Genomic DNA, 57,235 nt, shown 5'->3' with positions numbered 1-57,235 from the left:
GTGAACACTGTGGTTCCGGTTGACCAGCTTGAGGATGAGACCGTCCAGTGGTGTGAGGAAATGATGGCACATTCACCGACGGCACTCCGTCTGCTGAAAGCGGGTATGAATGCAGATACAGATGGTCTTGCAGGATTACAGCAAATGGCCGGAGATGCGACGCTGCTTTATTACACGACTGATGAAGCAAAAGAGGGAAGAGAAGCATTCAAAGAGAAAAGGAAGCCGGATTTCGGTCAATTCCCTAGATTCCCATAAGTTTTATCCTGCCCATCTGATGATGGGCTTTTTTAATGAGGTGTAGAAATGGATTATAATTGGTTGGAGATGCAGGCGGACATGCGTCCTGAAAAGACAGCGGTCGCATTCAATGGAAATATGCTCTCATTCAGAGATTTATACGGGCAAGCACTGTCAGTTTCGAAGAAATTGAATGCACTGGGCAGGGCAAGAATAGGGTTCTTTATAGACAATACTGTTGAATCAGTCATCCTGATCCACGCGGCGATGCTTGCAAAAATTGAAATAGTGATGATCAACCGTCGTCTGACCGCTGTTGAAATCGACAGGCAGATGACGGATGTGGGAGTCGATACCATCGTGGCTACAAAAAAACTCTCAGTGGACGGTTACAGAGTTGTCGGGTACGGGGAATTAATTGGTCTTGAAGACGTTCCTGGCAATGAGGGGGCAACGGCCGGAGAAGAAACCCTGTCGATCATGTTCACCTCAGGCACGACGGGCCGCGCCAAGGCGGTAAGGCAGAGTTATGAAAATCACTATGAGTCGGCCATTGGGTGCGAACAGCGATTCAGCTATGGGCCGGAGAGTGTATGGATGAATGTCAATCCAATCTATCATATTTCAGGATTTTCCATACTGATGCGTTCAGTCATCCGCGGCTGTATGATGATTCTGATTGAAAAGTTCGAACCGCTGAATGTGTGGCGGGAGCTGGAGGAGCATGAAGTTACGCATGTCAGCATGGTGCCCGTGATGCTCGGGAGGATGATGGAGCATGAAGGCAGACATAATCTCGAAGGCATACTGCTCGGCGGCGCCGGCGTGACGATGGATATTCTGAACCGTGCTCTCGATAAAGGATTTCCGGTATATAATTCTTTCGGAATGACCGAGACATGCTCACAGATTGTTTCCATTTCGCCGGAGGATCCCAAGATCTTAAAAGGGACGGTCGGGCGGCCGCTTGATAATATATCAATCAAGATCGATGAAGAAAATGAGGATGAGCTTCTTGTAAAGGGACCGGCGGTTACCACAGGGTATGTGAACGCGGAACTGTCACTTGATGAAGGATATTTCAGGACCGGTGACATCGGCCGCATTGATGATGACGGATATCTGTACATACTGGACAGGAGGAGTGATCTGATCATCAGCGGCGGGGAGAACATCTATCCAAAGGAGATCGAGGATGCTGCATCAGCCCATGCTTCCGTCCGGAAATCGGTGGTCATCAAACAGAAAGATCCGGAGTGGGGGGAAGTGCCTGTACTGCTGGTTGAACTCGAGGAAGGATCCGGCTTGGACAGGACGGCGGTCATGGCAGTGCTTGAACAGCGCCTGGCAAGGTATAAACTGCCAAAAGAAATCCATGAAACCAAAGAAGTGATCATGACGTCCACCGGGAAGGTTTCCAGGGTGAAGAACCGGGAAGCATTTGAAACAAAAAAAAGCAGCAGCATGTAGGCTACTGCTTTTTATCTGCATAATTTTTAGGATTCAAAGGCACAGGATCATATCCGCCGGGATGGAAGGGATGACACTTCAGTATCCTTTTTACCGTCAGCCAGCCCCCTTTCAGAGCCCCATGTTCCCGGATTGCCTCAATGCCGTAATTCGAACAGGTCGGATTGAAGCGGCAGCTTGGCGGGAACATAGGCGAGATGAACTTCTGATAAAACCGGAACAGAGACAGGAGTACAGTACGCATAACAATCACCAGACATTCTTTTTTAATATCTTAATGATAAAGGGTGGCTGTCATAAAGGCAAATATCGGAGATGATAAAATGCTTGAATTCATGGATTTTGAAGAGAGAAAAGTCACGCTGGAATTTAAAGAGACCGAATCGGCGGGGCATGTCCTTGCGATATGCAGGATGGATGGCAAGTATCTGCTGACAGATCATAAAGTACGGGGAGTGGAATTTTCCGGGGGCAAGGTGGAGCCGGAAGAAACATTGGAAGAGGCTGTGAACAGGGAAGTGTTTGAAGAGACAGGAGCGAGCATCGGGGCGCTCAAATATGTCGGTTACTATACGGTCCATGACGCAAAGCCTTTTACGAAAGCCGTATATTTTGCGGATATCAAAGATGTATTCTTCAAATGCGATTACCTTGAAACGTTGGGGCCGGTTCTTTTGGAAAGTATAGACGAAGTGCCGGATGAAAAACGGAGCATTCTGCTTGAAGATGACTGTATCAGATATTTATATGACATGAGTCTTGATGATGCTTTCTTTGCAAAATGAAAAAGCAGCCAAATCAATTTTGGCTGCTTTTCTACTATTATTGGGTCTGCAGTGAGAAACCGCCGTTTCTGGCGATCTCATCAGAATCTTCTCCGAACTTCTTGAAGTTCTCTATGAATGATTCCTTCAGATCCCTCGCCTTTTCATCGTAGGCGGCAGTGGATTCCCACGTATTTCTCGGATTCAGGATTTCACTTGGCACTCCAGGTACGGAGACCGGGATGCTCAGACCGAAAACGGAATCTTCTTCGAAGGCATTGAGTGCGAGTTCTCCGCTGATGGCACGCCTTACCATGGAACGCGTATGGCTGAGATCCATGCGTTTCCCCACGCCGTATTCACCGCCGGACCATCCCGTGTTCACGAGATATACATCCACTTCGTGCTCATCGATCAGATCGCCGAGCATATTCGCATAAGTGGTGGCGTGAAGCGGCAGGAACGGAGAGCCGAAGCACGTAGAGAAAACAGGCTGCGGAGAAGTGATGCCTCTTTCAGTTCCTGCAAGCTTGGAAGTGAAACCGCTCAGGAAATGGTACATTGCCTGGGATTTCGTCAGTTTTGAAATCGGAGGCAGAACGCCGAACGCATCTGCAGTCAGGAAGATGATCGTGTTCGGATGTCCGGCAATTGACGGGATGCGTGCATTATCAATATGATGGAGCGGATAGGCGGCACGGGTGTTTTCCGTCAGCTCCCCGTCGTCATAGTCCGGTTCACCGTTCTCGTCAAGGACGACATTTTCCAGAACGGAACCGAAACGGATCGCCTGGAAGATTTCCGGCTCCTTTTCGGCAGAGAGATTGATTGTCTTCGCATAGCAGCCGCCTTCGATATTGAATACGCCGTCTTCATTCCATCCGTGCTCATCATCGCCGATCAGTTCCCTCTGCGGATCTGCGGAAAGCGTTGTTTTTCCAGTGCCTGAAAGGCCGAAGAACAATGCGACATCTTTGTTTTCGCCCACGTTGGCAGAGCAGTGCATGCTCATGATGCCTTTCTCCGGCAGCAGGTAGTTCATGATGGAGAAGATGGATTTCTTCATTTCACCGGCATATTCGGTGCCGCCGATCAGGATTACACCCTTTTCAAGGGAGACAATGATGAAAGCTTCCGATTTCGTACCATCGACAGATGGATCCGCTTTGAAAGTAGGGGCGGAGACAATGGTGAACTGCGGGTCGATTTCAAGAGCCTCTTCCTTAGTTTCAGGACGGATGAACATCGTGCGGGCGAACATGTTGTGCCAGCTGTACTCGTTGACCACCCTCAGATTCAGCCTTGTTTTCTCATCCGCGCCGGCATAACCGTTGAAGACGAAAACTTCATCTTTCTCATCGAGATAATCGACGACTTTACTATACAGGCTGTCGAACACCTCTTCTGAAATCGGCTGGTTGACCTCCCCCCAGTCCACTTTGTTCCTGGAAACGTCATCTTCAACTATGAAACGGTCTTTGGGGCTTCTGCCTGTATATTTTCCAGTCTCGGCTCTCAAGGCGCCGGACTCTGTCAGTTTCCCTTCACCTCTCCTGAGGGAACTTTCAACAAGCTGTGAGACAGAAAGCTGGATTTTAGCCGTTTCTTTTGAAATAAGGTTTTGGATTAGTTCGGAATGATTTACCATATGTATGCCTCCATTTTTTATGCGAATTTGGATGTGTATGACCCTTTCAGGAAATAGTATAACACATTATAAAATGATGTGACATATTAAATCAAATAATATTGCCTTGAATTGAAGCCTGTCATCTAGTATATTATAGATTAAGTTATCTCTTATCAAGAGCCGGTGGAGGGAACATACCCTGGGAAGCCCAGCAACCTCTTTTCTACAAAGAAAGGTGCTAAAGGATGCAGAATTTATTCTGATCGATAAGGGGAAGAGCGAAGCCTTTTCCTGTCTTATGGAAAAGGCTTTATTATTTTACTGAGAGATAGCTAATAAACTAATCAAAGGAGTTTTATAGATGGCAGAGCGCAGGCTTTTCACTTCTGAATCTGTAACGGAGGGTCATCCTGATAAAATCGCAGATCAGATATCTGACGCGATTCTGGACGAAATATTAAAAGGGGATGTCAATGCCAGGGTTGCCTGTGAGACGGTTGTGAACACGGGCATGGCGATGATAGTGGGGGAGATCAGTACGAAGACTTACGTCGATATCCCCAAAATAGTCAGGGAAACTGTGAAAGATATTGGCTATACCCGTGCAAAGTACGGCTATGATTACAAGACCATGTCGGTATTGACGGGGATTGATGAGCAGTCGCAGGATATCGCACAAGGGGTGGATAATGCGATTGAGACGCGTGACAGCGGTGTAATGTCCACGGGTGCGGGGGACCAGGGCCTGATGTTCGGGTATGCATGCAGTGAAACAGATGAACTTATGCCTCTGCCTATATCCCTTGCGCACAAACTGTCGAAACGTCTGACTGATGTCAGGAAGGAGAATATTCTCGATTATCTGAGGCCTGACGGAAAAACGCAGGTCACAGTGGAGTATGATGAGAATGATCAGGTGAAAAGGGTGGACACGATCGTCATTTCCACACAGCACCATGATGATATTCCTGTGGAGCGCATCTATGATGACATCCGCACTCATGTAATCGGCGCAGTCGTCCCATCTGAACTGCTGGATGAAGAGACGAAGTATATCATCAATCCGACCGGCCGTTTTGTCATCGGCGGCCCGCAGGGAGATGCGGGACTGACCGGCAGGAAGATCATCGTCGATACCTACGGCGGCTATGCAAGGCACGGGGGCGGCGCTTTCAGCGGCAAGGACCCGACCAAAGTGGACCGTTCGGCGGCATACGCATCACGGTACATCGCCAAGAACATCGTCGCTGCGAAAGTGGCGGAGAAATGTGAAATCCAGCTTGCCTATGCGATCGGGGTGAGCCAGCCGGTTTCCATTTCGGTCGATACATTCGGTACATCCGAACACTCTGAAGAGGAAATTACAGGTGCCATCCGCAAACTTTTCAATCTGTCACCGGACGGCATCATCGAAATGCTCAACCTCAGAAGACCGATCTACAAAAATACTGCAAGCTACGGCCATTTCGGCAGAAATGCAGAAGAGTGTCCGTGGGAAGCGACGGATAAAGTGGAGCAGCTGCAGAAAGAATTGAAAAAAGTAGAAGTGAATTAAGAAAGACCCCGGAAATTATTCCGGGGTCTTAAAACTGTTGCAGAATGATATTACTCTTCAGAAGATTCCTCTTCCATGCCTCCGCCGGCATCCTCGGTTGTTTCTTCCTCGGTCGACTCCTCTTCAGTCGATCCGCCGCATGCACCAAGTGCGAGTACTGACGCGAGTCCGCCTGCCATGAGATACTTTCTGAGTTCCATAATAGTAATCCTCCTGGTTTTTGTTTTATGCGCTGTCGGCTCAGGTCTGGATCATGCCTGCCGCTTATCTATGTAACCGGCCGGGCAGTTGGTTAGTACCCGGCTGATTCAGCCCGAAACATCATTGAGGAAGTAAATAAAATAACCTGGAAATCTTTACATGAAGGACATATTCAGGGCTGCATCCGCATCCACTTCTGTTTGATTTTCCAGAGCTGGCTGATCATTTCATCATCGAGGGGATACTGTTCACCTTCATAGCTCAGTTTGTTCGGGAAGACGCTGAAACTCTCCAGCATGATGGTGTTCACACGGGTTTCCATCTGGGTCCTGCTGTTTATGAACGGGAACTCATCATACAGGGAGAGCGCTTCGAATATATACTCGTCATTCTGTGTGTTTTCTGCGACGATGATTGATACTGGATCGAAATTGACGAATACATCATTGATCATCGGCGGGAAATACTTATAATTTATAAAAAATCGCATGTTTACCTCACTTATATATTAATAATTTTGTTATAATGGACAAAGCCTTGAAGAAGGCATGAAATCATTATTTGGAAGGAATTGAAAACTCGACTATGAATACTGAAATTTTCACTAATCCGATATTTATCGCGGTTGCTGCAGTTCTACTGATTGTTGCAGTGGCATTCCTTGTTTATTTCTTCAAGAACAGGAACAAAGTCAATGCACTTACTGAAGAGTATAGCAAGGAGAAGCAGGGATTGATAGAGAAATATGAATCCGATCAGGAAGAGGAACGCCTCAGTCATAAAAAAGAGGTTTCCACTTTAAATGAAAAATATCATAATGATACAACTTTACTGAACAATAAACTCTCGAGCCTGCGCCAGTTTACGGTGGATAAGGGAGAGTATCTCACAGACCTCTCCCTTATCCAGCTCAAGGAGCGTCTTGTACGGGATGAGAAGATCAGGGAATCGGATATGTACATCCTTTCAAACGTGTATCTTCCCTCCAGGAACTATACGAACACACGCAAGATCGACCATCTTGTCCTGACGCGGACAGGCATCTACATGATCGATTCAAAATACTGGGGTGGGCACATCCTGCATGGTGTGAATGAGGAAAACTTCAACAGTCTTCCTTACGTCGAATCTTTCTTTGATCTGCTGGATCTGGATAAGGCAAAAGAACAGACACTGATATTCGAAAAAGCGGATGACCGTAATGTTTCCGTGAACCATTACAATCATACTATAGAAGAAACCAGGCTTTCTGCCGAAAAACTCAAAAATATATTGAAGCTTCAATACGATGTCGTGCCGATGATCTACTTCAACCCGATTGACAATGGAAATTATTCCATCACGAACTATTCGGCGGATCCTTCAATCAAGGTCCTTGTGGGCGAAGAAGAGCTCGAGAACTTCTTCCTGAAATATGTCTTCCACGGCAGGTTCCAGTATACTGTCAAAGAACTGGATGAAATCGCCGAAGAAATATTCAGTCTGAACCCTTAATCGTATATTTTGTTTTAATGCTTTAAAAGTCCTATACTTTAAATAGGACTTTTTTTATTGCAAAATCATATATTTCTAAGGAGGAATAGGGATGTCTGAAGAGATAGCAGTTATGAACCCTGCAACCGGGGAAGAAATCAGAAGCATTAAAAAAGACTCGAGAGAAGATATTGAAGCGAAGATCGAAACGGCGCATCAGGCTTTTAAAAAGTATAAAAAGAAAAATGCGCATGACAGGAGCGCCCTCCTGAACGAATGGGCAAAACGGATCCGTGAAAATAAAGATGAAATCGCTGAACTCATCACAAAAGAGAACGGCAAGCCGCTGGCCGAGTCCCTCGGCGAAGTGGAGTATGCATGCAGCTACATCGACTATTATGCAGAAGAGGGCAAGCGTGCGTACGGGCGTACGATTCCGCCGCATGAAGACGACGTGAGGCTGGTTGTGACCAAACAGCCGATCGGTGTCGTGGCTGCAATCACGCCCTGGAATTTCCCTGTCGCCATGATGGCCAGGAAAGCTGCACCTGCTGTTGCAGCGGGATGCACATTCCTGGTGAAACCGGCACGGGAAACCCCGCTGTCTGCGATGAGATTCCTCGATCTTGCCAAGGACGCAGGATTTGAGGCGGGCGTCATCCAGTATGTGAATGCTTCCGGCAAAGATGCCGGGGAAGTATTTTCACAGTCTGATAAAGTGATGAAACTGACATTTACAGGCTCTACTGCAGTGGGTAAGAAGCTGATGGAAGGCGCCGCTTCAACCGTCAAGAACATCACGATGGAACTCGGGGGCCACGCACCCCTTGTCGTCCATAAGGATGCGGACCTTGAAACCGCTGTGGATCATGCCATTGCGACGAAATTCAGGAATTCCGGTCAGACATGCGTGTGTGCCAACAGGTTTTATGTGCATGAGGACATCGCGGATGCGTTCAGTGAAAGATTCAGCGAGAAGGTAAAAACACTCAAAATGGGCAACGGCATGGATGAGGGCGTCCAGGTCGGACCGATGATCAACAAAGACGGCTATGATAAAGTGATGGAACATATCAATGACGCGAAGCAAAAAGGCGGCACCATCACTGCCGGCGGCAAGGGGGACCATTCTGAAGGTTATTTCATCGAACCGACTGTGATCACGGGCGCAACAGATGAGATGATCATCATGAATGAAGAGACGTTCGGCCCGGTTGCTCCCATCCAGACCTTCAGCGATCTTGACGAAGCAATCGAAAAGGCGAATGACACTGAATACGGCCTTGCAGCGTATTTCTTCACTGAAAGCTATCGGGACGGCATCAGGCTCCAGGAAGGATTGAATTTCGGGGTCCTGGGATGGAACAATGGCAAGCCCAGTGCTGCACACATTCCATTCGGCGGCCTGAAAGAAAGCGGCATCGGACGCGAGGGCGGTCTGGAAGGCATAGAACCATATCTTGAGACGAAGATCACTTCCATGAAAATATAATCGAAAAATGCGGGTTCCCCGAACAGGGAACCCGCATTTTTTATGATAAGGATACTCCGGTCATGAGACCTGTCGCCAGAGCAACCATGCTGAAAAATATTGTAATGAAAATGTATCTGAACAGTTCCCTGTACCTTCTTTCCTGAAGCAGCGAAAGCTGGTCCAGACTGAATGCGGAATATGTCGTAAAGCCGCCCAGGAAACCGAATATTATCCCGGTATAGAGCATGCCGGATGATTGAAGAACAGGTACACAGAGTCCCATCAGGAACGAACCGGCTATATTTACTGTGATGGTTCCGTAAGGTATGGCGAACCGTCTGAATATTTTCAGATCAAGGATAGCAGCACGAAGCACAGCACCGAGTGCCGCTCCCAGAGCCAGTACAAAAAGGGTCATCTGGTCCTCCTTCCTGCAATCTGCCAGCCCAATGCAGCAAGGATGAGGCCGCACATGAGGTTGATTGCGATATAGACTGTGAACATGACATAATCCCCGATGGCGAGCAGCATATACTGCTCATATGAGAGCATCGAGAAAGTGGTGAAGCTCCCCAGCAGGCCGGTGATGAGGAAGTCTTTTCCGCGTTTGCCTGTTGCAATAATTCTGCACATGATATAGCCGGCGGCAAAGGCACCGAGCATATTGACCAGGAACGTCCCGGTAAAGAACGGCAGCCCGGCATATGATGATACAAGGGAAATTGCGAGTCTGAGTACTGCACCGGTCATTGCCCCGGCAGCTATGTATATATATCGTTTCAATGGTGCGCCTCCGTCCGATTCGAGATTCATCTATGCAAATTTATATAATTCTATATATAATGGTAACATAACAGACTACCGGAGGAGAGAGTTGAAAATGGCCAGATCAGCAAAGGCGGCAGTCATCGGCTGCGGAGTAACCGGAATATCAACCGTCAGTCATATCGTGAACGATGACAGATACACGGCAAACATACAACTGGATATGTATGACAATGAAGTTATGGCGGGAAAAGGCCCGGCATATCAGAGGGACAGCGGCCATCTGCTCATCAATATCCCATCCGGGGAAATGTATCTGGATGACGATGGCAGCGATTATATACAATGGCTGGAAGCAAATGATTATCCGGCGGTCAGATACACCAGCCGGGAGCAGTTTGGCGAGTATACAAGGGATAAGATGGAGTCCCTTGTGAGAGATAATGAAAATGTCCATTTCATTCCCGGTATGGTGGAAGATGTCCGGTTCGATTCAGGAACGGGGCAGTTCAAACTGACGGCAGACGGCATGGACAAAGTCTATGATTTTGTGTTTCTGACCATGGGGATGCTCAGGTACAGTGACCCCTACAGCCTTGAGGGGGAAGAGGGGTATATACAGGATCCCTATCCGGTGGAAGAAGTACTGGATGACCTGGAGGGGGAGACCGGGATCATCGGTTCAGGCCTGTCTGCAATCGACTGTGCGCGCTTTCTTCTGCTCGGGAATAAAAAAGAGAGAGTATTCATTTTTTCCAGAAGCGGGGAAATGCCATCGGTAAGAGGTGCACATGCTGATATCAGACTGCAGTATTTCACAAAGGGAACACTCTGTTCCCTTGTGGAAAATGACGAGATTCCGCTTTCTTCGCTGAAACAGCTGTTTATGCGTGAGATGGAGGCGAATGGTATCGATCATTCCCTGCTTTGGAGACGGACGGGCGATACCATACAGGATCTGAAATATGACATGGCCCACCCTGAAGCTGTCGGGCGTCTTCATCATCTGATCATGGCATTGAACCCGATTTTCAGTGAAGTGTTCCAATATCTGTCAAGAACGGACAAAAGGAAGTTCATGAAGGAGTATCATCCCCTGATTGATGAAAATCACTCTCCCATGCCAAAGGAGGCGGCGGAAAAGCTGGTCGAATGGGCGGAAGATGGCAGGCTCGTCATTGTGGACGGCATGGAAAATGTGGCTGCCGGAGACAGGTTTTCCATCCGGACGGATGAAGGTGAAAATTACCGTATCGATACCCTCATAAATGCCACCGGTCCTGTCAAGGACATAGAAAAGGATATGAACGGCTTGATTGGTGCGCTCCATGATCACCAGCTGATCGGAAGAAATGAATTCGGTGGAATCATGGTGGACCGGAGACGCAATGTCATCAGCCCGAATGTCGGCACGCTTAAAGGCATGTTCGCACTCGGCGGTCTGACTGTGGGTGCGGATTACATGTCAACTTCCGTATGGATTCTGATTCAGAACACAAAAAAACTAGCCGGTCAATTCTATGACCAGCTGACATAGGAAACACCGGGGAATGTCCCGGTGTTTCATTCATTTTCGGCTGAATAGTTTATAGGCAGCCAGTCCGGCGAGTATTGCACCGGCGCCGATCCCTGCAGTTTTGAATGCGGGGTCTTTCGTGATTGATTTGAGGACCAGATTGATATTCTGCGGCCTTTCAGCGAGCCTTCTCATGAAATATGCGTACCATTGGTTGCCGAATGGTATATAGACACATACATTATAACCGCGTTCAACCAACTCGGTCTGGAGTTCCTTCCTGAAACCATAGAGCATCTGGAACTCGAATTTGTCATTCGGGATGTTCTGCTCATTGATGAAGTCGATCATATCGTTGATGATGATATGGTCATGCGTAGCGATGGAAGTGAAGCCGTCACCTTCTGTAAGATGGATGCGGATGAGCTGCTCGTAAGCAGCATCGATGTCATCCTTTTTCTGCAGGGCCACCCGCGGATTCTCTTTGTATGCACCCTTTACGAGACGTGTCCTGTGGTCTTTGTACTTGTACACATTTTCTGCAGAGTTATAAAGGTATGACTGCAGCACCGTCCCGACGTTATCATACTCCTTCATCATCATATCCACAATCTGGACTGTTGTATCGTGGGAGGAATAATTTTCCATGTCGATGTTCACGAACATGTTGACATTCCTTGCTGTGTCGAGTATTTCCCTTACGTTTTCAACACAGAAATCATAATCGATATGCAGGCCGATCTGAGTGAGTTTTATGGAAGCGGATGCGTCAACCCCATGATCGTCAATTGCCTGGATCATGTTAAGTATATTGTTCTTTTCCTTTACTGCATCCGATTTTTCAGTTATGAATTCCCCCAGGTTATCAAAGGTCACACTCATTCCCTGGCTGTTGATGTCTTTGAACCTTTCAATCGTCTCCTCAATCGTGATGCCTCCGACGACTTTGTTGGTTCCGAATTTCAGTCCTACTTTTTTACTTGCATCATTCAGCATTTCATTCTCTGAAAGCGCAATGAAAAGATCTCTTAATACTGGCATAGTCACCCTCCTCTTATCTAAGTACCATATTATATTGTACTCTTAAACATAATTTTTAAACAACTAAAATTTTCTAATATTGATCATTTTCAGATTTATAGTGAGGGATATGGTTTACATATGTTTCATTGATGCGTTCCATTTCCCTGAAATCATCATCCGTCAGGTCACGGACCACTCTGGCCGGACGGCCGAATGCAAGTGTGTGCGGCGGGATTTCGGTGCCCGGTGTTACGAGGCTGCCGGCGCCTATGAAGGCATTCTCGCCAATCACGGCACCGTCAAGTATGGTGGAGTCCATGCCGATCAGAGCTTTGCTTCTTATCGTGCAGCTGTGGAGGGTCACTTTGTGGCCGACAGTGACATTGTCCTCTATGATGAGCGGCATCCCCGGTGTCTCATGCAGGATGGAGAGGTCCTGGATATTAGTGTTTTTTCCGATGCGGACCGGCGCGATGTCCCCCCGCAGAATTGTACCGAACCAGACAGAGGCATTCTTGTCCAGTTCCACATCCCCGATCACCGTTGCATTCGGTGCGATAAAAGCGCTTTCATGAATTTTTGGTGTCTTTCCCTTGTAATCGATCAACATTTCCAATGTCCTTTCTCTAATCAGATTGTTATAATAAGTCTATCATAACGTTAGAAAAAAATTATGTAAGGAGCATTACGATGTGGAAATGGGAAACTGACCAGCAGCCGAAAGGGGTCATGGTCGTCATCCATGACATGATGGAGCATCATGAATACTATACGGATCTGATTTCGCGTCTGAGACGTTCAGGCTACCACTGCATAACGGGCGACCTTCCCGGTCACGGCCAGACGACGCGCGTCAATAAAGGGCATATCACTGATTTTGCGCAATATACCGACAGGATTGATGAGTGGTATAAGGCTGCCCAGGAGTACGGTCTGCCCACATTCATAATCGGTCAGGGGCTCGGTGGACTGGTTGCGCTTGAGTCTGTGAAGCTGAATAATCTGCAGGTCGACGGCATCGTACTGCTGAACCCCCTCCTGTCATTCAAGCAGTCATTCATGAACAGGAAGAACACCCTGAAGACAAGTGTCCGCACCTCGAGTGATGCGACCCGCTTCAACCCGGGCATCAGGATGAAGTATTTTACAGAAGATGAAAAGTATCTGGAACGGTATGAAAATGACGAACTGATCGTGAGGAAAGTCAGCTACCACTGGTATCGCACAGTGATCAACCAGATGAAGACGACGACTGAACATCTTGATGATTTTCCAGATGTGCCGGTGCTGTCCATACTCAGCAGGAACAATGAAATAGTGGACCCCTATCTGTCGGCGAAATATGTAAAACGAATCAATTCAGGGGACCTCGTCATCCATATACTGGATGACGGTGAACACAGCATATTTCAGAGGGAGGATATAGAAATCCCGTACTACCAGCTGGTAACGTTCCTCAATATGCAATTGTTCAAAATAGGGCTGCTGGTATAGAAGGATGGATCAGAGAACTCTCTGATCCATCCTATTTTTTCCTATTCTTTTCTATGCACAGTATATAAGGGGCATCGTTCTTCTGGTTGATGAAGCGGTACTCCAGAATCTGGGATTCTTTTTGCGGCCACTCTGCGAGGGCTGCCGTCAGTGCCTCTTTTTCCAGTTTCCCTTCAGGGTGGCCGTGATAGACGACAATGATGATGCGCCCCCCCGGGACCATTGCGTGGAATATCTTTTCAATCGCGAGGATGGTCGATTTGTATTCAGTAGTGATGGTCTTATCGCCTTTTGGCAGATAGCCGAGATTGAACATGGCCGCCTTGACAGGTCTGCCGCCGAGGTATCGGTCAACATTGGCATGGGAATCAAGGATGAACTCTATATTGCCCGCGGGACTGCAGAGCTCCCTGGCATTTTCGATTGCACCGGGCTGTATATCAAAACTCAGCACATGGCCGCCGGGACCTGTAAGCTCCGAAAGGAATCTGGTGTCATGCCCGTTCCCGCAAGTCGCATCGACAACGGTGTCCCCCGGGCTGACAACTTCCCGTGCGAGATCTTTAGCGTAGGGCAGTACGCGTGCGAGCATAGGCATCCTCCTCATATTTTGCACCCTGGCATGTATCCCTTTGTTTAAATGCCTCATCAATACCGTTCAGCACACTCCATTTGTCAGTGCTCCACATCGGGCCGATGAGCTGGTCGATCGGGCCGTCGCCTGTGATGCGGTGGACGACCATTTCCGGCGGCAGGATCTCAAGCTGATCGACGACGAGATCCGTGTATTCCTTCTGCGTGAGGAACGATACCATCCCTTTTTCATACTGTTTGATCATCGGTGTCCCTTTCAACAGGTGGAGCAGATGGATCTTTATGCCCTGCACATCCATGCCCGCGACCGTGCGGCATGTTTCCATCATCATTTCATAATCTTCACCGGGCAGGCCGTTGATGATGTGACTGCATACATTGATATCATGTTTCCTCAGTTTTTTGACACCTTCAATATAGCACGCAAGATCGTGTGCCCGGTTTATGAGTCTGGAAGTTTCCTCATGCGCGGTCTGCAGGCCGAGTTCCACCCATAGATATGTACGTTTGTTCAGTTCCGCCAGATATTCCACAACATCATCCGGCAGACAGTCGGGACGTGTACCGATGGACAGCCCGACGACGCCCTCTATCTCAAGGGCGGCTTCAAACTTTTCCTTGAGGTCTGCAAGCGGGGCATGCGTATTGGTGAATGACTGGAAGTAGGCGATGTATTTGCCGTTTTTCCATTTTCTGCTCTGCATATCCGCTCTGATCTTTTCGAATTGGACGGGGATCGGGTCGACCCGGTCCCCTGCAAAGTCCCCGCTTCCTGCAACGGAACAGAAAGTGCAGCCGCCATACGCCACGGTGCCATCCCTGTTGGGGCAGTCGAAACCGGCATCGAGTGCGACTTTGAAGATTTTTTCATTGAATTTATTTTTCAGATGATAATTCCATGTGTGGTATCTTTTATCATCAAAACTGTATTTGAATTTTTCCATAGCATTTCACCGACCATTTCCTATGTGGGATTGTATCATAAAGGTTGTGCATAGTGCACAAAAGGTATAACATTTTCGTAAGACAGTCATGCTTGATGAAAGGAACGGCGCTAATGATAAAAGCAGAAGGATTAACAAAAATTTTCGGTTCGGCTACAGCCGTTGACAGCCTGGATTTCGAAGTGCCGAAAGGGGAGCTTTTCGCTTTCCTTGGCCCGAACGGCTCCGGTAAATCAACGACGATAAGAATGCTGATGGGGCTTTTGGAACCGACAGGGGGTTCTGTTGAAATTCTGGGCGAAGAGATGAGGCTGGATAAGACAGAACTCAAAAAAAGGATCAGTTTTGTGCCCGACACCCCGGATATCATCGGCAAACTGTCCGGCCGCGAGTACCTGAATTTCGTGGCAGGCGTCTATGGCATGCAGCAGGAGGAATACGAGCGGGAGCTGGAATACTTTTTGGATTTTTTCGATCTCGAAGGCAGGCTGGACACACTTGTTGAAAACTATTCCCACGGGATGAGGCAGAAGCTGGTGATCATCGGGGCGCTGATGCATCATCCGGACATCGTGTTCCTGGATGAACCGACCGTCGGGCTCGACCCGAAAAGCAACAGGAATCTGAAGAATTACCTCAGGGCATATACGGCAGCGGGGCATACCGTATTTTTGACGACCCATACCCTGAGCCTGGCCGAAGAGATTGCGGACAGGATACTGATCATCTATCAAGGTGTTGCCAGAAATTCCGGCACACTTGATGAGCTCAGGGCGGTTGCCGGCAAGCCGGATGCGAGTCTTGAAGATGTCTTCCTTGAACTGACCGAGGGGGGCTGAAACCTATGATCAGATTCATCCTGGGAGTGGAGATGCGTTCCATGATCAACTACATGAAAACGCTCAGTGATGCCAAAAAAGTTGTCTACGGGCTGCTTGCTGCGGTCATCGCACTGTTCATCCTGCCAAGCGTCGTGTCGGTGCTTTCCCTAAAAATACTGGGGGCAGGTGAGGAGGGCCTCGGCGGTTTCATGCTCCTGCTGTCGCTTGCGGCTGTCCTGCTCCTGACACTGCTTGCGGTGAATTCGATCATTAAAGAGATGTTCATGGACCGGAACATACAGCTCTACCTGACATTTCCGGTTTCACCGGCCGCCCTTTTTGCGGCTAAGTTCATCCGTCAGTGGCTGATCAATACGGCGCTGATCATGGGAGCGCTCGGCATCATTACCGGCGTGCTGTTCTCAATGAGGGAAGGGCAGTGGCTTCTGACAGTGACCCATATATTCTACTTCCTCTTGCTCAGCATCGTCGCCATGTCGCTTGCCTACGGTCTGGTTTTTGCGGTGACGAAAGTGCTCCCTGCGAATAAAGTCAGTGAAGTCCTGTCGTTTCTGGGCGGTATTTCATTCGTGCTTGTGTATGGCGTACTCCTTGTCGGCGGCTCTTCTGTACAGGATATTTCAGGGAGCCTGCCGGATGCATCATTCCTGTACAGCGGTTTCCTCTACAACTTCAATCCCGCCGGCGGACTCGCCGGTATCGTGGTTTCAGCCGCACTTGCCGCCGTACTCGTGATTCTGCTCCGTTCGTTCGTGGTTCACGCCTTCAAATCCGGATGGGTGGGGGAGCAGTCGGTGAAACGCCGGAACAGGGACGCTTCAGCTGATGCCGCGTCGCCTGTAAGGACTCTCGTGCAGAAGGATATGCGGATGACTCTGCGTGACTTCAAGGAATGGGCGGTGCTGCTGCCCCAGTATCTCCTGCCGGGTGTCATGATTTTCATCATGTACACCAATCCGGCCGCCATTGAAGGGGGCGGCAGTATGCATGATGAACGGATGATTGCGGTATCTGTCGCCGGCACGATAGTGATATCACTTTTTGCAGGCGCCTATAATACGGCGCGGGATGCAGCGCATTTTGAGTTTCTGAAAATAATGCCGGTGAAACCGGCTGATCTTGTGAAGGCAAAATATCTGTTCAACATAATGACGATCACACCTGTATATTTACTGGCGGCTGTCGTCGCCTGGATGCTTCTGCCTGTCAGTACGGCTGCGTTCCTCTATTCCTCACTGTTTATCATCCTGGTGTCACTTGCTGTCATACCGGCCGGTATGTTCGCCGGAAGCATGCAGCCGGTGGTGAGCAGGAAGAACCCTGCCAAAAGGCTCGATACGGCGACCAATGTCATACTGTCGGTAATCATGGGTGTGCTGCTGATTGCCGCCGGTTTCATTTCGGTTTCTTTTGCGAGGGGGGACGGCGGACTCGATCACTCACTGATAGCAATCGTGCTATCAGTACTCGCTGTTTCAGCCGGAGCGTCCATGCTGTTTCTCCGTGCTGTCAGGAAACGGTATGAGAAAGGGTTCAATATCATATACAAGGACTGATTTAGATGATCAATGAACGTTTTATGGAAACTCCTGTCGGATATTTGAAGATTGCTGAAGAACACGGCTCGATAGTCGGTGTGGATTACACTGATGAAGACAGTGCAGGGAATGCCTCCAATGAAATCCTCGACCAGTGCGTCAGGGAACTGAGGGAGTACTTCGCCGGTGACAGGCAGCGGTTTGATGTCCCGCTCAACCTGTCCCGTAGAGGGACGCCTTTTCAGCAGAAAGTGTGGAAACGGCTGTATGAAATCCCGTATGGTGAAACGATCAGCTACAAGACGCTGGCTGAGGACTGCGGCGGGCCGACCTATTCCCGCGCGGTGGCGAATGCCAACGGGAAAAACCCGATTTCGATCATTGTGCCCTGCCACCGGGTAATCGCCCATGACGGATCACTCGGAGGCTATACGGGCGGGCTCGATAAGAAGGAGAAGCTGCTGGGTCTGGAGAGAAGGTAGCATGTCGGAATCATTTCATGTCCCGAAATATACATCTTGCTAATTTTAAGAATATATCTTATATTTATAAGTGTCGGAAGTAGTAGTATACATTCCATTACAAGAGAGCCGCGTATGGTGGAAGCCGGCAGTGGATGCATGTGAACTCGTCCGATGTCAACCTAATCTCATAAAAAATTAAGCTGCACTTTAAAGTGAATGCGGGTGGTACCGCGGTTGTATAGATTATACGATCGTCCCATGCCTTATACAGGCATGGGATTTTTTATTTACGGGGAGGAATTTTTATGACGTTCGATCATAAGGAAATCGAGAAAAAATGGCAGCATCATTGGGAAACAGAAAAGACTTTCAGGACGGAGGATGAACTGGGCAAAAAGAAATTCTATGCGCTGGACATGTTTCCGTACCCGTCGGGCGCCGGCCTCCATGTGGGCCATCCGGAAGGATATACGGCAACAGATATCATCTCGCGCATGAAACGTATGCAGGGGTATAATGTACTCCATCCAATGGGCTGGGATGCATTCGGTCTGCCTGCAGAACAGTATGCGATCGATACAGGCAACGACATCACGGAATTCAACCAGATGAACATCAATAACTTCCGTCGCCAGATCAAGGAACTCGGTTTCAGCTATGACTGGGACCGCGAGATAAATACGACGGATCCGCAGTACTACAAATGGACACAGTGGATTTTCATACAGCTGTACAACAAAGGGCTTGCCTATGTGGACGAAGTGCCGGTCAACTGGTGTGAGGCCCTTGGCACTGTGCTTGCTAACGAAGAGGTGATCGACGGACTGTCCGAGCGCGGCGGGCATCCGGTAGTGAGGAAACCGATGCGCCAGTGGGTACTCAGGATCACTGAATACGCCGACCGCCTGATCGAGGATCTCGAGGATCTGGACTGGCCGGAATCACTCAAGGATATGCAGCGCAACTGGATCGGTAAATCCGATGGTGCCAACATCAGGTTTGAGATCGACGGATCTGATGAGTCATTCAGCGTGTTCACCACACGGCCGGATACCGTGTACGGTGCGACATATGCCGTGCTGTCGCCTGAGCATGAACTGATCGGCAGGATTACGACCGATGAGCACAGGGACAGCGTGAAGGATTATCAGGAACGGGCTGCCCGCAAGAGCGACCTTGAGCGTACGGACCTTGCGAAGGTCAAAACAGGCACTTTCACAGGCGCATATGCGATTAATCCGTTCACCGGTGAAAACATCCCTGTATGGATTGCCGACTATGTGCTTCAGTCATACGGCTCCGGGGCCATCATGGCGGTTCCGGCGCATGATGAGCGAGACTATGAATTCGCCAAAACGTTCGATCTGCCGATCGTGGAAGTTGTCGAAGGCGGGGATGTTGAGAAAGAGGCCTATACGGGTGAAGGCAGACATGTCAATTCCGGAGTACTCAATGGGCTGGAAAAGGATGAGGCGATCAGCAGGGCAATCGAAATGCTGGAAGAGAAAGGCCTCGGCCAGAAAGAGACGACCTACAAGCTACGCGACTGGCTGTTCTCACGCCAGCGCTACTGGGGCGAGCCGATTCCTGTCATCCACTGGGAAGACGGCACGATGAGCACGGTGGATGAAAGTGAACTGCCGCTGACTCTGCCTGTCATGGACCAGATCAAACCTTCCGGCACCGGTGAATCACCGCTTGCGAACAATGAAGAGTGGGTCAATGTGACGCGTGAGGATGGTGTGAAAGGCCGGAGGGAAACGAATACGATGCCCCAGTGGGCGGGCAGCTGCTGGTATTATCTGAGATACATCGATCCGCATAATACCGAGGAGCTGGCATCCAGGGAGAAGCTGGAACACTGGCTTCCGGTGGATCTCTACATCGGTGGTGCGGAGCATGCGGTGCTTCATCTCCTCTATGCAAGATTCTGGCACAAGGTCCTTTACGATATCGGTGTCGTCCATACGAAAGAGCCATTCCAGAAACTCTACAATCAGGGGATGATCCTCGGCGAAGGCAATGAAAAGATGAGTAAATCGAAAGGGAATGTCATCAATCCGGACGATATCGTCTATTCACACGGAGCGGATACTCTGAGACTCTATGAAATGTTCATGGGGCCGCTTGATGCCTCCGTTGCCTGGAGTGAAAACGGACTCGACGGTGCACGCCGGTTCCTGGATCGTGTATGGCGCCTGCTCATCGATGAAGATGGTTCCGTGAGGGAGGTTGTCGTGGACGGGGAGACACCTGCACTTGATAAGGTATACCACGAAACGATCAGGAAGGTCACGGACGACTATGAGGCACTTGGCTTCAACACGGCAATTTCACAGCTCATGGTATTCATCAATGAATGCTACAGGCAGGACAGTCTGGGCCGTGGATATATCGAAGGTTTCATCAAGATGCTCTCTCCGATAACACCGCATCTGGCAGAGGAACTCTGGCACAGGCTGGGTAACCCTGAAACGATCACGTATGAAGCATGGCCGGTATTCGACGAATCCAAAGTCGTGGAGGCTGAAATCGAAATCGTCATACAGGTCAACGGCAAAGTGAAGGAGAAGATGAATGTGCCGACTGATGCCGGGAAAGAGGATCTTGAGCGCATCGCAATCGAATCTGACAAAGTACAGGAAGTCATTCACGACAAGACAATCAGAAAGGTCATCGTGGTTCCTGGCAAACTCGTAAACATAGTGGCGAATTAATCATAGTGCACATGAACAAACGGCCGGATAACTAGGTTATCCGGCCGTTTGCGCTGTTGCCGGCGACATATCCGGTGACGAGGGCGCCCGTAATATTGTAGCCTCCGGTGTAGCCGTGGATATCGAGCACTTCGCCGGCGAAATAGAGCCCTTCAATCAGCCGGCTTTCCATCGTCCGGGGAGTAATCTCCTTCAGGCTGACCCCGCCGCCTGTGACGAAGGCCTTTTCTATGGATTGTGTGCCGTTGACGGTGAAAGTGAAGTTTTTGAGGAAATTGATAATCGTTTCGAAGTCACGTGAACTGATATGATGTCCGCTGATTCCGCCGTCGATGTCCAGATATTTGAGCATGAACACCGCAAGCCGTTCCTGGAGCTGTCCTTTCAGTATGTTCTTGATGGATTTGTCCTTGTTCCCGGCAATCTCTCCGGTGAGCTTCTCCTTCAGTTCGCCGGAGCTCAGGCCGGGATAGAAATCTATTGCCATGCCTATTTCCTTTTTCTTCTGTGATTTCTGTTCTTTGTATATGAACTGGCTGCATCTGAGGGCTGCCGGACCGCTGATTCCGAAATGTGTGAATATCATGTCCATCTGATGCGTGATCCGCGGTTTTCCATTCTTTTTAAGGACTGACAGTGCGACATCATCCAGACTGAGTCCTTTCAAATCGCCATTCTTTATGAACGGTTCACCGGACAGGATCGGCACCTCGGTCGGGAAAAGCTCCGTGACAGTGTGACCGAGTGAGCGGGCGAATCTGTGGCCGTCGCCGGTGGAACCGGTGTGGGGCACGCTCCTGCCGCCGGTCGTGATGATTACGTTTGCCGCTGGGATTTCAGTTCCGTCAGCCAGCCTGACACCGGTGACTCTGCCATCTTCGGCAAGCAGTTCACTGACTGCAGTATTGAAACGTACTTCCACATTGTTCTGGTCCAGGGCATCCGTGAACACACCGAGGACATCCTTTGCTTTGTCTGAGACCGGGAACATCCTGCCGTGATCTTCCTCCTTGAGCGGGACCCCGGCTGACTCGACGAAGCTGATGATGCTTTCGTTGTCGAAGGTGGAGAATGGCCCGTACAGGAATTTGCCGTTGCCGGGAATGTGTCTTATGATCTCCTCATACGGGAGCCTGTTGGTGACATTGCACCTTCCGCCGCCGGAAATCAGCAGTTTGCGGCCCGGGTTTTTATTCTTCTCTATAAGCAGCACTTTATGATCATTCTGTGAAGCGGCGTTTGCTGCCATCAGGCCGCTGACACCGGCGCCGACTACTATGGTATGGTACATTGGGAGCTCTCCTTTTGGTTTGAAACTTATATGCTTTCGATTATAATGAATATTATTCTGAATGTAAGAGGGATGTTAAATGTCTGATTCAAATAAATTAGTGAGGGGCACGTTCCTGCTGACGATTGCCACCGTAATCACTAAAGTACTTGGTATGCTCTATCTCATACCATTCTACAGCATCATGGGCGGCGAGGAAAATCTCGCTCTGTACGGATATGCGTACACGCCTTACACCATCATGCTGTCGGTTGCGGCGGCAGGTGTGCCCGGGGCGGTTTCAAAGTATGTGGCCAAGTATAATGCCCTCGGGGCATATGCCACCAGCCAGAAGCTGTACCGCTCAAGTCTCATAGTGATGATATCCTCAGGTTTCATCGCTTTCATCGCACTTTACTTTGCGGCGCCGTTCATCGCTGATATGCAGATGGTCGCTTCAGGGGAAGGCGAACACAGGTGGAGCACAGAAGATATTACCGGTATCATCCGGGTTGTGGCCATAGCTGTGATCATCGTGCCGTTCATGGCCACATGGCGCGGCATATTCCAGGGTTTCGAATCATTCGGCCCGACGAGTGCATCTTCTGTAATCGAGCAGATTCTGCGCATACTCTTCCTGCTCGGCGGTTCGTTTGTCGTCATCTACATGGTTGACGGAACCGTACAGACGGCGAACGAAATCGCTGTCTTCGCAGCATTCATCGGGGGACTCGGATCGCTTGCGACACTGTGGTACTTCTGGAGGAAGAGGAAGCCGCATATCCAAAAGATGGTCGATTCGGATACGACGGACTATGATTTTTCATACAGGGAGATGTATTCTGAGATCATCCGTTACGGTGTCCCGTTCATCATTGTGGGCATCAGCATCCCGCTCACGATGTTCATCGATCAGCTGACGCATAACAACGGTCTTGCGATGGGCGGTGTGCCGGAAGAATATCATGATGCATGGTTCGGCATGCTGAACCTGACGACGCATAAACTCGTCATGATCCCGACGGCATTTGCATCCGCATTTGCAATCACGATTCTGCCTTTCATCACGAAAAATTTCCATAAAGGCAAGATGGATGATGTGCACCATCAGATCAGACTGATGATTCTCATGCTGCTGTTCTTCGCGATACCGGCAGCAGTCGGAATGATGATCCTGTCGGCACCGCTTTATACATCGTTCTACAGCTATAATGAGATGGGGATAAAGATACTGCTGTTCTATGCACCGGTCAGTGTGGTCATTTCACTCTTCTCTGTCACATGCTCCATTGTGCAGGGTATCGACAGGCAGAACCTGACCCTCTATGTCGTGCTTGCCATGCTGGCGATAAAAGCGGCCATCAACATTCCGCTGATTATGCAGTTCCAGACAGTCGGTGCAGTGATGGGCACCGGCATTGCGCTGTCAATCGGCGTGCTGATCAACTTCATCATCATCAAGAAGTATGGTAAATTCCATTTCAGACCTCTGTTCCGGCCGCTTGCAGAAATCGGCCTCTACAGTCTGGTGATGCTGCTCGTTGTCGAAATCATCTATTATGTCTTCATATTGAACCTTGATATCGGGCAGAAGCTGAATTCAGTCCTTGTCCTCGCGGTGGCGGTGCCGGTCGGTGCACTCGTCTATATGTTCATTTCATTCAGGTCGGGACTGGCGGATGAAATACTCGGGGCGAGGGCCGACAAGATCAGGAAGAAACTGAAGGTGCTTTGACATGCGACTGGACAAATATCTATCAAACGCGGGGGCCGGCAGCCGCAGAGAGGTGAAGGCGGCCCTGAAAAAAGGCGGAGTGACGGTCGACGGACAGATGGTGAAGGATGCAAAAGCCGAAGTCACCGGGGAAGAGGAGATCCTTATGGACGGTATGCCGGTAATGCTGGAGCGGGGAATCTATATCATGCTCAACAAACCCGGCGGTGTCATTTCATCCACTGAAGCGGGTCGGACAGCAACGGTGATGGACATCATAGACCATCCCCAGAAGAAAGACCTGTTCCCGGTGGGAAGGCTGGACAAAGACACCACCGGCCTTCTGTTCATCACGGATGACGGACAGCTTGCCCACGAACTGCTCAGCCCCCAGAAAAAGATAGGCAAGACATATATTGCAGACCTAGAAAAGGGTGTATCGGAACGAGATCTGATGGTTCTCCGGGAGGGGATTCCGCTGAAGAATTTTACGACTGCACCTGCCGAGGCGGAAAAATTATCCGACAGGCGGGTGAAGTTGACGATCACCGAGGGGAAATTCCATCAGGTCAAAAGGATGTTCGGCTATCTGGACAACAGAGTGACCGGTCTCAGGCGTGTCGGATTTGCAGCGCTCACATTGGATGAGAAGCTCGAGGAAGGAAGTTGGCGCAGGCTTACGGACAAAGAGATTGCTGAAATGAAAAAATAAGTTTAAGGCATACTCCAGCGGGTAAATATCTATCATAGATTAGTCAAAGTACAAATAAAATACAAGAGGTGTTTTGAACATGGCAAGAAAATCAGGAACTTTATTGAAAGTTGCAGCTATGCTTGGTCTTGCAGTTGCAGCGAAACAATTATCAAAGAAAGAAAACAGGGACGCAGTAGTCAATGAATATAACAAGGTGAAAGAAGATCCCAAAGGCTATGCGCAGAATGTACAGGACAAATTCAATGAACAGACTGCACCGTACCAGGAAAAGGCAAAGAAAGAATTTGGGAAAGTGAAGGATGACCCCAAAGGCTATGCACAGAATGTGCAGGAAAAAGCGAAAAGCGAAGTTGAAAAGGCCAAACAGGATCCGAAAGCCTATGCCCAGGAAGCCCAGCAGAAAGCAAAATCAAAACTGAATGCTGAAAAGGGAGACTCCAGGGAAGCTGCGGACGATTACGCGGAAGAGGGCAATGACAACAGTAAAATATCCGCTGTCCAGGGCGCGAGCAGCGTGGATGACAGTGAAGGCCACTTCACCAAGCCGGACAGAATGGATTCGGAAGGCCAGCTGACCACTGAACAGATGAATGAGGAGTGGGTTTCAGAAGGCGGCATCCATCCGGATGAAGAGCTTCAGGACGCGGTATCTCATGGCGGTCTGAATAAGGAAGCGCCGGGAAATGCTGAAGTCATCCAGGATGAGGGAGAGAAGGATCCCAACCATAATATCCATGTAGTCACAGATGAAGACAGCGATCAGAGCAATAAAAAATAGCTTTTTTAAAAGACGTGGAAACAGCGATTAATTTCGCTGTTTCCTTGTTTTTGCCCATGATTTTATATATCATTGAAAAATAAGATTACGCTACATAAGCACTGGGGGAGAGTTCATGGATTATAAAGGTCTGGTCAGCAGGTACAAGGATGATCTGATCAAAGATTTATTCGGCCTGCTTGAAATAGAGAGTGTGCGGGGGGAAGCAGGCAGGAATGCCCCTGTCGGTGACGGTCCGAAAGCGGCACTGGATTACATGATTTCCCTCGGAGAGCGTGACGGCATGACCGGAAGGAAAGTGGATAATCTGGCAGGTCATCTGGAACTCGGGCAGGGGGAAAAGCTTTTCGGCATCCTTGGACATGTCGATGTTGTGCCCCCCGGCAGCGGATGGGATACTGGTCCATTCAAGCCCGTTCTCGAAGATGGTATCATCAGAGCGAGGGGTGTGCAGGATGACAAGGGACCCACGATGGCCGCCTACTATGCAATGAAGATTCTGGCAGCCGAGGGAATGGATTTCAAATGCCGCACCCGCCTGATCATCGGTACGGATGAAGAGTCGGATTGGCAGTGCACTGATGCCTATTTCAAATCAGAGGAAATGCCGGATGCGGGCTTTGCACCGGATGCGGCATTCCCTCTCATCCATGGTGAGAAAGGGATCACCACATTCAATATCATCCAGAAGCAGACGTCCCTGGATGATGAAGAACCCAACATAGAGCTCAAAGTACTGATTTCGGGTGAAAGGTACAACATGGTGCCAGAAGCTGCTGAGGCGAAACTCAAAGTGCTTCAGAACATGAGTGAAGTGATACAGTCCTTCGAAGACTTTTTGAGACGCGATGATATTGACGGGGAATATGAGATAGACAACGGCTTTCTGAAGCTTTCGATAACAGGGCAGAGCGCCCACGGCTCCACCCCGGAGGCGGGTGTGAATGCCGGCTTCATCCTGCTTGAGTTCCTGGGCGGGCTTGACCTGGACAATAATGCGACTGCTTTTGTGGACTTTGCGGGATCAAGGATCATGGATAATGCTGACGGTGCAAAATTCGGCATGGCCCACTCTCATGATGAGCTCGGGGATACGACGGTCAATACCGGCATGATCAATTATACCGAGGTCGACGGCGGGATTTTCGGGATCAACCTCAGATATCCCGAAGGACTGGATTTCAAAAAGGGCGTGGAAGAGCTTGAAAAAGCAATCTATCCGGATGGTTTCATCATCGAAGATGTAACGCATCAGGAACCACATTATGTAGATAAGCATGATCCTTTGGTAAAGGTGCTGCTTGATTCCTACCGCAACCATGTTAATGATGATTCTGAACCGTTTACGATCGGAGGCGGGACATACGCCAGAACACTGGAGAAAGGCGTTGCCTTCGGCGCAATGTTCAAGGATACTGCGGATACGATGCATCAGAAGAATGAACGTATGAAAGTGGATGAACTGCTGCTCGCCACCGAAATATATCTTGAGGCGCTGCACAGAATCTGTATAAAGGGTGAGATGGATGAAAATTAGTTTTTATAATGGTGAATTCAAGGATGATGAAGAGCTGAGAGTCATGTACCAGGATCGCGCATTTTATTTCGGGGACGGGGTATATGAGGTCATCAGGTATTATGACGGAGAGTTCTTTACGCTCGAGGGTCACCTGGACCGTCTTATGAACAGCATGTCGGAAATCGAGATCGAAGGTATGGAGCGCACTGAGCTGCTGGATATTGTAACGGAACTGAAAGAAAGGAACACCATCGAGAACGGGGCATTGTACATCCAGGTTTCAAGGGGCATCCAGAACCGGAACCATGCCTATCCCGTTGATGTGAAGCCGGTGGTGCTGGCCTGCATCAATGAAGCCAGGCGTCCGCACAGCCAGTCAGAGAATGGAGTGCACGTCATCACAAGTGAAGACTACAGATGGCTCAAGTGTCATGTGAAGAGTCTGAACCTGCTGGCAAATGTCATGGAGAAGGAGCGGGCTGTGAAAGCCGGTGCCCATGAAACAGTGATGCACAGGGATGGTGTGGTGACGGAAGGTTCATCGACAAATGTCTTCATCGTGAGGAATGGCATACTGAAAACCCATCCGGCAGACAACCTCATCCTGAACGGGATCACACGGCAGGAAGTGCTGAGGATTGCCGGAGAGCTGGATGTCCCCGTCGAGGAAGCCGGATTCAGTGTGGAAGAACTGATGGATGCGGAGGAAGTGATCATCACGAGCACCACCCAGGAAGTGACACCGGTCGTCAAGGTGGATGACACAATTATCGGGAACGGACAAAGAGGAATGGTAACAAAACGTATCCAGGAAGTGTTTGATGCAAACATTCACAAATTAAACCTGGTTAAATAATGTTAACCTGAAATATTACCCTTTTAATTTTCAGGGGGGCCGAAGGCTTACAGCATATGGTTTTGCCGGTCCGTGACATCGTGTTGTCAAAACCGGACGTGATAATAGTCCTTGAAATAAACCATGAAACCCTATAAAATTTATAACACGAACAGAAACTGGCGCTATCTTATTCGTTAAGTATTTAGCGCTTTTTTCTTTGACGATGAAAAGAGGTGTAGAATTTGGAGCATTTCTATCAGCTCGGCTGGACACTCGACCCCGTTGGTGGAGCATCCGGCGAAGCCTACAAGGCGGAGCAGGATGGCAGGAAGCTGTTCCTGAAACGCAATGCCAGCCCTTTCCTTGCGGCGTTGTCAGCTGAAGGTATCGTACCTAAGCTGGTCTGGACGAAAAGAATAGAGACCGGTGAGGTAGTGACAGCACAACATTGGAAAAATGGCCGGGAGCTGAACCGTGATGAGATGTGTTCGGAGAGAGTGGCATCATTGATGAAAAAGATCCATACATCAGGACCTCTTCTGACAATGCTCAAAAAGCTGGGCATGAAGCCCATGCTGCCGGACTTGCTACTGAACAAGATCCAGTCATCGCTTTCACCGAAAGTGAATGCCCATCATACTGTTCGTGCAGCCATCCAGTATCTGGAGAATGAGATGCCGAAGATCGATGAACAATTCTGCACAGTATGTCACGGGGACGTAAACCACAACAACTGGCTCCTGTCCGATCAGGATGAGCTTTTTCTGGTGGACTGGGAAGGTGCAATGATTGCAGATCCCGCCATAGATCTCGGCATGCTGCTTTATACTTATGTGGACAGTGAAAGATGGGGAGAGTGGCTCGCGGACTACGGAAAACCGCTCGACCGCGATCTGCTCAAACGCATGAAATGGTATACCCTGGTACAGGCAATTACGATGATCCAATGGTATGAGGATCACAAACGTTTTAAAGATATGAACGACTGGATCATATTCCTCAACAGGATTATTAATAGGAATCGTTTTATTTAAATCATATGTATAATTATTTTCAGGTGGGGAATAGCCGATGAGAATGCGCAACAAACCATGGGCGATGGACTTTCTGTCGTCGAATGATGATATCGTTGATGTTGAATCGAGATACGCGGGCAGAATGGATGAATTCTTTGAAACGAAGCAGCCGCTCCATATTGAAGTCGGGACAGGAATGGGGGCATTCATCACCGAACTTGCAAGGCGGAATCCGCATATAAATTACGCGGGAATCGAGCTGGATAAGAATGTGATGATCCGTGTGCTTGAAAAGGTGCGGGAGCTGGAGCTTGCCAATGTGCGGCTTGTGCTTCTTGATGCAAACGCGATCAAAGAGTATTTCAGCGAAGGTGAAGTGGACCGTATATACCTCAACTTTTCTGATCCATGGCCGAAGAAACGCCATGAGAAACGAAGACTGACCTTCCGTTCCTTCCTGCGCCAGTACAGAGAGATTGCGAAACCCGGGGGTGAACTCCATTTCAAGACTGACAACCGCGGGCTGTTCGAGTACAGCCTTGTCAGCCTGAACCGGTTCGGAATGGATTTCCATGAAGTGATACTGGACCTACACGCGGCGGAGCCGGAGGGTAACATCAGGACGGAATATGAAGAGAAATTTTCAGCAAAAGGAAATTTAATATACAGGATAAAGGCATCTTTCTGAAGGTGCTTTTTTTAATGCCGTGTATTATCCAGTAATGAATGATAAAATGATAGAGAAATGATATGCAGCATTCAGTATGTTTGGAGGAGATTTTTTGGATAAGTTCAATTTTAATAAAAATATCTCAAGAGAGGGTACATACAGTGTCCAGTACGAGGGGACTGATGCGCTGTTTGGAAGACGCGGCCTGGAACCTTTCTGGATTGCAGACATGGATATTGAAATAGCCGAGCCGATTGCCGATGCGATGAAACAAAGGATAGATAACCGTATCTTCGGCTATACAATATGGCAGAATCCGGGATTTTACGGGGCGGTAAAACATTGGTGGAATTCCCGTTTCGGTATTGAACTCCGGGATGAGGAAATTTCTTATGCACCATCTGTGCTCTTCACGATCGGAGAAGTCGTCAGACAGCATTCCGAAAAAGGCGATGGGGTAATCCTTACGACACCAAGCTACAATGCCTTCATCGGCCAGCTGGAGGGCAATGAGCGGAAAATTGTGGACTGTCCATTCATAGAAGATGACAATGGCTACACGTTCGATTTCGACCATTTTGAAACATTGTGCCAAAAGGATGATGTAAAAGTCTACATCCACTGTAACCCGCATAATCCGACAGGGAAGGTATGGACGGAGGATGAACTGCGTAAAATCCGTGAAATCTGCATGGCCAACGATGTTTTCCTGATCAGCGATGAGATCCACATGGACTTTGTCAGACCCAAGGGTACATTTGTGTCGATGGTTGAACTGATGGAAGAAGGGGACAGGATCCTAGTGACAACCGGTCTGGGTAAAACGTTCAACCTGGCAAGCATCCCGCATTCCTATTTTATTTCGAGAGATGCAGCCTTCCGCAAAAAGCTGAATCAGACCATCGGATCCAAATATGGGATGGGCGCTGCGAATTCACTTGCTCTGACGGCAATTGAAGCCGCATATAATGAATGCGGCGAATGGGTGGATGCGCTGAACAGTCATCTGGAGGAGAATTTCCAGCTGATCGAGGACTATATAGAGGAGCATATGTCCGGATGGCTTACTTTCAAAAAGCCGGACGCGACATACCTTGCATGGATCAGTTTTGAAAAATCCGGACTGGATGATGATACAGTGCACAAAGCACTTGTTGAAATCGGCGGAATTGCTGTGTCACCGGGAAAAATATATGATGTGAAAAAGAACGGGCATTTCCGTTTCAACGTGGCTACCGGCAGGGAGCGTGTACTCATCGGTCTGGACCGCATCCGTGAAACGTTTGAAGAGATCATGGGAGTTACAAAGAAGTGATCTCCATGATCTCTCCGGTGAAGGCATCGGCGATGAACTGATACCTTTCTGTGGCATCATCCTTCCTGACATGCAGCACGCCTGTATAGACCTCACAGTGCATCCCGAGGAGCTTCCTTGTGCTGGTCGTGTAGTCTATTGAGATGAATGAGATGTCCTCAAACTGTATGTGCAGCTGTCTGATGATTTTCTGGGGATGTATCGGCTGATGTTTTCTGAACCATATGAGCACCGGTACAGTAAGGATGAAAATCGCTGTTAGAATCTTAATGTATTTTGACATGTACGAATCCTCCCATCAGAATCAGTTTAACACAGGGACTGGCAAAAATAGAATTTTTAAAGGGGAATTATAATGAAACTTGGCGACAACACTTTAAAAAGAATGAAAACATTGACCGAACTTCACGGCGCTCCGGGATTTGAAGACAAAGTCCAGGCATATATGCGGTCGGAACTCGGTAAATATGCCGATGAAATCATCACTGACGGACTGGGCGGTATTTTCGCCGTAAAGAAATCCGGCAGGGAAAATGCACCGAAGGTGATGGTGGCGGCACATATGGACGAGGTGGGCTTCATGATCACCCAGCTCACCAAGAACGGTATGATCAAATTCACACCGCTCGGCGGATGGTCGACTGATGTTATGCTCAGCCATAAATTCAAGATCCGGACATGGGAGGACAAGGAGATTACGGGGATTATCGGCAGTGTGCCTGTCCACTTCAGGAAAGGGGAGAAAGACGGCAAAACACAAATCAAGGACATGCTGCTTGATGTCGGCGCAGACTCCATGGAGGAACTGGAGGAGATGGGGATACGCCCCGGCGATTCTGTCGTTCCGGACGTGGATTTCGAGGTGCTTGAAGGGACTGATAAGCTGCTTGCCAAAGCATGGGACAACCGCTACGGCTGCCTGATTGCAATCGAGGCACTTGAGACCCTTAAAGACGCTGAGCTGGATTGTGACCTGTATATAGGAGCGAATGTCCAGGAGGAAGTCGGCCTGAGGGGGGCGAAAGCAAGCGCGAACATGGTGAATCCGGACGTTGCGTTCGTGGTTGACTGTTCTCCTGCAAATGACATGGCCGGAAAAGATGATGACATTGGTAAAATAGGTGAAGGAACGCTGATCCGGATCATGGACAGAACGATGATACTCTCTAAACCGATGCGTGACTATCTGCTTGAAACTGCAGAAAGAAATGATATCAAACATCAATATTACCAGTCGCCGGGCGGTACGGATGCAGGCAGCATCCACATTTCGGGAGAAGGTGTCATAAGTGCCGTAGTCGGCATCTGCGCCCGTTACATCCACACCAGCCACTCCATCATCAATTACAATGATTATCTGCATGCCAAAAAGATGCTGACAGAATTGATCAGGGGTATCGATTCTGAAAAAGTGGAAGCGCTGAGAGGACGGTAGGTACACATGAGACGCTTACTTCGCAGATGGTTCATAGACGGCATGGCTTTTATGGCCCTGGGGTTGTTTTCTTCGCTGATCATCGGCCTCATCATTGATACGGCCGGCACCTATATTCCTTATCTGGGGGGGCTCAGGGAGATCGGGGCGGTGGCGATGGCTCTGACCGGTGCAGCAATCGGCGCTGCCATCGCCTATGGACTGAAAGCAGGACCGCTTGTCATATTCTCCACACTGGTTGTAAGCTACGCAGCGTATGACATGGGTGGTGTGGCCGGAAGTTATATCACAAGCATCGCAGCGATAGAAATCGCCCGGCTTTATGCGGGAAGGACGAAAATTGACATCATCGTGACCCCGTTTCTGACAATTGTCGCGGGTTATCTCATCGCCAGATTCGTTGGACCCGCAATCGGAGACTTCATGATCGGGATCGGCGAATTCATAGGGTTTGCCACAGAGCAGAGACCGTTTATAATGGGGATATTGGTGGCAGTGGTATTCGGCGTGACACTTACAGCACCATTATCAAGTGCGGCTCTTGCCATAATGCTTGATATCAGCGGACTGGCAGCCGGAGCAGCTGTGGTCGGCTGCTGCTGCCACATGGTCGGACTGGCTGTTACAGGATATAAAGATAATGGAGCCTCAGGTCTCATTTCGATCGGTGTGGGGACTTCAATGCTCCAGATTCCGAATATACTGCTGAACCCGTTCATCATACTGCCTCCTGTGCTGTCGAGCGCAATCATTGCGCCCATCATGACAGTGTTTTTCCCTATGGAAAACAATGCGGCAGGTGCAGGCATGGGAACGAGCGGGTTCGTCGGGCAGATCATGGCGGTGGAAACGATGGGGGCAACGGCTGACGTATGGATATCCATACTTGTGTTCCATATCGTTTTACCGGCAGTACTGACTTTGGTATTCTATATTCTGCTGAGAAGGACGGGACTCATCAAAGATGGCGACCAGGTGCTGAGGCTGTCCGCCAAAGATTAGAAGTGGAGGCAATTCAATGAATATTTTCCAGCTGAAAGATAAAGTGATTGAAAAATTGGGTGAGAAACGCAGTGACTTCATTACCTCATTCGACCGGGAAAAAGAGATGCTCAGAGTCGAGCGTCAGGATAATAAAAAAGGAATCAATGTTTCATTATCCAAAGCGATGGATAAATTCAAGAAAGACAGCAATTTTGCTGATGAAATTGTATACTATATAGATGAAACGCTTGAACGTATGAAAGAAGAGAAGATCGACCCCGAACAGGCGGTGATCTATCCTGTAGTCCGTTCAACGAGTTTTCCCGATAAGACGAAGAACGGTGTGGACTTCATAAAAGACAGCCACACGAACGAAACCGATATATACTACGCCATAGATTTCAGAAAAAGCTATCGGCTGATCGATGAAGAGCTTGCCTCATCCCTCGGCATGAGGCAGGCGGATATACGTACACTTGCAGATAACAATCTCAAGGAACTGAAAATCGAAATCAGCAGGGATACGATACAGGAGAATGATTTTTATTTCGTCAACCATAACGACGGTTACGATGCCTCGCGCATCCTGAACGAAGCGTTCCTTGATGAAATGCATGAAAAATGCGAGGGCGAGATGATGGTGGGACTGCCCCATCAGGATGTACTGATCATTGCAGACGTCAAAAATAACGTCGGCTACGATATCATGGCACAGATGATGATGCAGTACTTTGCCGAAGGGCTTACACCGATCACCTCCCTGTCTTTCTCCTACCGGGAGAAGAAGCTCGAACCGGTATTCATACTGGGGAAACAGAGGAATTATAATAAAAGAGGTAATGATGATGAAACTGACATACAATAATGAACATGTTGGAGATGTACTGCTTGTGACAATCAGAAAAGCGGAATCACCTTCCTATGAATTTCATGAAGACCTGACCGTCATAAAAGAGGGCATGGAGACCATCGGTCTGAACATTTTCAAAGCTTCGAAGAAAATCAGCATGCATGAAGGGGTGAATATCGAACCCACAGAGGATATTGTCGGAGAGATCAACAAAGTTCTCGAAGAATACGGCGTGGATAGTATAGACTTTGATATATCACCGAAATTTGTAGTGGGGAAAGTGCTGGAGAAGACTAAGCATCCGGATGCCGACAAGCTGAATGTGACAAAAGTGGACGTCGGGGATGAAGTGCTTCAGATTGTATGCGGCGCCCCGAATGTTGATGCGGGACAGCGCGTCGTAGTGGCCAAAGTGGGTGCGGTAATGCCGGACGGTCTGTATATAAAACCCTCCACGCTGCGCGGTGTGGAATCAACAGGCATGATTTGTTCAAGAAAAGAATTGAATCTTGAAGATGACGGCGTAAAGGGTATCTATGTCCTGGACGACAGTTATGAAGTGGCTCAGCCGTTTGAAGTTAAGTAAAGGTGGTTCATATGGATAGATCGAGAAGGAGAAGGCAGTTCAACAGAGAAGCCGAAGATGAAAAAAGCTACAGGGAACGCTTCCGGTTCCCTTTGGAACTTGATGATGAAAAGAAAGATGGGGAATCGCATCAGAGTGAAACCGTGGATGATGGCAATGATTCAGATTCATTCATCAGAAAGGAACAGAGAAGGACTCTCTTTGAGGAGACGAAAAAGCCGGAAAAGAAGGATTCCAGTTTCAGAATTACAAAAGCAAGGGACATTCCCTCAGCAGTCCACGGGACAAAGAAGCATGAAGAACCTGATGAAGATGGCGTCGGTGGTCCCATCAGGCAGAAACCGCTGCCCGGTGCTTCACCTCTGATCTCTGCAATCCACGGCACAAAAAAGGAGGAACTTTCCAGAAAGGAAATCTCCTATATCGAAGCCGATAAAAAAGATGACGGAATCAGGGAACAGGGCTATACATCTCCCATCATAGAGGGATTGAAGCGTGAAAGGCTTCTGCGTGCCAAAAAGGAACAGAAGCGCCTTGAGGAACGCAGACAGCGCGAAGCGCGCGAAAAGGCGCGCTATGATGATCCGTATAATCTGAAGGGGAAACAGCCTGCGACGATCAGGCATGGACAGGAGACGGCTGAAAGTGAAGAGGCCGTGCCTGTACAAGAAACTCCTGAGAAGAAAACAACTGGGGGAACGGCTTCTCCTTACAATGTCATCATGACACCATATGATAAGAAAAAACGGCTGAATAACCGTAAGATTGAAACGAAGCGGCAGGGGCCGAAATATACGATGCCTTCGATACATATGCTCGGCAGTGATCGGACGGACGATTACGGCGAAGCAGACGGAGCACTTGCCGGGCAGGTGGTCGGAGCATTCGAAGCCATCGGCATTCCTGCGGAAATATTTGACTATAAGACAAACGGAATAATAGGCCGTTTCGGAATTAAGCTGGACCGTACATTCAGACTGAGCAATATCGCCCGGCTCAGGGAGCATCTTGGGCCGAATCTGCCATTTTACAGCTTCAGAGTCATTGCTCCGATCATCGGCACGAGTAATATAGGAATTGAATTCCCGCTGAAGGACCCGATTCATATCCCTTTCAGCAAAGTGTTTTCCTCGAGCAGCCTCAAGCTGCGCAAAAATGACTTCAAGTTTGTGGTTGGAAAGACTGTCGATGATAAGATTTTCAGCTATGAACTTCAAAAGGCGGGCCATACACTGGTATACGGCAATAATGAGATTGATTCTTCGAATGCCATCGATAATATACTCATCTCACTGATGATGAACCACAATCCGAATGAATTCAGAATTCTGATTGCATCAGACAAACCGTATTATGAAGATTACAAAAATCTGCCGCATCTGTTCCAGCCTCAAAAATCCGTAATGGACCCGGATGTACTGAGCGGTCTGTTCAAGGAACTCAATGACAGGCATAATCAGTTCAGGCGGGCGCATGTCAGGAATCTGAACAGCTTTAATCAAAGGGTCAGCTATGAAGCGCGTAAAAGTGTGATTGCAGTTGTCATCGATGATCTTTCCGAGCTCTTTGAAAGCAATAATCCGGATGCTGTCAGGACAATTGTACAGGTGCTGAAAAAAGGTAAACCGCTGGGTATTCATCTGATCATGAAACACACAAGGACGGACGTCAAAATCCGTTTTGAATGGCTGCAGATGATGCAGACCCGCATTTCATTCAGAGATGAAAAATCCAATATCATTGAAGGCAGTGAGACGTTGACGGACGGCAATGATATGCTGATCCAGATTCCGACATCGAACAAAGCACTCCGTGTGAATGGTGCCGTCCTGCCTCATGATTCAAAACAAAGGGTCTTCTCCCATCTGAAGCATATCGGAGGATGATCTCATTTTAAGAAAGATTGGTGAACTCGTGGAAAAATATCATTTTATAGGGATAAAGGGTGCAGGGATGAGTGCACTTGCCCAGGTGCTTCATGACCTCGGTCATGAAGTCCGGGGTTCTGATATTGGGAGTGAAGTCTTTACTGAACACCAGCTGAGGGACAAAGGCATAAAAATAATGGATTTTGACGAGAATAACGTAGTGGACGGCTTTACCTATATCGCAGGCAATGCCTTCAAGGACGATCACCCAGAGATAAAAAAGGCACTTGAGGCTGGCTATCCTGTCATCAGGTATCATATTTTCCTGGCCGATTTCATGAGCAGGTATACATCCATTGCCGTAACAGGGTCCCACGGCAAGACTTCTACAACGGGTCTGCTCAGCCATGTCATGAACGGTGATGTGGAGACGACGTTCCTGATCGGCGACGGTACGGGATTCGGCCTTGAAAACAGCGATTACTTTGCTTTCGAATCCTGTGAATACAAACGTCATTTTCTAAGCTATCATCCCGATTACGCAATAATTACAAATATAGACTTTGATCATCCTGATTATTTCAGGAGCATTGATGATGTCGTGGATGCCTTCACAGACATGGCCAAACAGGCGAATAAAGGCGTCATAGCATACGGCGGGGACGAATATGTCCGGGATATGGACCTGGATGTGCCGGTCTGGTTCTACGGAATCGGCGGGAACAATGATGTCAGGGCGGAGAACATCGAGACGAACTCCAAAGGGACACATATTGATGTTTACATCGGCCAGGAAAAACTGGACAGATTCAGCATACCGATGCACGGCGACCACCATATATTGAATTCGCTTGCCGTCATTACGGTATGTCATCTGGAGGGACTTGATATGGAGAATATCAAAGATGCATTCATGACTTTCGCCGGCGTCAAGCGCAGGTTCAGTGAGACATTCCTGAACGGCATGGTGATAGTCGATGATTATGCCCATCATCCGAGGGAAATCAGTGCAACACTTGAGACAGCCCGTAAAAAATACGCCGGCAGGGAAATAGTGACGGTGTTCCAGCCGCACACTTTTTCCAGGACCGAAACGTTTCTTGACGATTTCGCCGAGGCACTCTCGGAATCTGACAAGTCATATATAGTGGATATATTCGGTTCTGCCAGAGAAGAGTCAGGCAGGCTGTCGAGCAGGGACCTTGTGGATCTGATACCAGGTGCGGAACTTCTGGACGACAGGGACCTGGAGCGTCTGAACATCCATACAGAGGCTGTCATCATATTCATGGGGGCCGGTGACATTCAAAAATATGAAAAACGTTTCACCGAGCTGCTTTCATGATTTGCCTGTAAACATGTTTACAAAGCAGTGTTTCGGGTTATTTTATAAAATGAATAACAAATAAAGAAAGAAGATGGAGGCGTTACAATGGATTGGCAAATAGTTTTATATATTGCCGCCGGTATTGCTGCAGTGGCATTTCTGATTTTATGTATTGCGCTGGCAGTAGTATTGTTTTCGGTGAAAAAGAATCTGGATCATGTAGCCAAAACACTAGATGGTGTGGAAGGACAGATTCAGGGCATTACAAGAGAATCAACAGACCTGCTGCATAAAACGAATCGTCTTGCAGAAGATGTACAGGGCAAATCTGCAAAACTGAATTCTGTCGTTGATGCAGTACAGGGAATCGGCAATTCAATGACGAATCTGAATTCCTCTGTGGACAGAGTGACGAATTCCATCACTCACAACATTTCACAAAATGAAGATAAAATTTCACAGGTTGTACAATGGTCCAACGTTGCAATGGAAGTGGCGGACAAGTGGCAGATGAGGCAGAAGCGCAACAGTGCCTATTCCACCAGATATTCGACGACTTCAGAAACGGATCCGGATAAACTGCCTGTGGCAGTGAATGAAACTTCCACGAACAATGACAATCTCGATGAAGATCGCGTGAATGCAGGACTTGATGACCGCAAGTAATGGGAGGTCTTAAAATGGAAACTTATAACAGAGATCGGCATCTTCACGGAGTAGAGGAATATGAACAGCAGGTGCACCAGTCTACAGGACGGGACTTTTCAATCGGCCTGATTCTGGGACTCGCGGTCGGAACGATCGGAGGGCTTCTACTGGCTCCAAAATCCGGTGATGCCTTAAGGGACGATATCACAGGCCAGGCGAACAAACTCTCCAGGAACCTCGGCACTGATGAGTCGGACAGTTCACTTAAAGAGAAGGCGGAGCAGAAGACCGATGAACTCCGTGACAAACTCAAAGACAAAAAGGACGAGGCTGTCGTCAAAAAGAGTGAAATGGACGAGAAGAACCGCGTAAAATCGATTGATGAATCCGATATGAAAGCGCAGAAAGAAGCCATCCAGGAAGAAGTCAGCGAGGATTATACCAAAGACGCGAGAACAGTCGACATGTCCAAGTATGAAGAGAAAAATGAGTAAACAGGATGGTATGAATATTACTAACCACATGTGTCTGCATGTGGTTAGATTTTTTATGAGGTGTTTGTATGACTGTCAGCAGGGAAGATGAATTGTTTGAAATTGACATGGAGCTGTTGAAGCTTCTGGATGAACGCATCCAAAAAGGGGCAATTGCCCGTCATGATGTGGATGAAGCGGCTTATATACAAAAGCTCACATCAATTTACGATGGAGCGGCCCCCGGAGAACTTGTTGAAAAACTGATCCAGTCGCTGTTCAATGAATCAGGGAAAGGGCGGGACCATGGCGCTGAACGGCGGATGCTCTATTCACGGGAGTCTAAAAGATCAGACACCATTGTAGAAGTGAACGGCCATGAAATAGGGGGACCGGGCACGGTGAACATTTTTGGCCCGTGTGCCGTGGAATCATACAGGCAGACTGCAGAAGTTGCGGCCATGCTGAAGGAGAAGGGGCTCGGCATCATCAGGGGAGGCGCATACAAACCCAGAACTTCCCCCTATGATTTCCAGGGGCTCGGTGAGGAAGGCCTTAGGATACTCTCTAGGATCAGGGAAGAATACGGGCTTGCGGTAATCAGCGAGATCACAGCACCCGGGCATGTGGAACTCGCCCGCCCGCATCTGGATATATTCCAGATAGGCGCGAGGAATATGCAGAACTTCGAATTGCTGAAAGCTGTCGGCAGATCCCAGACGCCGGTTCTTCTGAAACGGGGATTGAGTGCAACAGTGGAAGAATTTCTATACGCTGCCGAGTATATACTTGCAGAAGGGAACCCCCGCGTAATCCTTTGCGAAAGAGGGATCCGGACGTATGAAAAAAGCACCAGGAATACTCTGGATATCTCTGCAGTCCCGCTTTTGAAACAGGCAACCCATCTTCCCGTCATGGTGGATGTCACACATTCCACCGGACGTAAGGAAATTATGGCGGAATGTGCCAAAGCCGCGCTCGCAGCAGGAGCGGACGGCATCATGGCTGAAGTGCATCCTGAACCCGATGCGGCCCTGAGTGACAGTAAACAGCAGATGTCCTTTACCGAGTTTGAGGATTTTTATACAAATTTACCATAATTGTGTCGAAATCCGACCGTTCATGTTATCATAATATAAAAAGCGTTTTCAAGAGTGAAAGCACGGAGGTGCAATATGACTGTTACAATTTATGATGTTGCCAGGGAAGCAAAAGTTTCAATGGCGACAGTATCCAGGGTTTTAAACGGCAATCCGAACGTCAAGCCCGAAACCCGTAAAAAAGTGAAGGATGTTATTGAGCGTCTGAATTACAGACCCAACGCGGTTGCACGCGGACTGGCGAGTAAGAAGACCACGACGGTGGGCGTGATCATCCCCGACATCTCCAATCTTTATTATTCAGCACTTGCAAGAGGTCTGGATGATATTGCCGAGATGTATAATTATCAGACGATCATCACAAATACCGAGAATGATCCGGAGAAGGAAAGGGATTCATTCCTGAGCCTGGTCAGCAAACAGGTGGATGGAGTGGTGTTCCTCGGCGGTGCACTTAATGAAGAAACTCTGTCGGATATCAAAGACTCCCATGTACCGGTTGTCATTTGCGGTACAAGCGAGAAGGATAAGAACCTGCCGTCTGTAAATATTGATTACTTCGAAGCGATCAAAGAAGCAACAACAAAATTCCTGGACACGGGTGCAAACAGGATTGCCTTCCTGAAAGCATCCTATTCAGACCAGCTCGAAAATCATATCGAGGAAGGGATCAAATCAGCCTACCGGGATGCAGGTAAGTCAGCGGATGACAGTCTGATACTTACTGCCGGTTCCGATTACCAGTCCGGCAAGGATGTTTTCGAAGAGATCAGTACCCATAAAGCGGATGTCGTCATCACCATGAGTGATGAAACAGCCATCGGCGTACTGCACAGCGCAATGGATCATGATCTTGGGATTCCGGAGGATATCCAGGTGCTGAGCTGCAGCAATACAAGACTCGTAAATATGGTGAGACCACCGCTTTCAAGCATAGCGCTTCCGCTCTACGATATCGGCGCCGTTGGCATGAGGCTTCTGACCAAATACATGAATGAAGAGACGGTGGATGAGGCTAATGTCATCCTGCCTTACAAGATAGAATACCGTGCCACGACAAAATAACATCGAAAGCAGCCGGATCGGATCCGGCTGCTTTTAATTTTCTATGTGGAGCATCGCCCGGTTTAGTGAACTTTCATTTTTTTCAGTGATTTCCCGGCGTCTGGGAATTTCCTGGTAGTCATGTGTATCATCTGTCCACTCTGACGGAAAATCGACCGGACATTTCGGAGCGTATTTATCCATGTATTTTTGCGGCAGCCTTCCGCGCGGCGGTTCGGTGCCGGTCATGGCAAGCCATATTTGCGCCCACATCCGTGGCACGACCTGCCATATATTATATCCGCCGCCTCCAACAGCTATCCACTTGCCATCAGTATACTTATCCGCCATTTCACAGACAAACCTTGGTATCTCTTCAAAAGATGCGGATGTCAATGAAAGATGTGTCATCGGGTCCCTGTAATGTGCATCGACCCCGTTCTGGCTAAGAATGACATCCGGTTTGAATTTTATGATTGCCGCCTCCAGACTTTCCTTGAAAATACTCATGAAGGACTGATCCTCGGTAAATGCATCCACCGGAAGATTCACACAGAACCCGAACCCATCACCGGCTCCGCGCTCGGTAAGACTGCCGGTGCCCGGAAAGAGATAGCGGCCGGTTTCATGGATGGAATAAGTCATGACTTCCCTGGAATCATAGAATATCCATTGGACGCCGTCTCCATGGTGGGCGTCTGTATCGACATACATTACACGTTTGCCATAGTTTCTGCGCATATACTCTATGGCGACAGCGGAATCATTATAGACGCAAAAACCGCTTGCTCTGCCGCTGAAACCGTGATGGAGCCCTCCGGCAAGGCTTGCCGCCTTATCCGTCCTGCCCTCCATGACAGCATCAACCGCCGTCAGCGTCGCCCCGACAAGCATCCTGCTCTTTTCGTGCATCCCCTGGAAACTGGGGGTGTCATCAGTGTTCAATCCGTAGCTTTCCATTTTATCTTCGGATAAACGCCCTTCTCCGGCTGCTCTGACAGCTTCCAGAAAATCCTCTTTATGCACGAGGAGAAGTTCCTCATCTGTGGCTCCGCGCGGTTTTATGATATTCTCTTCTGGTAAAAAATCTGCAGCCCGCAGAAGGTCTGTGGTCATTTTGAGTCTCATCTGATTAAATGGGTGGGTGGAGTTGAAACGGTATTTCAGCAATGAATCATCGTATACGTACAAAGGCTTTTTCATTGGTACAAATGCATCGGATCCACAACCGTGAATCCCTTTTCTTCCAGTTTCTCTATTGCCTTGACCGGATTCATTGCCTGTATTCTGAGTACCACCGTCTTATACCCCTTCATATCCCTGTTTCTGTATACAGATACACTGATGATTCTGATATTGAGTTCTTTGAAAACTTTGCCGATATCATATATGACACCCGTCCTGTCCTCCACATTCACTTCGATGATGGACCCGGGTTCTGTAATGCCTGTAAGTTCCAGAAATGTATTGAGCATATCCTTCTGAGTGACGATGCCCACAATCCTGTTGCTGGAGACGACGGGCATGGCACCTATCGAATAATGATAGAAATCCATTGCTATTTCCTCGACGAAGTCGAGTGGATGGCAGTAGGTGACCCGTTTTCTCATTATGCGTGATATCGGTACTTTCAGATTGAATTCAGGGTCATCATCCGACAGGACCGACGGGAGAGTCAGTTTGATATCACGGTCGGAAATGATACCCGTCAGCTTTTCGTCTTCATTGACAATCGGTATGTGCCGGAATGAGTGCCGGCTCATCATATCCATCGCATCTTCGATGGTATTCTCTGGCGTAAGAGTGAATACCGGTGAAGTCATTATCCTTTCAACAAGCATCTGTACATCCTCCTAAAAGAAAAATCTGTTCTTGAATCTTATCTTATCGAATTCCATCAACTGGTCATCTGTGATGTTCTTTCCTATGCGTGCCATGAGCGTGTTTGCAGGATGGCCGGTGATTTCAGGGTCGTTTGTCTGAAACACTTCGAAGCCGCTCGCAGCCATTAGCCTGATCATCAGATCTTTATATTCATAAACATCAAGACCGCTGTTTTTCAAATCCCAGTGCCAGTAATATTCAGTTGTGATGGTTATATAGTTCTCCATATAGTCATCAAGCATCGCAAGCTGCAGCATGCGCTTTCCGAGCCCGAAGCTCCTATAGTCGAAACTCACTTCCACAGCGCCGAGTTCCATGATATAGGGCAGTTTGCCGTCCGACCACCTCTCCATCGGATCGGGATGCAGAAATGTCACGTAGCCGACGATATGGCTGCCTTCACGGGCGATGATGATCCTGCCTTCCTCAAGGTCTGCGATTTCCCTGATGGCTTCAAACTGCTCTTTGGGCGGTCGGAATGCATCAAGCCCCGCGTCGTAGGAAAACTTTTCCAGGTCTTTCCTGGAGACGGGACCTTCGATGACAAATGACTGATCCGGTGCCTCGTAATCTTCTTTATAATACGTCTTTATATGGCGCAAAAGAAGCCCTCCTGAAGTTTCCGTTTTAAATATTTTGAAAAATCCGTCACCAGTATTATATAATAATAATTGTAAAAGAAAAATACAAAAGGGGAGTTACATTTATGAAAGTAGAACTTTATGAAGCGACGGATCAAAATCCCAATCTGAAAAATTATGATGAAGCAGTCAAAAATTTTGACTGGAATGAAGTGGAAAAAAACTTTTCATGGTATGAAACAGGCAAGTACAATATGGCTTATGAAGCAATCGATAAGCATGTTGAAAATGGACTGGCTGATAAAGTCGCGCTCCATTACAAGAACGGAGAAACACACTCCTCCTATACTTTTGATGAACTGAAGAAAGCATCCAATAAAGCGGCGAATGTACTGAAGGATGAAGCGGGGGTTGTGAAAGGCGACAGAGTATTCATCTTCATGGCCCGGAGCCCGGAGCTTTACTTCTCGCTGCTTGGTGCCCTGAAAGTCGGTGCCATCGTCGGTCCGCTGTTTGAGGCCTTCATGGAAAAAGCTGTAAGGGACCGCCTTGAAAACAGTGATGCGAAAGTCATCATCACGACACCTGAGCTGCTGCCGCGCATTCCGATGGATGATCTTCCAAATCTTGAAAAAGTGGTTGTTGTCGGTGATGGTGTGGAAGGGGACTATCTCGATTTTGACAAAAGTTTTGAAAACGCTTCAGACGAATTCGACATCGAATGGCTGGATAAAGAGGACGGCATGATCCTTCATTATACGAGCGGTTCCACCGGTCAGCCAAAAGGTGTGCTGCATGTACAGCAGGCAATGGTGCAGCATTATATTTCCGGCAAATATGTGCTGGATCTGAAAGAGGATGATGTATACTGGTGCACAGCCGATCCGGGCTGGGTGACAGGTACATCCTATGGTATATTTGCCCCGTGGCTGAACGGCGCAACGAATGTTGTCGTCGGCGGAAGATTCTCTCCGGAAGCATGGTACGGGGCAATACAGAACCTTAATATCACAATCTGGTACAGTGCACCGACGGCATTCCGTATGCTGATGGGTGCAGGGGATGAAATCGTGAAAGATTACGACCTGTCCAGCCTGCGGCATGTACTTTCAGTAGGGGAGCCTTTGAACCCTGAAGTTGTCAAATGGGGCATGAAAGTCTTTAATCTGAGAATACATGATACTTGGTGGATGACTGAAACGGGCGCCCACATGATTGTCAACTTCCCGTCCATGGACATCAAAGGGGGTTCGATGGGCAAACCGTTGCCGGGAACGGAAGCCGCCATCATTGATGACGAAGGGAATGAGCTGCCTCCCAACCGCATGGGCAACCTGGCCCTTAAAAAAGGGTGGCCGGCGATGATGCGTAAAATTTGGAAGAATGATGCCAAATACGATTCCTATTTCATCGGTGACTGGTATGTGTCAGGGGATTCTGCATACATGGATGAGGAGGGTTATTTCTGGTTCCAGGGCCGTGTCGATGACGTCATCATGACTGCGGGCGAGAGGGTCGGACCGTTTGAAATCGAGTCTAAGCTGGTTGAACATCCGGCGGTACAGGAAGCCGGTGTCATCGGTAAGCCTGACCCCGTACGCGGCGAAATCGTCAAGGCATTCATAGCAATCCGTGAAGGGTTCGACCAGACCGATGAACTCAAAGAGGAAATCAGGGTGTTCGTCAAGGAAGGTCTTGCCGCCCATGCTGCTCCAAGAGAAATCGAATTCAAGGATAAGTTGCCTAAGACGAGAAGCGGTAAAATCATGAGACGTGTATTGAAAGCCTGGGAGCTCGATCTGCCGGCCGGAGATTTGTCATCCATGGACGATGAATAAAAAATCAAACTTCTGCCTCCGGTAATTTACCGGGGGCAATATTTTGAATAGTATGGCATAATAGATGATAAGAGCCCGCTTGACCGGGTAATCTATATATACAGGAGATGAAATTATGGCACACCTGACAGATCAGGAAATCGCAGCAAAAGCTGAAATCAGACCGATTCAGGATATTGCTGATAAGGCGGGCATCCCACAGGATGCACTCGAAATGTATGGAAAGTATAAGGCGAAAGTCGACATACATAAGGTGGAAGGCGATGAGTCGAAATCCAAAGTGGTATTGGTATCCGCGATGAACCCGACACCTGCAGGGGAAGGGAAGTCAACATGCACTGTCGGTTTGGCGGATGCATTCAATAAGCTTGAAAAGAACGTCATGGTCGCGCTCCGTGAACCGGCACTCGGTCCGGTCATGGGTATAAAAGGCGGTGCTACTGGGGGCGGTCACGCACAGGTTCTGCCTATGGAGGAGATCAACCTCCATTTCAACGGTGACCTGCATGCAATCACGACTGCCAACAATGCACTGGCTGCATTCATCGACAACCATCTGCATCACGGCAACAAACTGAATATCGATCCGCGTCGCGTATCCTGGAAGCGTGTCATGGATATGAACGACCGCGCACTGCGCCAGATAAACGTCGGCCTCGGTGGTGTAACACGCGGAGTGCCGAGAGAAGACGGCTTCGATATCACCGTCGCCAGTGAGATCATGGCTGTACTCTGCCTTGCAACTGACCTCATCGACCTCAAGAAAAAAATCGCGAATATCATAATTGGCTACACATACGATAAAGAACCGGTGACAGTCGGCCAGCTTGAAGTTGAAGGCGCACTTGCACTCCTTCTCAAAGAAGCGATAAAACCGAACCTTGTGCAGACAATGGAAGGGACCCCGGCATTGATCCATGGCGGTCCGTTCGCCAACATCGCCCATGGCTGCAATTCGCTGATTGCAACGAACACCGCCAGAAAACTGGCTGATATCGTTGTTACTGAATGTGGCTTCGGATCAGACCTCGGTGGGGAAAAATTCATGGACATCAAAGCGAGGAAAGGCAACTTTGCACCTGATGCCATCGTTCTTGTGGCCACAATACGTGCACTTAAGATGAACGGCGGCGTGGCGAAGAGCGACCTTGGTGAGGCCAATGTGGAGGCTCTGAAAGCGGGTATCGCAAACCTTGAAAAGCACGTGGAGAATGCGCGCAAATTCGGTGTTGAGCCGGTTGTTGCGCTTAACGACTTCGTTACAGATACGGATGAGGAAAGGAACTTCGTACTTGACTGGTGCAAAGAACAGGGCGTGCGCGTTTCTCTGACCAAAGTATGGGAACACGGCGGCGCTGGCGGAACCGATCTCGCGGAGCAGGTGCTGGAAGTGCTTGGGCAGGAGCAGAATTTCAAACACCTTTATGAAACTGACCTTCCGATCGATCAGAAGATTGAAAAGATTGTCACGGAAGTGTACGGCGGCGATGGCGTCATTTTCACGGATAAAGCCAAAAAACAGCTGGCAGAAATCGAACGACACGGCTGGGCCGACGTTCCGGTATGCATGGCTAAGACGCAGTATTCATTGAGTGACGATCCATCACTGCTCGGCAGACCTTCCGGCTTCAAAGTTACCGTAAGGGAGCTCATCGCCAAAAATGGAGCAGGATTCGTTCTGGCGCTGACGGGTGATATCATGACCATGCCGGGTCTGCCCAAAGTGCCTTCTGCAGTCCATATGGATGTGGACGCCGATGGCAATTCCAAAGGATTATTCTAAAGCGGGACGATAAAAAAGGTTAGCCGGAAATTCCCGGCTAACCTTTTTTTATTCTCAGTTGTCGTCGTCATCATCGTCATCGTCGTCATCGTCGTCATCATCGTCATCATCATCGGATGATGAACGGCCGACAGTGTATCTGTTGTCGTAGGTGTTTGTAACAGTGCCCCTAAGGTCTGAATTGCTCAGACCGGAATCGAAGGCAGCGCCCATTCTCTGTTGGATTTCAGAATCACTCAGGCTGCTCTTGTTAGAGAGTTTGGTATCTTCTGCGATAAGACCTTCGATCGGTTCATCCATGCTACTGCTGCAGTCGTCCTCCTGTTCCATCGTCAATGCACAATATTCCACTTCACGGACGGAATCGGGGCGGTTGAAGCTCTGGTTGGCGCCCATTTCTTCCGGTGCAGCTTCACTGAGTGCCGTTGCCATGTCCCTCCAGTTATAGATGTGCATGTACTGTTCGGCATCCTGGTTGGCAACCTGCGGAATGTTCCTGTCATATCCCATCCAGAGTCCGAGTGTCACTTTTGGATTGTAGCCCATGAACCAGGAGTCGATGAACGAATTGGAAGTTCCGGTTTTGGCAGCCCAGTCGAATTGGTCATCATATCTGTTGTAGAAATCCTCAATATGATAGGCAGATCCTGTTTGGAACGATTCCTGGAGCATATCCGACATCAGGTAGGCTGTTGATTCCTTGAAAACCTGTTCGGTGCTTCCCTCATGCTCATAGATCACTTCGCCTTCAGGACTTGTGATGGATTCGATCATGTAGCTGTCGGTCATTTTACCATCATTGCCGAATGTCGAGAATGCGTCGACGTTCTCTTCAACGGACATGTTGTTGACGCCGAGCGGCAATGAAGGAATGAGGTTATTTTCATTCGCATACATTGTGTCCGCAAGCGGCATGCCCATCTTGTCGAAGTACTCCTGAGGGTTATGCTCTCTAACATCCGACCATAACCTGAGGGTGCTCAGGTTATAGGAGTTGCTCAGTGCATGTTTTGCTGAAACAAGACCGAATTCCTCATCCACATCGTAGTTTCTCGGACTGTAATTGATGGATGGAATCGTAAAGAATTTGTCCAGAAGCACAGTGTCCGGTGCAATGATGCCTTTATCCAATGCGGGACCGTATGTGATCAGCGGTTTCATCGTAGAACCGGCCATCCTTGAAGTCTGTGTGGCATGGTTCACGGAAGAGTTTTCATGATTTCTGCCGCCGACAAAACCTAATATCTTGCCTGATGCATTGTCTTTCAGTACAGCGCCGATTTCATGCTCGAATTCCTGGTTGCTTTCCTGCTGCTCTTCCTCCGTAGCATCTTCGGCTTCCTGGATGCTTCTGTTGCCGTAGTAATAATTAGAGTTGTTCTTTACATTCTGCATCGTGTCATAGATGGTTTTATCAATTGTCGTTTCAATATGGTACCCTTGATTTCGGAGTGCCGTATTCGCTTTTTGAGTATACTCCTGGTTAAGGAGCGGCGTTGAATCCACATCTTCCCTTGAAACGCCTTCTTCTTCGGCAATATGATATTTGATGATGTCTATGCCGCGTCTTTCCACTTCTTCAGTCAGGAACGGATAATCCTGATTCGGCACTCTTACACTTTCAGCCAGGTTGCTGTAGATGTCATAATCGACTGCTTCGTCATATTCCTCCTGCGTGATTGAACCTTCTGTGAGCATCCGTTCCAGTACAAACAACTGACGGTTTTTACCGGACTGCAGTGCCTCCTCACTTTTAACGTCGCCCCCCTGCATAAATGGTGTATATGCATAAGGATTCTGCGGCATGCCTGCCAGGAATGCACTTTCAGCCAGATTGAGATCCGCTGCATCTTTGCCGAATACTCCCTCGGCCGCAGCCTGGATGCCCGCTATGTTCTGGCCATTGGCATTACGTCCGAAGGACACAGCGTTTAAGTATGCTCCAAGAATCTCTTCCTTGCTAAGTAGTTTTTCGACCCTGAACGCGAGAAGCAGTTCCGTGGCCTTACGGTCGAATGTGGTCTCGTTTGTGAGCAGCTGATTTTTGACCAGCTGCTGGGTAAGCGTACTGCCTCCCGTCCCCGACTCGGAACCGCCGACCTGCTGAAGTGTCGCCCTGAGGAATGCTTTCGGTACGATGCCGTTATGATCATAGAAGTACTCATCTTCTGTAGCGATGAGTGCATCAGTGACATAAGGTGAGATATTATCATATTCCACACGTTCACGTATAAGGTCCGCTCTCAGTGTGCCGAGGGATTCACCGGAACCGAAGGCGACCGTTGTACTTTCTGTCATCTCCGTCAATGCTGTTTTCACTTCGTCAGCGGGTTCGACCTCTTCATCATTGACAAGGGCAGCGAAGTACCCGAGGCCAATGCTGAAGACAAGTATGCCGATCAGCGTAAAGGAGAGGAGGAGGAAGAGTACAATATTCCATATAGTATTATAAGCAGTGAAGAATGTTATTCTTGCCGGCGAACCGGCCCGTTTGAAACGGTCAGTTGCATTATTTAGTTTTTCTTTGAATGATGACCCCTTCAGCCTATCTTTCTCTGAACCGCCATCACCACCGGAAAACATTTTTTTAATATCATTTAAAAAGTCGTTCTTCTTCATGACTACCTCCTGTCACCGGTCATTATAACATAGAAATAAGTAGGGGAGTTAACGAATAAACACCGCTTTTATGCGATTCCTCATGTTATCATATGGCAGATATACATGAAAAGAATTTAGCAGTTCACTTCTTTCCGCGGTTGACTTCACAAGAACTAAATTGTATGATATTGCTAAATTGATATTTACTGGACTGCAGAGAAGTAGCGGGTTTTGTGCAATTTAGAGAGCCGGTGGTTGGTGAAAACCGGTGCGCACCCCCTGTGAATACACTGCAATCAACCGTGTCCGGGCGTCCGGGACAGCGTTCTGTCCCAAAAAGAGTTAAATGTATGGTGGTACCGTGTATAAAAGCACCCTTACTTTTTGTAAGGGGCTTTTTTTATTGCGATGATATAAATTTCAAATCAGGAGGAAGAACACATGAATGAATTGATAGAAGATCTCAAATACCGTGGGATCATTTACCAGATGACGGATGAAGAGAAGATTTCGGAGCTATTGGACAATGAGCAGCTGACGCTCTACTGCGGGGCGGATCCGACTGCAGACAGTCTCCACATCGGACATCTTGTACCGTTTCTGACGATGAGGAGGTTCCAGGAGTACGGCCACCGGCCGATTGTCCTGATCGGCGGCGGCACAGGGATGATCGGAGACCCTTCATTCAAGGCTGAAGAACGCAGCCTCCAGACCGAGGATCAGATCGATGACAATGTCCAGGGCATCAAAAAACAGATGGAACAGATTTTTGATTTTTCTGATGAAAATGGGGCAATCCTGGTAAACAACAAGGACTGGCTGAAAAACATCAGCCTGATCAGCTTCCTCAGGGATTACGGGAAACATGTCAGCCTGAACTACATGCTTGGAAAAGACGCGATCCAGTCCAGACTGGAAACGGGCATTTCATATACCGAGTTCACATATACCATTCTCCAGGCAATCGATTTCGGTCATCTGAATAAGGAATACAACTGTAAAATGCAGATCGGCGGGTCAGATCAGTGGGGGAACATCACGAGCGGGCTCGATCTGATGAGAAGAATGTACGGGGCGACGGAAGCGGAAGGAATGACGATTCCACTCATCACGAAAGCCGACGGCAAGAAGTTCGGCAAGACCGAATCGGGTAACATCTGGCTGGACCGCAAGCGCACATCACCTTATGAATTCTACCAGTTCTGGATCAACCAGAGTGATGCGGATGTCATCAAATTCCTGAAGCTGTTCACCTTCCTGTCCAAAGAGGAGATCGGGTCACTCGCGGAATCCGTTGAAAATGAACCGCATCTGAGAAAGGCCCAAAAACGTCTGGCAGAAGAGATCACTGCATTCATCCACGGGGATGAGGCTCTCAGGGAAGCGCAGAAGATAACAGAAGCGCTGTTCAGCGGGGATATCAAATCTCTGACTGCCGCGCAGGTGAAGGATGCGTTCAAAGATGTACCTTCGGCGAACTATGATGAAGCGGATATGAATCTGGTGAAAATCCTTGTAGATACAAACGTGTCCCCATCCAGGAGACAGGCGCGTGAAGATATCACGAATGGTGCCATCTACATCAACGGCGAGCGCCGGCAGGACGTGAATTATGAAATCCGGGAATCCGACAAGCTGGATGGCGAATTCACGGTAATCCGCCGGGGCAAGAAAAAATATCACATGATCCAGTACGGTAAATAATCTATCTGAGCACAGATCGGCGTATCTGTGCTCATTTTTTTATGATCATGATTGACGATGTGGCTTCCGCCACTGTTTTTCCATTCTGCATGAGTGTGGCTCTGCCGTATGCTGCAGTCCGTCCTTTTTTGTGTATCCGGCACAAAATTTCGACCTCTCCTCTGATAACTGGCTTGAGAAATGTGGTATTCAGATTGATGCTCGCAAATCCCTCATCCATTTCAAGCTGTGAACTTATCGCATAGGCAAACATGATGTCGGCAGCTGCACCTGAAAAGCCGCCCATGGCAACACCATTGCCATTGATCATTTCATCAGTCACTGTCCATATTCCTCGGCTTTTTCCTTCTGACGCTTCTTTCACACTGACGTTCAGGTAGTGATCGCACGGCGGTGCAGATGTCTCTTTTCTGACAACGTTCCTCAGATCCAAGGTCGTCCCTCCTTATAGATAACTGTGTTGGGTAAAACATTGATATTGTTGTTATATAAATTTTATTCTATATGAAATTTGTAATAATTCAATTATTTCAATGCAATTCCTTGACTTCCCCGGTGAAGTTTTTTACTATTTGTTTATAACAGTTAATAATTATAAATTTTTATAATGTTATAAAAGGGGACGTGAATGTGACAGAAGAAATGGAGATTTATGATACGACGATTATCGGAGCCGGCCCTGTCGGCATGTTTACCGCATTCTATGCCGGCCTCAGATCAATGAAAGTGCATCTGGTGGACAGTCTCCCTGAGATGGGCGGGCAGCTGGCGACGCTTTACCCTGAAAAGTATATTTATGACATTCCCGGTTTCCCGGGAGAGAAGGCTAAAGATATCGTTTTGAACCTTGAAGAGCAGATGAACCGCTTTGATGTGGACGTATCACTGGAAACGAATATTATCAGCATCAACAGGACGGTGGAGGACACTTTCATCATAGAATCGGAAAATGATCAGGTTTTCCATACCAGGACGATCATCATTGCCGGCGGCAATGGTTCTTTTGAGCCTAAGCGTATGAAGCTCCCGAATATAGAGGAATATGAAGGGATAAACCTTCATTATTTCGTGAAAGATATTGAGCATTTCCGTGATAAGGACGTTGTGATATTCGGAGGCGGGGACTCTGCTGTGGACTGGAGCCTGATGCTCAATGATACAGCGAAATCGGTGACGCTGGTCCACCGGCGGGATCGTTTCCGTGCACATGAAGCAAGCGTCCAGGAGCTGAAGGATTCTTCGGTGAATCTTCTGACACCGTTTCAGCCGGCTGCGTTCGAAGCTTCTGAGAAGCTATGTTCAATCACCCTGAAGCATGCGAAGGAGGAGATGGAAATAGAAGTGGACGGAGATGAATTCATCTGCAATTTCGGCTTTTCTTCGACACTCGGTCCCATGAAAGACTGGGGTCTTGATATCAGAAAGAATGATATCACGGTCAATTCCAAAATGGAGACCAATATTGAAGGGATCTATGCTGTGGGTGACATCAACAGCTACGAAGGCAAAGTGAAACTGATCGCAACAGGCTTCGGGGAAGCACCGATCGCAGTATCCAGTGCGAAAGTCCATATCGATCCGGCAGCAAAGCATCAGCCGCAGCATTCCACATCCATCATCGATGAAAGCCAGGGGGGAATATAATGGAGAAACTGTATACGGTGGTCAATCAGGAAACCTGCATATCCTGCGGTTCATGCGGGGCTTGTGCGCCGGACATTTTCGATTACGATGGCGAAAGGAAGGCGTTTGTACACATTGACGGCAACAGAGGAACGGCGCTTATAGAGGATGAGGACATGCTTTTCGATCTTGAGGACGCCCTGGATGGGTGCCCGACGGATTCGATAAAGACCGGCGTGGAGCCGATAGTAACGGCGGATGCCGGAAGTTATTAAGGGGGCGGTAAAATGGAAGCGGTTACAGATATGTCTGAAAGTGGCAAGTACGAAGCATTCATGAAACGGATTGAAGATGGTGACAAGATTGAAATGGATGACTGGATGCCCGACGAATACCGGACAGTGTTGATCAAATTGATCTCAATGCATGGCATCAGTGAAATCATGGGGGCGCTGCCTGAGAAGGAATGGGTGCCCAAAGCACCGGGGCTTGGGCGCAAGCTCGGCATCATGGCGAAAGTCCAGGACGAGATGGGGCATGGGCAGCTGCTGCTCAGGGTGAGTGAGGATCTGATGAAACCACTCGGCAGGAACCGTGCGGATATAATGGACGATCTTTTTGAAGAGCGGCTGAAGTTCCACAATGTTTTCCATATGAGGACGCATACATGGGCGGATGCCGGACTGATCGGCTGGCTGGTCGACGGCGCAGCGATCATCACACAGACGAATATGCTTGGGGCATCATACGGCCCTTATGCACGCGCCCTAAAACGCATATGCGCTGAGGAGGTTTTCCATGCCCAGCATGGTGAATCCATCATCATGGCTCTGGCGGAAGGCAGTCCGGAACAAAGGAAGATGCTCCAGGATGCAATCGACCGCTGGTGGCCGTCGCTTCTCATGTTCTTCGGCCCTGAATCGAAAGACACGACGGGCAGTTCAAAACAGGATGCAACGATAAAATACCAGATCCGCACCAAGACGAACGAGGAACTGAGACAGAGCTTCCTCAGTAAATATGTACCGAGGATACATTCGCTCGGCCTGACAATCCCTGATGATACACTCCGATTTGATGAAGCAACAAAAAAATGGGAGTACCGGCAGCCGGATTGGAAAGAGTTCAAGCAGATCATCGGCAATGAAGGGCCGAAAAGCCAGGACCGTCTCAACTTGAGGAGGGCGGCCTATGAAAATAACGCCTGGGTCCGTGAGGCATTGGAAGCATAAGGGGGATAAATACATGAGCGGCACTTTTTACAATGAATATGAAGTGTTTTCCAAAAGGGCACCCGATAAGGAGTTCATCCATCAGTTCAGTCTGACGGCACCGAATGATGAAATAGCGAAAGTGATGGCCCAGGAGAACTTCCTGAGGCGGGAGCCCGTCTCTGACCTCTGGGTGGTGAGACGGGAGCACATACTTACTTTATCGGAGGGGAAAAAACATTCCCTCAAGCGCCTGGATAATAAAGATTACAGGAATACGAAGGGCTACGGGTATCTGAGGAAAAAATGGAGACAGTACGAACAGAACCCGCTGGATGAAAAAGAAATAATGGGATGGGCGAAGGAGTGAAGTCATGGAAAAGACGGAGAACGGAAAGTTTGAAGGGCTGACGGAGACGGATCAGGAATATCTTGCCGACCTGCTGAAGCAGCTTGCAGATGATGATTATCTGCTGTCATTCAGGTCATCGGAATGGCTCGGGCTGGCCCCGCATATCGAAGAGGATGTGGCGTCGGCTTCGATTTCACAGGATATGATGGGACACGCTTCAATGTATTATGGGCTGCTCGGGGACATATGCGGCAGGGATGCGGATGACCTCGCCCATTTCAGGAAACCGGCGGACAGAAGGAACAGCATCCTCACAGAAAAGAGGAATGGCGAAGGCGAGTATCTTGATGCACCAAAGTATGACTGGGCCTACCATGTCGTCAGGAACCTCTACTACAATATGCATAAAAAAGTGAAACTTGATGCGTTGAAACAATCTTCATGCAGTCCGCTGAGGGACGTTGCGGCAAAAGCGGCAATGGAACTTTATTATCATGAGCTGCACTGGCGGACATGGTTTATCGAGCTGATGAATTCAAATGATGATGCAAAAGCGCGCATGACGGCTGCGCTTGAAAAAGTGAACGGCGAATGCGCCGATCTGTTCCATCTTGGAAAGTACGCTGAAGATATCACCGCAAAAGGATATATCGCGCCCGAAGCTGAAATGAAGGACAGCTTCCGAAAGGAAATGGAAAAGGTGTTCGGTCAGACGGCCAGCGTGTTTTCATTTCCGGACGCTCAGAAAGAGAACGGCAGACTCGGCGGGCACACCAGGGACCTGGAAGATGCATTGGAGCTGATGAACGAAGTCTACGGCTCAGTGCCGGAGGCAAAATGGTAGGTGGATGTATATGAAGGTTGAAAAAATTTTGGATGAAGAATTGATACTTTCGAAACTGGCAGAAGTGAAGGATCCGGAAATCGATACGGTTTCCATCGTCGATCTTGGAATGGTGTATAAAGTGGCGGTAGCGGATAAAAATATAAAAGTGACGCTGCTGCCTACATTCAGCGGGTGCCCTGCGCTTCCGATCATTGAAAAGAACTGCGCGGCGGCACTGCTGGAACTTGACGGTGTGGATTCAGCCGAAGTCGAATTCACATTTTCAGTGCCGTGGACGAGCGACAGGGTAACTGAAGACGGCATCAGGGGACTGAAGGAATTCGGGATCGCACCGCCGCCGGAATTCATTGAAGGGGACGGCAGCTGGCATGTCGACTGCCCGTATTGCGGATCGACGTTTGTGACGATGGAGAACATATTCGGACCGACGGCATGCCGCAGCATACTGTACTGCAGAAATTGCCGGAATCCGTTTGAAGCGATGAAGCTCGTATCATCAAATATGCATTAAAAGGGGAGAGGTAAATGGTAAAGGTTGTAGCTATGTACGGACATCCGGAGGATAAGCAGGCATTCGATGCCCATTACTTCGACAAACATATACCGTTGACTGAGAAGATTCCCGGTCTGAAAGAAGTCAAGGTGAGCAAATATGACAAGGACCCGATGGGAAATCCGAGCAGGTACTATATCATCTGTGAAATGTATTATGACAATATGGATGAATTGAAAAGCGGCCTTTCATCCGATGAGGGCAGGGCATCTGCAAAAGATGCGATGTCACTTTCCGGAAAATCGGTGACCTTCATGGTCGGCGAAGATGCTGATGGGTAACTATAAAAACATCAGTACCGATCTGAAGGATGGTATAGGCATGATCTGGCTTGACCGGCCTGAAATGAACAATGCGATTTCCATTGAGATGACAGAGGAGATTCTTCATGCCATGGAATGCTTCGACGGGAATCAGGATGTAAAGGTCATGACTGTCATGGGAAGGGGACGAATGTTTTCAAGCGGTGCGGATATCGGTGAAATGAAAGATGCCGATGCGCGGGATGTGATGGTGCGGGACCAGTTCAGAATCTGGGACAGGATGGCTGAAATAACGAAACCTGTCATTTCCGGCGTTCACAAATATGCATTTGGCGGTGGATTTGAACTGGCGCTCCTCTCGGACATGATCGTTGCGGCCAGGGATGCAGTATTCGGGTTCCCGGAAGTGACCATCGGGGCTATGCCGGGGGCAGGCGGCACCCAGCGACTGACCAGACTTGCCGGTACGAAGCGGACGATGGAGTGGATAATGCTCGGCGAAACCATTTCAGCCAAGACACTGCATGACCATGGTGTCATCAACCATCTTGCAGACGAAAGGCTTCTCGAGGAGACCGTATTCAAACTGGCGGCAAAACTTGCAAAGCAGCCGCAGATTGCCTTGAAACTGATCAAGGAATCCGTAAACGCCGCCCAGGATCATTCGTTGTATGCGGGCATGCAGATTGAAAGGAAAAATTTCTATCTGCTGTTCTCAACAGAAGACCAGAAAATCGGAATGCAGGCGTTTTTGGATAAGAAACCACCTGAATTCAGGGGGCGGTAGAAATGTATGAAACCATCATTGTAAACCAGGAAGAAGGCATCGGACAGATTATTTTCAATCGTCCGGATAAATATAATGCCTTCAATGATGAAATGCTGGAAGAAACCGGGCAAGCTCTGAGAATGCTTGAGAAAAGTGAGGATATCAAGGTCATCACCATCGAAGGGACAGGCAAGGTTTTTTCAACCGGGCAGGATCTTACCGGGGTGGATGAAAGCATGGATCACGGAGAAATGATCCGCTTGTTCTATGCACCGCTGATACAGGCAATTGATACATCGGAGAAGCTGATTGTGGCTAAAGTGAATGGAATAGCAGCAGGCGCGGGGATGAGCATTGCACTGGCATGCGATA

The 57,235-nt window shown here is 48.6% G+C and carries 59 protein-coding genes and 1 riboswitch (2 of these 60 only partly in view); of the genes, 42 read left to right on the top strand and 17 right to left on the bottom strand.

The genetic code is table 11. From position 1 onward, the window contains the following. A protein-coding gene (menB, locus tag WN59_RS13575; protein ID WP_046512448.1) for a 1,4-dihydroxy-2-naphthoyl-CoA synthase crosses the window boundary here: on the top strand, positions 1 to 258 show its end. The gene continues 561 nt to the left of window position 1, outside the view; only the last 258 of its 819 coding nucleotides appear in the window; its start codon lies beyond the left edge, outside the window; its stop codon occupies positions 256 to 258. Between the two features lie 48 nt (positions 259 to 306). Next, complete coding sequence (gene menE / locus WN59_RS03205) at positions 307 to 1,710, top strand: o-succinylbenzoate--CoA ligase (RefSeq protein WP_046512445.1); 1,404 nt, start codon at positions 307 to 309, stop codon at positions 1,708 to 1,710. Position 1,711: 1 nt separating this feature from the next. Here menE and yidD read toward each other — a convergent pair whose 3' ends face one another. Continuing rightward, entirely contained in the window at positions 1,712 to 1,954 is a 243-nt protein-coding gene (gene yidD, locus WN59_RS03200) for a membrane protein insertion efficiency factor YidD (RefSeq protein WP_046512442.1), read from the bottom strand. 79 nt (positions 1,955 to 2,033) lie between these two features. Between yidD and WN59_RS03195 the strand changes: the two genes are divergently transcribed. Beyond that, positions 2,034 to 2,495, top strand: coding sequence for an NUDIX domain-containing protein (locus WN59_RS03195; protein WP_046512438.1), 462 nt, complete (start codon positions 2,034 to 2,036; stop codon positions 2,493 to 2,495). A 37-nt stretch (positions 2,496 to 2,532) separates the two neighbouring features. Here the strand turns inward: WN59_RS03195 and pckA are convergent, their stop codons facing one another. Beyond that, positions 2,533 to 4,122 carry a phosphoenolpyruvate carboxykinase (ATP) gene (pckA, locus tag WN59_RS03190; protein WP_046512435.1) on the bottom strand — a complete coding sequence of 530 codons (1,590 nt, stop codon included), beginning with the start codon at positions 4,120 to 4,122 and terminating at the stop codon, positions 2,533 to 2,535. A gap of 149 nt (positions 4,123 to 4,271) precedes the next feature. Continuing rightward, a riboswitch (SAM riboswitch) is annotated at positions 4,272 to 4,377 on the top strand. Positions 4,378 to 4,465: 88 nt separating this feature from the next. On the opposite strand from pckA, the gene metK reads away from it, so the two are divergent. Beyond that, positions 4,466 to 5,659, top strand: a complete 1,194-nt coding sequence (metK, locus tag WN59_RS03185; protein WP_046512431.1) for a methionine adenosyltransferase — start codon at positions 4,466 to 4,468, stop codon at positions 5,657 to 5,659. 50 nt (positions 5,660 to 5,709) lie between these two features. Here metK and WN59_RS13685 read toward each other — a convergent pair whose 3' ends face one another. Both WN59_RS13685 and WN59_RS03180 read right to left on the bottom strand, forming a co-directional pair. After that, positions 5,710 to 5,859 (bottom strand): hypothetical protein, encoded by a 150-nt coding sequence (locus tag WN59_RS13685; RefSeq protein WP_197073383.1) that lies wholly within the window; start codon positions 5,857 to 5,859, stop codon positions 5,710 to 5,712. Between the two features lie 173 nt (positions 5,860 to 6,032). Beyond that, positions 6,033 to 6,350, bottom strand: a complete 318-nt coding sequence (locus tag WN59_RS03180; RefSeq protein ID WP_046512428.1) for a hypothetical protein — start codon at positions 6,348 to 6,350, stop codon at positions 6,033 to 6,035. A 95-nt stretch (positions 6,351 to 6,445) separates the two neighbouring features. Here WN59_RS03180 and WN59_RS03175 point away from each other — a divergent pair, with 95 nt between their 5' ends. Together WN59_RS03175 and WN59_RS03170 are read left to right on the top strand one after the other, a co-directional pair. Further along, a complete protein-coding gene (locus WN59_RS03175) occupies positions 6,446 to 7,354 on the top strand; it encodes a nuclease-related domain-containing protein (protein ID WP_046512425.1) in 909 nt (302 codons plus the stop codon). 91 nt (positions 7,355 to 7,445) lie between these two features. After that, positions 7,446 to 8,825, top strand: a complete 1,380-nt coding sequence (locus WN59_RS03170) for an NAD-dependent succinate-semialdehyde dehydrogenase (RefSeq protein WP_046512421.1) — start codon at positions 7,446 to 7,448, stop codon at positions 8,823 to 8,825. A 40-nt stretch (positions 8,826 to 8,865) separates the two neighbouring features. Here the strand turns inward: WN59_RS03170 and WN59_RS03165 are convergent, their stop codons facing one another. After that, positions 8,866 to 9,225 (bottom strand): fluoride efflux transporter FluC, encoded by a 360-nt coding sequence (locus WN59_RS03165; protein WP_046512418.1) that lies wholly within the window; start codon positions 9,223 to 9,225, stop codon positions 8,866 to 8,868. Beyond that, positions 9,222 to 9,590 (bottom strand): fluoride efflux transporter FluC, encoded by a 369-nt coding sequence (locus WN59_RS03160; protein ID WP_052747247.1) that lies wholly within the window; start codon positions 9,588 to 9,590, stop codon positions 9,222 to 9,224. The genes WN59_RS03165 and WN59_RS03160 overlap by 4 nt, the downstream gene beginning before the upstream one ends. A 97-nt stretch (positions 9,591 to 9,687) precedes the next feature. On the opposite strand from WN59_RS03160, the gene WN59_RS03155 reads away from it, so the two are divergent. Continuing rightward, positions 9,688 to 11,109, top strand: a complete 1,422-nt coding sequence (locus tag WN59_RS03155; RefSeq protein ID WP_046512409.1) for an FAD/NAD(P)-binding protein — start codon at positions 9,688 to 9,690, stop codon at positions 11,107 to 11,109. Positions 11,110 to 11,139: 30 nt separating this feature from the next. Here WN59_RS03155 and WN59_RS03150 read toward each other — a convergent pair whose 3' ends face one another. After that, on the bottom strand, positions 11,140 to 12,129 hold the full coding sequence (locus WN59_RS03150; protein WP_046512406.1) for a proline dehydrogenase family protein: 990 nt from the start codon (positions 12,127 to 12,129) through the stop codon (positions 11,140 to 11,142). 73 nt (positions 12,130 to 12,202) lie between these two features. Further along, positions 12,203 to 12,721: a gamma carbonic anhydrase gene (locus tag WN59_RS03145; protein ID WP_046512857.1), complete on the bottom strand. Its 519-nt coding sequence runs from the start codon at positions 12,719 to 12,721 to the stop codon at positions 12,203 to 12,205. A gap of 80 nt (positions 12,722 to 12,801) precedes the next feature. Between WN59_RS03145 and WN59_RS03140 the strand changes: the two genes are divergently transcribed. Further along, positions 12,802 to 13,605, top strand: coding sequence for an alpha/beta hydrolase (locus tag WN59_RS03140; RefSeq protein ID WP_046512401.1), 804 nt, complete (start codon positions 12,802 to 12,804; stop codon positions 13,603 to 13,605). A 31-nt stretch (positions 13,606 to 13,636) separates the two neighbouring features. On the opposite strand, the gene WN59_RS03135 is transcribed toward WN59_RS03140, so the two are convergent. Both WN59_RS03135 and WN59_RS03130 read right to left on the bottom strand, forming a co-directional pair. Then, positions 13,637 to 14,197: a class I SAM-dependent methyltransferase gene (locus WN59_RS03135; protein WP_046512397.1), complete on the bottom strand. Its 561-nt coding sequence runs from the start codon at positions 14,195 to 14,197 to the stop codon at positions 13,637 to 13,639. Further along, complete coding sequence (locus tag WN59_RS03130; RefSeq protein WP_046512394.1) at positions 14,169 to 15,143, bottom strand: TIGR01212 family radical SAM protein; 975 nt, start codon at positions 15,141 to 15,143, stop codon at positions 14,169 to 14,171. The genes WN59_RS03135 and WN59_RS03130 overlap by 29 nt, the downstream gene beginning before the upstream one ends. Positions 15,144 to 15,256: 113 nt before the next feature. Here WN59_RS03130 and WN59_RS03125 point away from each other — a divergent pair, with 113 nt between their 5' ends. The 4 genes from WN59_RS03125 (at position 15,257) to leuS (ending at position 20,704) form a co-directional block, all read left to right on the top strand. Further along, entirely contained in the window at positions 15,257 to 15,982 is a 726-nt protein-coding gene (locus WN59_RS03125; protein ID WP_046512390.1) for an ABC transporter ATP-binding protein, read from the top strand. 5 nt (positions 15,983 to 15,987) lie between these two features. Continuing rightward, positions 15,988 to 17,541 (top strand): hypothetical protein, encoded by a 1,554-nt coding sequence (locus WN59_RS03120; protein WP_046512387.1) that lies wholly within the window; start codon positions 15,988 to 15,990, stop codon positions 17,539 to 17,541. A gap of 5 nt (positions 17,542 to 17,546) precedes the next feature. Continuing rightward, positions 17,547 to 18,005, top strand: coding sequence for a methylated-DNA--[protein]-cysteine S-methyltransferase (locus tag WN59_RS03115; protein ID WP_046512384.1), 459 nt, complete (start codon positions 17,547 to 17,549; stop codon positions 18,003 to 18,005). A 287-nt stretch (positions 18,006 to 18,292) separates the two neighbouring features. Then, positions 18,293 to 20,704, top strand: coding sequence for a leucine--tRNA ligase (gene leuS, locus WN59_RS03110; RefSeq protein WP_046512381.1), 2,412 nt, complete (start codon positions 18,293 to 18,295; stop codon positions 20,702 to 20,704). A gap of 31 nt (positions 20,705 to 20,735) precedes the next feature. Here the strand turns inward: leuS and WN59_RS03105 are convergent, their stop codons facing one another. Beyond that, the gene (locus WN59_RS03105; RefSeq protein WP_046512376.1) at positions 20,736 to 21,995 is read right to left on the bottom strand and encodes a BaiN/RdsA family NAD(P)/FAD-dependent oxidoreductase; all 1,260 of its coding nucleotides are present in this window, start codon (positions 21,993 to 21,995) and stop codon (positions 20,736 to 20,738) included. Positions 21,996 to 22,074: 79 nt separating this feature from the next. Here WN59_RS03105 and WN59_RS03100 point away from each other — a divergent pair, with 79 nt between their 5' ends. The 8 genes from WN59_RS03100 (at position 22,075) to WN59_RS03065 (ending at position 30,539) form a co-directional block, all read left to right on the top strand. Beyond that, the gene (locus WN59_RS03100; protein WP_046512374.1) at positions 22,075 to 23,709 is read left to right on the top strand and encodes a putative polysaccharide biosynthesis protein; all 1,635 of its coding nucleotides are present in this window, start codon (positions 22,075 to 22,077) and stop codon (positions 23,707 to 23,709) included. Between the two features lies 1 nt (position 23,710). Beyond that, on the top strand, positions 23,711 to 24,400 hold the full coding sequence (locus WN59_RS03095; RefSeq protein ID WP_046512370.1) for a pseudouridine synthase: 690 nt from the start codon (positions 23,711 to 23,713) through the stop codon (positions 24,398 to 24,400). A 79-nt stretch (positions 24,401 to 24,479) separates the two neighbouring features. Further along, positions 24,480 to 25,181 (top strand): hypothetical protein, encoded by a 702-nt coding sequence (locus WN59_RS13260; RefSeq protein ID WP_052747244.1) that lies wholly within the window; start codon positions 24,480 to 24,482, stop codon positions 25,179 to 25,181. Between the two features lie 115 nt (positions 25,182 to 25,296). Next, positions 25,297 to 26,718, top strand: a complete 1,422-nt coding sequence (pepV, locus tag WN59_RS03085; RefSeq protein ID WP_046512367.1) for a dipeptidase PepV — start codon at positions 25,297 to 25,299, stop codon at positions 26,716 to 26,718. Beyond that, on the top strand, positions 26,708 to 27,556 hold the full coding sequence (gene dat, locus WN59_RS03080) for a D-amino-acid transaminase (RefSeq protein WP_046512364.1): 849 nt from the start codon (positions 26,708 to 26,710) through the stop codon (positions 27,554 to 27,556). Before pepV ends, dat begins: the two co-directional genes overlap by 11 nt. A 224-nt stretch (positions 27,557 to 27,780) precedes the next feature. After that, positions 27,781 to 28,572: a phosphotransferase family protein gene (locus WN59_RS03075; RefSeq protein ID WP_046512360.1), complete on the top strand. Its 792-nt coding sequence runs from the start codon at positions 27,781 to 27,783 to the stop codon at positions 28,570 to 28,572. A gap of 37 nt (positions 28,573 to 28,609) precedes the next feature. After that, positions 28,610 to 29,242, top strand: a complete 633-nt coding sequence (gene trmB / locus WN59_RS03070; protein ID WP_046512357.1) for a tRNA (guanosine(46)-N7)-methyltransferase TrmB — start codon at positions 28,610 to 28,612, stop codon at positions 29,240 to 29,242. Between the two features lie 94 nt (positions 29,243 to 29,336). Next, positions 29,337 to 30,539: a MalY/PatB family protein gene (locus WN59_RS03065; RefSeq protein WP_046512354.1), complete on the top strand. Its 1,203-nt coding sequence runs from the start codon at positions 29,337 to 29,339 to the stop codon at positions 30,537 to 30,539. Here the strand turns inward: WN59_RS03065 and WN59_RS03060 are convergent. After that, positions 30,526 to 30,822 carry a hypothetical protein gene (locus WN59_RS03060; protein ID WP_046512351.1) on the bottom strand — a complete coding sequence of 99 codons (297 nt, stop codon included), beginning with the start codon at positions 30,820 to 30,822 and terminating at the stop codon, positions 30,526 to 30,528. The genes WN59_RS03065 and WN59_RS03060 overlap by 14 nt on opposite strands. A 72-nt stretch (positions 30,823 to 30,894) precedes the next feature. Here WN59_RS03060 and WN59_RS03055 point away from each other — a divergent pair, with 72 nt between their 5' ends. From WN59_RS03055 to ccpA, 10 genes are all read left to right on the top strand, one after another. Further along, entirely contained in the window at positions 30,895 to 31,974 is a 1,080-nt protein-coding gene (locus WN59_RS03055) for a M42 family metallopeptidase (RefSeq protein WP_046512349.1), read from the top strand. 6 nt (positions 31,975 to 31,980) lie between these two features. Beyond that, positions 31,981 to 32,976: a PTS transporter subunit IIC gene (locus tag WN59_RS03050; protein ID WP_046512346.1), complete on the top strand. Its 996-nt coding sequence runs from the start codon at positions 31,981 to 31,983 to the stop codon at positions 32,974 to 32,976. 16 nt (positions 32,977 to 32,992) lie between these two features. Next, entirely contained in the window at positions 32,993 to 33,823 is an 831-nt protein-coding gene (locus WN59_RS03045) for a DUF1444 family protein (protein WP_046512343.1), read from the top strand. Next, a complete protein-coding gene (gene ytpR, locus WN59_RS03040; RefSeq protein ID WP_046512340.1) occupies positions 33,804 to 34,394 on the top strand; it encodes a YtpR family tRNA-binding protein in 591 nt (196 codons plus the stop codon). Before WN59_RS03045 ends, ytpR begins: the two co-directional genes overlap by 20 nt. Before the next feature lie 11 nt (positions 34,395 to 34,405). Further along, complete coding sequence (locus WN59_RS03035) at positions 34,406 to 36,280, top strand: DNA translocase FtsK (RefSeq protein WP_046512337.1); 1,875 nt, start codon at positions 34,406 to 34,408, stop codon at positions 36,278 to 36,280. Between the two features lie 28 nt (positions 36,281 to 36,308). Beyond that, a complete protein-coding gene (gene murC, locus WN59_RS03030; RefSeq protein ID WP_046512332.1) occupies positions 36,309 to 37,607 on the top strand; it encodes a UDP-N-acetylmuramate--L-alanine ligase in 1,299 nt (432 codons plus the stop codon). An 87-nt stretch (positions 37,608 to 37,694) separates the two neighbouring features. After that, the gene (locus WN59_RS03025; RefSeq protein ID WP_046512329.1) at positions 37,695 to 38,255 is read left to right on the top strand and encodes a DUF948 domain-containing protein; all 561 of its coding nucleotides are present in this window, start codon (positions 37,695 to 37,697) and stop codon (positions 38,253 to 38,255) included. A 14-nt stretch (positions 38,256 to 38,269) separates the two neighbouring features. Further along, entirely contained in the window at positions 38,270 to 38,731 is a 462-nt protein-coding gene (locus WN59_RS03020; RefSeq protein ID WP_046512326.1) for a YtxH domain-containing protein, read from the top strand. Between the two features lie 68 nt (positions 38,732 to 38,799). Then, positions 38,800 to 39,810, top strand: a complete 1,011-nt coding sequence (locus WN59_RS03015) for a bifunctional 3-deoxy-7-phosphoheptulonate synthase/chorismate mutase (protein ID WP_046512323.1) — start codon at positions 38,800 to 38,802, stop codon at positions 39,808 to 39,810. 75 nt (positions 39,811 to 39,885) lie between these two features. After that, entirely contained in the window at positions 39,886 to 40,875 is a 990-nt protein-coding gene (ccpA, locus tag WN59_RS03010) for a catabolite control protein A (RefSeq protein ID WP_046512320.1), read from the top strand. Between the two features lie 33 nt (positions 40,876 to 40,908). Here ccpA and WN59_RS03005 read toward each other — a convergent pair whose 3' ends face one another. Genes WN59_RS03005 through WN59_RS02995 form a run of 3 tightly spaced genes read right to left on the bottom strand, consistent with a single transcriptional unit; the run spans position 40,909 to position 43,340 of the window. Then, positions 40,909 to 42,057, bottom strand: a complete 1,149-nt coding sequence (locus WN59_RS03005; RefSeq protein ID WP_046512317.1) for an acetoin utilization protein AcuC — start codon at positions 42,055 to 42,057, stop codon at positions 40,909 to 40,911. Continuing rightward, positions 42,054 to 42,695: a CBS and ACT domain-containing protein gene (locus WN59_RS03000; protein ID WP_046512313.1), complete on the bottom strand. Its 642-nt coding sequence runs from the start codon at positions 42,693 to 42,695 to the stop codon at positions 42,054 to 42,056. Before WN59_RS03000 ends, WN59_RS03005 begins: the two co-directional genes overlap by 4 nt. Before the next feature lie 12 nt (positions 42,696 to 42,707). Continuing rightward, positions 42,708 to 43,340 (bottom strand): GNAT family N-acetyltransferase, encoded by a 633-nt coding sequence (locus tag WN59_RS02995; RefSeq protein WP_046512310.1) that lies wholly within the window; start codon positions 43,338 to 43,340, stop codon positions 42,708 to 42,710. A 104-nt stretch (positions 43,341 to 43,444) separates the two neighbouring features. Between WN59_RS02995 and acsA the strand changes: the two genes are divergently transcribed. Continuing rightward, positions 43,445 to 45,157 (top strand): acetate--CoA ligase, encoded by a 1,713-nt coding sequence (gene acsA / locus WN59_RS02990; RefSeq protein WP_046512307.1) that lies wholly within the window; start codon positions 43,445 to 43,447, stop codon positions 45,155 to 45,157. Positions 45,158 to 45,272: 115 nt separating this feature from the next. Continuing rightward, positions 45,273 to 46,940 (top strand): formate--tetrahydrofolate ligase, encoded by a 1,668-nt coding sequence (locus tag WN59_RS02985; RefSeq protein WP_046512302.1) that lies wholly within the window; start codon positions 45,273 to 45,275, stop codon positions 46,938 to 46,940. A gap of 54 nt (positions 46,941 to 46,994) precedes the next feature. On the opposite strand, the gene WN59_RS02980 is transcribed toward WN59_RS02985, so the two are convergent. Next, the gene (locus WN59_RS02980) at positions 46,995 to 49,559 is read right to left on the bottom strand and encodes a transglycosylase domain-containing protein (RefSeq protein WP_046512299.1); all 2,565 of its coding nucleotides are present in this window, start codon (positions 49,557 to 49,559) and stop codon (positions 46,995 to 46,997) included. Positions 49,560 to 49,982: 423 nt separating this feature from the next. Between WN59_RS02980 and tyrS the strand changes: the two genes are divergently transcribed. Beyond that, on the top strand, positions 49,983 to 51,245 hold the full coding sequence (gene tyrS / locus WN59_RS02975) for a tyrosine--tRNA ligase (protein WP_046512297.1): 1,263 nt from the start codon (positions 49,983 to 49,985) through the stop codon (positions 51,243 to 51,245). Positions 51,246 to 51,276: 31 nt separating this feature from the next. Here tyrS and WN59_RS02970 read toward each other — a convergent pair whose 3' ends face one another. Further along, positions 51,277 to 51,678, bottom strand: coding sequence for a PaaI family thioesterase (locus tag WN59_RS02970; RefSeq protein WP_046512294.1), 402 nt, complete (start codon positions 51,676 to 51,678; stop codon positions 51,277 to 51,279). Between the two features lie 209 nt (positions 51,679 to 51,887). On the opposite strand from WN59_RS02970, the gene WN59_RS02965 reads away from it, so the two are divergent. The 9 genes in view from WN59_RS02965 to WN59_RS02925 are tightly spaced (at most 14 nt apart) and all read left to right on the top strand, a layout consistent with a single transcriptional unit that may run on beyond the window. Beyond that, positions 51,888 to 52,889 (top strand): NAD(P)/FAD-dependent oxidoreductase, encoded by a 1,002-nt coding sequence (locus WN59_RS02965; protein WP_046512850.1) that lies wholly within the window; start codon positions 51,888 to 51,890, stop codon positions 52,887 to 52,889. Further along, complete coding sequence (locus WN59_RS02960; protein WP_046512292.1) at positions 52,889 to 53,143, top strand: ferredoxin; 255 nt, start codon at positions 52,889 to 52,891, stop codon at positions 53,141 to 53,143. Before WN59_RS02965 ends, WN59_RS02960 begins: the two co-directional genes overlap by 1 nt. 12 nt (positions 53,144 to 53,155) lie before the next feature. Beyond that, positions 53,156 to 54,100, top strand: coding sequence for a 1,2-phenylacetyl-CoA epoxidase subunit PaaA (gene paaA / locus WN59_RS02955; protein ID WP_046512289.1), 945 nt, complete (start codon positions 53,156 to 53,158; stop codon positions 54,098 to 54,100). Between the two features lie 13 nt (positions 54,101 to 54,113). Beyond that, entirely contained in the window at positions 54,114 to 54,449 is a 336-nt protein-coding gene (gene paaB / locus WN59_RS02950; RefSeq protein ID WP_046512286.1) for a 1,2-phenylacetyl-CoA epoxidase subunit PaaB, read from the top strand. Positions 54,450 to 54,453: 4 nt separating this feature from the next. Continuing rightward, positions 54,454 to 55,275, top strand: coding sequence for a 1,2-phenylacetyl-CoA epoxidase subunit PaaC (gene paaC, locus WN59_RS02945; protein ID WP_082099113.1), 822 nt, complete (start codon positions 54,454 to 54,456; stop codon positions 55,273 to 55,275). A gap of 10 nt (positions 55,276 to 55,285) precedes the next feature. Continuing rightward, positions 55,286 to 55,789, top strand: coding sequence for a 1,2-phenylacetyl-CoA epoxidase subunit PaaD (gene paaD / locus WN59_RS02940; RefSeq protein ID WP_156172376.1), 504 nt, complete (start codon positions 55,286 to 55,288; stop codon positions 55,787 to 55,789). 14 nt (positions 55,790 to 55,803) lie between these two features. Next, positions 55,804 to 56,112: an EthD family reductase gene (locus tag WN59_RS02935; protein ID WP_046512281.1), complete on the top strand. Its 309-nt coding sequence runs from the start codon at positions 55,804 to 55,806 to the stop codon at positions 56,110 to 56,112. Continuing rightward, positions 56,105 to 56,881, top strand: coding sequence for an enoyl-CoA hydratase/isomerase family protein (locus tag WN59_RS02930; RefSeq protein WP_046512844.1), 777 nt, complete (start codon positions 56,105 to 56,107; stop codon positions 56,879 to 56,881). The genes WN59_RS02935 and WN59_RS02930 overlap by 8 nt, the downstream gene beginning before the upstream one ends. Before the next feature lie 2 nt (positions 56,882 to 56,883). Then, positions 56,884 to 57,235: the 5' end (the start) of an enoyl-CoA hydratase/isomerase family protein gene (locus WN59_RS02925; protein ID WP_046512278.1), read on the top strand. 422 nt of this gene lie beyond the right edge of the window; the window shows 352 of its 774 coding nt (coding positions 1-352); its start codon is at positions 56,884 to 56,886; its stop codon lies beyond the right edge, outside the window.

This window comes from Salinicoccus sediminis, assembly GCF_000986795.1.
GTDB classification, from domain to species: domain Bacteria; phylum Bacillota; class Bacilli; order Staphylococcales; family Salinicoccaceae; genus Salinicoccus; species Salinicoccus sediminis.
This window is presented reverse-complemented; position numbering and strand designations above follow the sequence as displayed.

What these genes read in the sequence shown, in the direction of transcription:
- menE (WP_046512445.1), top strand. Translation starts at nt 307, where the DNA reads ATGGATTATAATTGGTTGGAGATGCAGGCGGACATGCGTCCTGAAAAG.
- yidD (WP_046512442.1), bottom strand. Translation starts at nt 1,954, where the DNA reads ATGCGTACTGTACTCCTGTCTCTGTTCCGGTTTTATCAGAAGTTCATC.
- WN59_RS03195 (WP_046512438.1), top strand. Translation starts at nt 2,034, where the DNA reads ATGCTTGAATTCATGGATTTTGAAGAGAGAAAAGTCACGCTGGAATTT.
- pckA (WP_046512435.1), bottom strand. Translation starts at nt 4,122, where the DNA reads ATGGTAAATCATTCCGAACTAATCCAAAACCTTATTTCAAAAGAAACG.
- metK (WP_046512431.1), top strand. Translation starts at nt 4,466, where the DNA reads ATGGCAGAGCGCAGGCTTTTCACTTCTGAATCTGTAACGGAGGGTCAT.
- WN59_RS13685 (WP_197073383.1), bottom strand. Translation starts at nt 5,859, where the DNA reads ATGGAACTCAGAAAGTATCTCATGGCAGGCGGACTCGCGTCAGTACTC.
- WN59_RS03180 (WP_046512428.1), bottom strand. Translation starts at nt 6,350, where the DNA reads ATGCGATTTTTTATAAATTATAAGTATTTCCCGCCGATGATCAATGAT.
- WN59_RS03175 (WP_046512425.1), top strand. Translation starts at nt 6,446, where the DNA reads ATGAATACTGAAATTTTCACTAATCCGATATTTATCGCGGTTGCTGCA.
- WN59_RS03170 (WP_046512421.1), top strand. Translation starts at nt 7,446, where the DNA reads ATGTCTGAAGAGATAGCAGTTATGAACCCTGCAACCGGGGAAGAAATC.
- WN59_RS03165 (WP_046512418.1), bottom strand. Translation starts at nt 9,225, where the DNA reads ATGACCCTTTTTGTACTGGCTCTGGGAGCGGCACTCGGTGCTGTGCTT.
- WN59_RS03155 (WP_046512409.1), top strand. Translation starts at nt 9,688, where the DNA reads ATGGCCAGATCAGCAAAGGCGGCAGTCATCGGCTGCGGAGTAACCGGA.
- WN59_RS03150 (WP_046512406.1), bottom strand. Translation starts at nt 12,129, where the DNA reads ATGCCAGTATTAAGAGATCTTTTCATTGCGCTTTCAGAGAATGAAATG.
- WN59_RS03145 (WP_046512857.1), bottom strand. Translation starts at nt 12,721, where the DNA reads ATGTTGATCGATTACAAGGGAAAGACACCAAAAATTCATGAAAGCGCT.
- WN59_RS03140 (WP_046512401.1), top strand. Translation starts at nt 12,802, where the DNA reads ATGTGGAAATGGGAAACTGACCAGCAGCCGAAAGGGGTCATGGTCGTC.
- WN59_RS03135 (WP_046512397.1), bottom strand. Translation starts at nt 14,197, where the DNA reads ATGCTCGCACGCGTACTGCCCTACGCTAAAGATCTCGCACGGGAAGTT.
- WN59_RS03130 (WP_046512394.1), bottom strand. Translation starts at nt 15,143, where the DNA reads ATGGAAAAATTCAAATACAGTTTTGATGATAAAAGATACCACACATGG.
- WN59_RS03125 (WP_046512390.1), top strand. Translation starts at nt 15,257, where the DNA reads ATGATAAAAGCAGAAGGATTAACAAAAATTTTCGGTTCGGCTACAGCC.
- WN59_RS03120 (WP_046512387.1), top strand. Translation starts at nt 15,988, where the DNA reads ATGATCAGATTCATCCTGGGAGTGGAGATGCGTTCCATGATCAACTAC.
- WN59_RS03115 (WP_046512384.1), top strand. Translation starts at nt 17,547, where the DNA reads ATGATCAATGAACGTTTTATGGAAACTCCTGTCGGATATTTGAAGATT.
- leuS (WP_046512381.1), top strand. Translation starts at nt 18,293, where the DNA reads ATGACGTTCGATCATAAGGAAATCGAGAAAAAATGGCAGCATCATTGG.
- WN59_RS03105 (WP_046512376.1), bottom strand. Translation starts at nt 21,995, where the DNA reads ATGTACCATACCATAGTAGTCGGCGCCGGTGTCAGCGGCCTGATGGCA.
- WN59_RS03100 (WP_046512374.1), top strand. Translation starts at nt 22,075, where the DNA reads ATGTCTGATTCAAATAAATTAGTGAGGGGCACGTTCCTGCTGACGATT.
- WN59_RS03095 (WP_046512370.1), top strand. Translation starts at nt 23,711, where the DNA reads ATGCGACTGGACAAATATCTATCAAACGCGGGGGCCGGCAGCCGCAGA.
- WN59_RS13260 (WP_052747244.1), top strand. Translation starts at nt 24,480, where the DNA reads ATGGCAAGAAAATCAGGAACTTTATTGAAAGTTGCAGCTATGCTTGGT.
- pepV (WP_046512367.1), top strand. Translation starts at nt 25,297, where the DNA reads ATGGATTATAAAGGTCTGGTCAGCAGGTACAAGGATGATCTGATCAAA.
- dat (WP_046512364.1), top strand. Translation starts at nt 26,708, where the DNA reads ATGAAAATTAGTTTTTATAATGGTGAATTCAAGGATGATGAAGAGCTG.
- trmB (WP_046512357.1), top strand. Translation starts at nt 28,610, where the DNA reads ATGAGAATGCGCAACAAACCATGGGCGATGGACTTTCTGTCGTCGAAT.
- WN59_RS03060 (WP_046512351.1), bottom strand. Translation starts at nt 30,822, where the DNA reads ATGTCAAAATACATTAAGATTCTAACAGCGATTTTCATCCTTACTGTA.
- WN59_RS03055 (WP_046512349.1), top strand. Translation starts at nt 30,895, where the DNA reads ATGAAACTTGGCGACAACACTTTAAAAAGAATGAAAACATTGACCGAA.
- WN59_RS03050 (WP_046512346.1), top strand. Translation starts at nt 31,981, where the DNA reads ATGAGACGCTTACTTCGCAGATGGTTCATAGACGGCATGGCTTTTATG.
- WN59_RS03045 (WP_046512343.1), top strand. Translation starts at nt 32,993, where the DNA reads ATGAATATTTTCCAGCTGAAAGATAAAGTGATTGAAAAATTGGGTGAG.
- ytpR (WP_046512340.1), top strand. Translation starts at nt 33,804, where the DNA reads ATGAAACTGACATACAATAATGAACATGTTGGAGATGTACTGCTTGTG.
- WN59_RS03035 (WP_046512337.1), top strand. Translation starts at nt 34,406, where the DNA reads ATGGATAGATCGAGAAGGAGAAGGCAGTTCAACAGAGAAGCCGAAGAT.
- WN59_RS03025 (WP_046512329.1), top strand. Translation starts at nt 37,695, where the DNA reads ATGGATTGGCAAATAGTTTTATATATTGCCGCCGGTATTGCTGCAGTG.
- WN59_RS03020 (WP_046512326.1), top strand. Translation starts at nt 38,270, where the DNA reads ATGGAAACTTATAACAGAGATCGGCATCTTCACGGAGTAGAGGAATAT.
- WN59_RS03015 (WP_046512323.1), top strand. Translation starts at nt 38,800, where the DNA reads ATGACTGTCAGCAGGGAAGATGAATTGTTTGAAATTGACATGGAGCTG.
- ccpA (WP_046512320.1), top strand. Translation starts at nt 39,886, where the DNA reads ATGACTGTTACAATTTATGATGTTGCCAGGGAAGCAAAAGTTTCAATG.
- WN59_RS03005 (WP_046512317.1), bottom strand. Translation starts at nt 42,057, where the DNA reads ATGAAAAAGCCTTTGTACGTATACGATGATTCATTGCTGAAATACCGT.
- WN59_RS03000 (WP_046512313.1), bottom strand. Translation starts at nt 42,695, where the DNA reads ATGCTTGTTGAAAGGATAATGACTTCACCGGTATTCACTCTTACGCCA.
- acsA (WP_046512307.1), top strand. Translation starts at nt 43,445, where the DNA reads ATGAAAGTAGAACTTTATGAAGCGACGGATCAAAATCCCAATCTGAAA.
- WN59_RS02985 (WP_046512302.1), top strand. Translation starts at nt 45,273, where the DNA reads ATGGCACACCTGACAGATCAGGAAATCGCAGCAAAAGCTGAAATCAGA.
- WN59_RS02980 (WP_046512299.1), bottom strand. Translation starts at nt 49,559, where the DNA reads ATGAAGAAGAACGACTTTTTAAATGATATTAAAAAAATGTTTTCCGGT.
- tyrS (WP_046512297.1), top strand. Translation starts at nt 49,983, where the DNA reads ATGAATGAATTGATAGAAGATCTCAAATACCGTGGGATCATTTACCAG.
- WN59_RS02965 (WP_046512850.1), top strand. Translation starts at nt 51,888, where the DNA reads ATGGAGATTTATGATACGACGATTATCGGAGCCGGCCCTGTCGGCATG.
- WN59_RS02960 (WP_046512292.1), top strand. Translation starts at nt 52,889, where the DNA reads ATGGAGAAACTGTATACGGTGGTCAATCAGGAAACCTGCATATCCTGC.
- paaA (WP_046512289.1), top strand. Translation starts at nt 53,156, where the DNA reads ATGGAAGCGGTTACAGATATGTCTGAAAGTGGCAAGTACGAAGCATTC.
- paaB (WP_046512286.1), top strand. Translation starts at nt 54,114, where the DNA reads ATGAGCGGCACTTTTTACAATGAATATGAAGTGTTTTCCAAAAGGGCA.
- paaC (WP_082099113.1), top strand. Translation starts at nt 54,454, where the DNA reads ATGGAAAAGACGGAGAACGGAAAGTTTGAAGGGCTGACGGAGACGGAT.
- paaD (WP_156172376.1), top strand. Translation starts at nt 55,286, where the DNA reads ATGAAGGTTGAAAAAATTTTGGATGAAGAATTGATACTTTCGAAACTG.
- WN59_RS02935 (WP_046512281.1), top strand. Translation starts at nt 55,804, where the DNA reads ATGGTAAAGGTTGTAGCTATGTACGGACATCCGGAGGATAAGCAGGCA.
- WN59_RS02930 (WP_046512844.1), top strand. Translation starts at nt 56,105, where the DNA reads ATGGGTAACTATAAAAACATCAGTACCGATCTGAAGGATGGTATAGGC.